Consider the following 56,951-nt stretch of genomic DNA (forward strand, 5'->3'; position numbering starts at 1 on the left):
ACCTGTCCACCGCAACCAAGTGGGGTCTGGACACGCTTGACGCGATGACGCGCCTGTTCACCACCGGTGCGTGGCTCCCGCCTGCCCTCACCCCCGACATCACCGCCGTGTAATCACGCCACCAAGGCTGAACAGCTACCCGGCGTGTCGCCGATCTCACCGCACCGTGTGCGCGTCGGTGGTCAGTCCCGGTCCGCAAGAGCGTTCTCGATGCGTTGCTCATCGCGCCGGGCGCGTGGATCGTCGAATGCCCGAAGCAGGGTGAGCGCCTCGCGCAGGCACGTCGCCGACTCGGCGGCGTCCTCGATGCCCGACAGTGCTGCCCCCAGGTGCTCCAGAGCCACTGCCAGATGCCATCTCTCGTCGAGGTCGCGAAATGTGGCGACCGCGAACCGATGAAACCCGATCGCCTCGTCGTGCCGGCCCAGCCGCTGATACGCCGCCCCGGTGGCGTCGAACACCACGGCTTCCCTGCTGCGGTCGCCCAACCGGCGCTGCAACACCGCGGCGCGTTGGTAGGCCACGAGCGCCTCCGCCGGGTCATCGAGCGACATCTTGACCTGACCCAGCTCGAGCAGCCAGAACGCCTCCCATGCGGGGTTCTTGCGCTCCCGTGCGATCGACAGCGCCGCGTCGATGAACTCGTTCGCCCTCGGGTAGTCGCCGACGGACCGGCACACGTGGCTGAGGCCGCGCAACGCGTCACCCGCACTGCCGTGCACGGAGAGGCGCCGGAAGCCGTCGAGTGCCTTACCGAGCAGGTCCCTGGCTTCGTCGAACCGTTCCAACTCGACGAGGACGTTCGCGATGTTGTTGCTCGACACGGCCGTCCAGTACTCGTCGGAGATCTCGATCGCGATCGCGTTCGTCCGCTGGAACAGACGAAGTGCCTCGCCGAGGCTCCGACTGCGCAAATGCATCAGACCGAGCGCGTTCGTGGATGTCGCTTCGCCAACCAGGTCCCCTAGTTCGCGACGTATCTCCAGTGCACCTGACTGTAGTTCCGCACCCCTGTCGCGATCCGCGTGCTGCGCGTACGCTTTCCCCAGACTTTCCAACATCTCGGCCTCACCGCTACGATCCCGCAACCGGCGAACCGACTCCAGCCCGATCGAGCTCGTGCTGATCCAGTCGTCGAAATAGTTGTACCGAGCGTAGATCTCGCGCAACGTAGCTGAGAGCAGCCATGCTATGTCGTCCATCTCGGCTTCTCTTGCTCTGTGCACGACCGAGAGCAGGTTGTCCCGTTCCGCTTCGAACCAGTCCAAAGCTTCTCGATGGTCGGACAATACCGATCTGGGCACGTCGCCGGTGGTCTCCGGAAGCTCACGGGCCCTGCTCTCCGGTGCCAGCACGCGAACGGCGCCGTCAGCCGTGTGAAGGTACCAGAGGAACAAGCGCCGCGTCGTCGCCGATATCGAGTCCGCATTCTCTTCCGTGTGCACCTGGTCGACCGCGTACAGCCGGAGCAGATCATGAAACTGATATCTCTCAGGCAGTGATTGTTCGAGCAGATGCACACCTGCCAGGTCGTCCAGTACGCGGCGAACTTTTCCCACCGGCTCGTTCGAAAGTGCCGCAACCGCCACCGGGCTGAAACTAGGGCCGGGAAACAGCCCCAGCAACCGAAAGGTGCGACTGGCATCCCTTGAGAGCGCACGATAGGACCAGGCGAACACGGTGTGCACCGCAGCAGACTCGTCGTCGTCGCCAGCCGTGAGAGCATCCCACAAATTGGATTCACGCAGCTCGGCCACCAACACGCGCAACGGCGTCCGTGGCCGGCTCACGGCGCGTTCCGCCGCTATCCGCAGCGCTATCGGCAGGCGGGCGCACAACCTCGCGAGGTCGGTCAGGTCCTCCTCCGGGTCGCCCGTCCGGTACTCGGCGGTGAAGTTCCGCAGCAACGCAACAGCGTCGTCGAGCGGCAGGACATCCAGGGTCACCCGATAGGCGCCATCGCGCGCCACCAACCCCGAGAGCCTGCTGCGACTCGTGACGAGAACGAGGCATCCGGCAATGCCGGGAAGAAGCGGACGCACCTGACCTACGGTCGCCGCGTTGTCCAGTACGACCAAGAACCTGCGGTTGGCCAGGAGCGAGCGGTACAGCGCGGCGCGTTCGTCGAGTTCCGCGGGGATGGAGTCCCCGGACAGGCCCATGGCACGCAGGAAGCGATCAAGGACCTCGGCCGGACCAACCGGAGTGCCGGGATCGTAGCCGCGCAGATTGGCGTACAACTGTCCGTCAGGAAAGCGATCGACCACTTGGTGCGCCCAGTGCACCGCAAGAGATGTCTTACCGACCCCTGCCGTACCGGCGACCACCAATGTCGAAATCTGGTCGACCTTTTGACCACCCGAACCGAGCGCAAACTCCAGGAGCCCAAGATCACTGGTGCGATTGACAAATCCTCGAACATCCGCGGGCAGCTGCCTGGGAACAGGACCCGAAGACCGCCCCCACCGATGAAAATGCACGCCGCCACTCACATCACGAGCCTGCACCACTTCATCGGCGAATCCCCGTAGCTCGTTGCGGGGCTCGTCACCTCGCTCTGACTGGTTGCTCACAACTAGCTCTATCCAGTCCGCCTTGAGCCGATGCCACTGTCAACAATGCGGGATGAGACCGGCAACCTCCCGCTCGAAGTAACTGTCCAACTCCTCTCCCAGGTCATACAGATGTCGAACGAACGCCGTCCAATGCCTTACCGCGTCCACCTCCGTCGACTTCACGGCTCCCTGCAAAGTCCCACTCTCATCGTATACGACTTGATAGACGACCTTGTCGCCGATCAAGAACAGTTCGGGCAACGGTCCGTCCCGTTCGAACGGCGCGACGTGAGAACCGTCGACGACCCTGATCTTCCCACCACACCGATGGCGAATATCGAGTGAGCTCAACTCCCAGAGCAGGTATGCGCTGACCGGCTTCTCCACGACTCGCACCCGTCGAACCTCGATCCCGTTCCGCGCCATCCGACGTTCGTAGTCGGCGATACTCTTGCGGCGGGACTCCAGGATCCTGAGGGACTCGTGCCACTGGCCGCGCCGGGACGCCGCCCAACTCTCGTCTTCCGGTTCGACGAACTCCTGCCGGCGTTCGAACTTCCAGCTCACCCCGCGATTGTCCGTCCAGAACTCACGCCGAAAGTCGTCGAAGTACTCATCCGGCAACATCATCCCGCCCGCGATCTGAACGCCGGGCTCACTCATCGGGAATGTCCACCTTCGCCGCACGCAACATCACCCCCGGTATCACGACCAATCGTTCGTCTACTCCAACATGGACACCCTGGGGCAGTCTCGACCCATAGGCATTTGTCAGATCTCGACCAATGACCGCCACGTCACCGTTCTCCAGTTCCCAGATATCGGGGCAAGAAGGATCGTCATTCGTATTATGGAGCTCAAGAGCGGACTTTCCCAGACGCCGCTTGAAGCCGACGCTCGCATCCGCCTCCCATATACGCGCCATCGGATGCCCCTCTCAGGTGCAGCGACACTTGTTCGGATGTTACCGGCGGAGTCATCCCCCGCACAATCCTATTCACCCGTTTGGCGGTTGACTTGGATGCCAAGTCATTGCCGGATAAAGCTCATCTTCGTGCACCAAATAAGTGCGCTACCTGGTATCAGCGTGCGGTCAGATCAATCCGCGATGAGGACTTCCAGGTTTCTCGGGCCGTGCACGCCCTCCACACGGTCCAACTCGATGTCGCTCGTCGCGCTGGGGCCGCTGATGAAGGTCAGCGGGCTCGTCGGGTTCAGGCGGGCCAACGCCTCAGGGACCGTGCCGACTATCTGGGACGCCTCGACCACGCACAGGTGGTAGTCCGGGAGCAGGGTCAGGGCCCGCCGGCCCTGGGCCGAACCCGCGTCCAAGACGATGGTGCCCGTCTCGGCTATCGCCACCGCGCACCCCGTCAGCACGCCGTCGGACTGGTCCAGCACCCGCCGGGCCAGTGGGTGGGCCGGGGCGTCCAGCGACCAGACGACCTCCCCCACCCGCCACCACCCGGGGAGGTCCGTCGGGGCGACCATCTTCCGGGCGCCGCGGGCACGCAGGGACGACTCGATCGCCGACGGCAACGAGTCCTCGCGCACGCGGCGGACCGCGGCGCGGTAGTCGGCGACCCGCTCGGCGAACAACGCCACCACGTCACCGACGTCGCGCGCGCGGAAGTAGTCGCGACGCACGGCGGGCGGCGAGGGGTGGTCGGACAGGGCCTTGCGGATGCGACGCAGGACGACGTCGCGGGAGTCAGCCACGAGTCCTCCGCCACCACGCCGAGAACGACTCCGCGGGCGGCGCCGGCACGTCGCGCGAGTCCGTCCACCTCGAACCCGGCCACGGCAGGCGTTTGATCCGGCCCCGGCGGGCGACCAGCCGGGCGAGAGACGCCAGCCGTTGGGCGACCCGGAACCGGCGGGTGCCGGACATCACCCAGGACGCCGCGGCCATCGCGACCGCCTCGGGCGCGTACGGGCCCTTCGCGTCGACCGCCTTGTTCCGCAGGTGCACCAGCACCTCGGGAATGTCGATGCGGACCGGGCACGCCTCGAAACACGCACCGCACAACGACGACGCGAACGGCAGCGAATGCAGCAGCGCGTCGGTGGCGGGATCGCCAGAGCCGGCGCCCAGCTGGGGCGTCAGGATCGCGCCGATGGGGCCCGGGTACACCGAGCCGTACGCCTGCCCGCCCGTCCGCTCGTAGACCGGGCACACGTTCAGGCACGCCGAGCACCGGATGCACCGCAGCGCCTGGCGGCCCACCCGGTCGGCGAGCGTCGCGGTGCGGCCGTTGTCCAGCAGCACCAGGTGAAACGCGCGCGGGCCGTCGCCGGGCGTCACGCCGGACCACACCGACGTGTACGGGTTCATCCGCTCGGCCGTGGACGAGCGGGGCAGCAGCTGGAGGAACACCTCCAGGTCCTGCCACGTGGGCACCAGCTTCTCGATGCCCATCACGGTGATCAGCGTCTCCGGCAGCGTCAGGCACATCCGCCCGTTGCCCTCGGACTCCACCACCACGACCGAACCCGTGTCCGCCACGGCGAAGTTGGCCCCGGAGATCGCCACCTTCGCCGACAGGAACTTGCGCCGCAGGTGCGTCCGCGCCGCCTCCGCCAGCTCGGCCGGGCGGTCCGTGACGGCCGACGCCCCAGGCATGGTCCGGCGGAAGATGTCCCGGATCTCCGAGCGGTTGCGGTGGATGGCCGGCACCAGGATGTGCGACGGCCGGTCGTCACCGAGCTGGACGATCAGCTCCGCCAGGTCGGTCTCGATCGCGGTGACGCCGCCGGCCTCGAGCGCCTCGTTGAGACCGATCTCCGCGGTGGCCATGGACTTGACCTTGACCACCTCGCGCGCACCCGCGTCGCGGACGAGACCGAGCACGATCTCGTTGGCCTCGTCGGCGTCCCGGGCCCAGTGGACCACCCCGCCCCGCGCGGTGACCGACGCCTCCAACTGTTCCAAGTAGACGTCCAAATGCGACAGCACATCGTCCTTGACGGCCTCGCCGGCCAGCCGCAGCCGCTCCCAGTCGGGCAGCTCGGCCACCGCCGCGGCCCGCTTGGTGCGAATGGTCGACGTGGCGTGCGCGAGGTTGCCGCGCAGCTGCGTGTCGGCGAGCGCGATTCTGGCTGCGTGCGGGAAGGTGGGACTGCCCAGCCAGGTCACCGGGTTGCGGCCCATGGCTCCTCCTCCGTGCTGGCCAGGATCTCCGCGAGATGCAGCGCCCGCACCCCGGTGTTCAGCCGGGACAGCCCGCCGCCGATGTGCATCAGGCACGAGTTGTCACCCGCGGTGACCACCTGCGCGCGGGTGTCGAGGACGTTGCGCATCTTGTCGGCGAGCATCGCGGTGGACGTCTCCGCGTTCTTCACCGCGAACGTGCCGCCGAACCCGCAGCACTCGGTCTGTCCGGGCAGCTCCTCCAGGTCGAGCCCGCGCACCGCACGCAGCAGCGACAGCGGCTTGTCCCCCACCCCGAGCATGCGCAGCGAGTGGCAGGTCGGGTGGTAGGTGACCCGGTGCGGGAAGTACGCGCCGACGTCGGTCACGCCGAGCACGTCGACGAGGAACTCGGACAGCTCGTAGGTCCGCGCGGCGACCGACCGGGTCGACCGGTGCAGCCCCGGGTACAGGTCGCGGACCATGCCGACGCACGAGCCGGACGGCGCGACCACCGCGTCGTAGCCGTCGAACGTCCGCGCGGTCCGCCGGGCCAGCGTGGTGGCCTGCCGCCGGTAGCCGGTGTTGTAGTGCATCTGGCCGCAGCAGGTCTGCGCCGCCGGGAACTCGACGGCGCAGTCCAGCCGCTCCAGGAGCCGGACCACCGCGCGCGCGGTGTCCGGGAAGAACGTGTCGGTGAGACACGTCGCCATCAACGCGACCCGCGTGGTCAACGCTCTCCTTCCAGAAGCCCCGGCTCAGGCCTTCGCGAGCACCTGCCGCTGCCGGCCCAGCCCGTCGATCTCGATCTCCATCACGTCGTCGACCGAAAGGTACGGGAACCGGCCCGAGAGCGCGACGCCCTGCGGGGTGCCGGTGTTGAGCAGGTCGCCCGGCTCGAGCACCATGAACTGGGACAGGTGGTGGATCAGCTCGGCCACGCCGAACACCATGTCCGCGGTGGTCGAGTCCTGCCGGGCCTCGTCGTTGACGAACGAGCGCAGCCCCAGCGCCTGCGGGTCCGCCACCTCCTCGGCCGGCACCAGCCACGGGCCGAGCGGGTTGAACGTCTCGCAGCACTTGCCCTTCGACCACTGTCCACCGGAGACCGACGGGTCGAGCTGGAAGTCCCGCTCGGACACGTCGTTCGACAGCACGTAGCCGGCCACGTGCGACAGCGCGTCGCCGACCGAGTCGAGGTAGCGGGCCCGCCGGCCGATGACCACGCCGAGCTCGACCTCCCAGTCGACCTTCACCGCGCCGCGCGGCACCAGCACGTCGTCGAAGGGGCCGACGACCGTGTTGGGGTGCTTGAAGAACACCACCGGCTGCGCGGGCGGCTGGGCGCCCGTCTCGGCGGCGTGCGCGGCGTAGTTCATCCCGACGCAGACCACCGCGGGCGGGCGGGCGATCGGCGCGCCCACCCGCTCCCCCGCGATGTCCTCGGCCGGCAGCTCACCCGCCGCCAGCGCCGCCCGCACCCGGGCGAGGCCGCCGCCCGCGAGGAACGCCCCGTCGACGTCGGCGGTCAGGCCGGCGAGCCCGAAGGCCCGGTCCTCGTCATCCAGCACCACCGGCCGTTCGGCGCCGAGGGCACCCACTCGCATGAGCCGCAAGGCAATCGCTCCCGTCCACAGATTCGTCCGACGACCACAATACGAGGGTCACGCCCGGTACAGGCGCGCGGCCGGGACCACCTCCTGGGCGATGTTCGGGCTCGACCAGATGAGCTTCATCGACGCCTCGCCGCCCTGCTCGGTCTGCTCCAGCCGGATGGCGTGCCGGTGGCCGGCCCGCAGCGCGATCGTGCCCTGGTCGACGGTCGGTCCGTGCGGGGTGGTGTTGTCGATGACCAGCCTGCCGTCGACCCACAGCCGGACGGTGTCGTCGGAGACCGTGGTGAACGTGTAGGTCTCGGTGAACGGCGCCTCGACCTGACCGGTCCACACCGACGAGAACGGCTCGGCCGGGATCGCCGGGTCGGGCGAGCCGGTGTACTTCCAGTTGTAGTTCACCCCCGGGTCCGTGCGGGTGACCGTCGGGTCGCCGGTGAACGTCGCGTTCGGCCAGAAGGACGCCGAGAGCCCGGTGCCGCGGGCCGCACCGGCCGGGCGGGCGGTTCGGACGGTCAGCTCGACCACGGTCGCGATGTCACTCGTCGGTCCGCCGGACGGGGTGATCGTCACGACGTCGCCGTCGCGGCGCGCGTCGACCCGCTGGTCGGACCCGAGCACCCGGGCGCCGGTGACCTGGAACGGGGCGAGCGCGTCGAGCCGTAGCGACCCGCCGGTGGCCGGCCAGTCGTAGACCGAGGCGTAGAGCCGGTCGCCGCGCCGGCTCACCGCGCCCCACGCCGGCTCGGCGACGATGCCCGGGGCGTGCGCGCCGTACACCGCGCGACCGTTCGTGCGCAGCCAGTCGCCCATGGTCCTCAGGCGCGACACCGACTCGGCCGGGATGCGGCCGGTCGCGTCCGGGCCGACGTTGAGCAGGTAGTTGCCGCTGCGCCCGGCGATGCCGGCGAGGTTGCGGGTGAGCTCGGTGGGCGACTTCCAGTTGGTGTCCCACCTCGCGAAGCCCCACGAGCCGTTGAGCGTCATGCAGCTCTCCCACAGCTGGCCGGCGACCGGCGCGTCGGGGATCTCCTGCTCGGGCGTGCCGGTGTCGCCGTCGACGACGCGGCGCTTGCCGACCCGGTTGTTGATCACGATGTCGGGGCTCAGCGAGCGGACGTAGGCCTCCAGGCGCTCGCCGTCGCGGTCGGTCCACGGGTTGTTCGGCCGGTCGGTCGACCACTCGCCGTCGAACCACAGGACGGCCGGGTCGTAGTTGTCGACCAGTTCCTTGAGCTGGGCGTACATCCGCTGCTCGTAGCGCGGGAAGGTGGCCGGGTCGGGGAAGTCGGGGTCGTGCCAGTCCCAGATGGAGTAGTAGAAGCCGAGCTTGATGCCGCGCTTCTCGGTGGCCGCCTTGAGCTCCGCGAGGATGTCGCGGGTGGGGTCGAACGACGAGTGGTCGCGCAGGTTCCAGTCGTTGACCTCGGTGGGCCACATGGCGTAGCCCTCGTGGTGCTTCGAGGTGATCACCACGTACTTCTGGCCGGCGTCCGCGGCGGCCTGCGCGATCGCGTCGGCGTCGAACCCGGCCGGGTCGAAGTCGGCGGCGATGCGCTCGTAGTCCTCCTTGGGGATCTGGCACTCGCGCTGGATCCACTCCGCGTTGCGGCACACCGTGCCGTCCGGCCGGGTGTACTCGCCCTCCAGGTTGGAGTAGGCGCCGAAGTGGATGAACATGCCGAAGCGGTCGTCGCGCCACCACTGGGTGCGGTCCGCGGTGAACGCGTCGTCGACGGCGTAGTTGGCGCCCGGTCCTTCCTGTGGTGCGGCGGTCGCGGGCGTTGCGGGCAGAGTCGCGGGCAGGGTCGTGACGGTCAGCAGGGTCAGTGCCGCGATGAGCCAGTGCCTGCGGGACATGGCGTTCCTCCTCGTCGAGGGTCGGCAGGGGGCACGTCCACGAACTCTAGGCACCTATACATCCGATGTAAACCGGCGAACTGGTGACTCTTGTCGAAGCGGTTCCCGCATTTCGGGTGATACATCGGATCACTCTGGACTGTTATCTCCCGTACGATCCCGCCCATGTCGGAGACTCTCAGCTGGACCACGTACGTCGACACCAAGGCACAGACCGAGCACGACCGGTTGATGCTGCTGCAAGAGGTCTTCGACCCGTTCAGCGCACGATTACTCGACCAGGCCGGAGTCGCACCCGGCTGGCGGTGCCTCGAGGTCGGCGCGGGCGCGGGCTCGGTGGCCCGGATGCTCGCCGACCGGGCCGGTGCCGCCAACGTCACGGCCACCGACATGAGCACCCACTTCCTCGCCCCGCTCGCCGAGTCGGGCATCCGGGTGCTGCACCACGACGTGGTCGCCGACGACCAGCCGGGCGAGTTCGACGTGATCCACTCGCGGTTCGTGCTGGAGCACATCACTCGGCGGGACGAGACGATCCGGCGGATGGCGTCGTGGCTGAGGCCGGGCGGCGTGTTGATCGTGGAGTGCGGCACACCGATCCCGGAGCTGTCGAGCGACCCGGCCGTGCGACAGGGGCTCACGGCGCTGGCCACGCTGATGGCCCGGTCGGTCGGCACCGACCCCGTGTGGGCGCGGACGCTGCCGGTGCCGCTCGAGGACGCCGGCCTCGTCGAGTGCACGGCCGAGGGGCACATCATCCCGGTCCGCGGCGGCGGGGCGCTGGCGCGGTGGCTGACCGCCACGCACCGGCTGATCGAAGAGCCCGCGCTCGCGAGCGGCGTGGTCAGCCAGGAGGAGCTGGCCGACGCCTACGCCAGGTACGCGGACCCCGCCTTCGTCGACTACACCTGGCTGACCATCGGCGCGTTCGGCCGCCGACCCGCGCTCTGACCTGCGATGACCACGCTCCGCTGACGAGTCGGAGATCACCCGAGGGTGGCATCTCCGCCGGATTCGTGTTCGGATGGGGGAACGGCGCGGGGGCGCCAGCGGAGGTGTGATGCGCAAGGAGACGTTGGAGAGTTTCGTTCTCGGCGACGTCCTCCGGGCCAGGGCGGACAGCCATCGGACCGAGCCGTTCCTCAAGTTTCGGGACGGTGAGCTGTCCTACGGGGACGTCCACGTCATGGCGAACCGGCTCGCACAAGGGCTCATCGCGTCGGGTGTCAGCAAGGGCGACCACGTCGCCGTCATGCTGCCCAACTGCCCCGAGTTCGTGCCGGTGATCTTCGCGCTCGCCCGGGTGGGCGCGGTGGCGGTGCCGGTAAACACCGCGCACCGCGGAGAGCTGCTGCGGCACGTGCTGTACAGCTCGGACGCCACCACGCTCATCATCGACGGGTCCTATGTGGACAGAATGCCGCCCGCGGAGCGGTTACCGGGGCTCGGCCGGACCATCGTCAGGAACCCCGACAGCAAGGCCGCCGTGCCGCTCGCGAGCCTGCTCGACCACGGCGACGACGAGCCGCGTGCGGGCGTGGTGTTCTCGGACCTGCAGGCGATCATGTACACGTCGGGCACGACCGGCCCGTCCAAGGGCGCCATGTGCTCCCACGCGCTGGCCCTGACCTGCGCGTACGACTCGCTGAACTTCCTCGACCGGTGGGGCAGGACGATCTACTGCCCGCTGCCGCTGTTCCACGCGGCGGGCCTGTGGGACGGGATGATGTCGGCGCTGCTGTCCGGCGGCGCGCTCGCCGTGGTCGACCGGTTCAGCGCGTCCCGGTTCTGGGACGACGTCCGGTACTTCGACGCGCAGGTCGCGATGAGCGTGTTCTCGATGATCCCGATCCTGCTGGGCCGCGAGCCGACCGACCGGGACCGCGACCATCCGCTGGAGATGTTCTACATGGGCAAGTCCGTGCTGGACGCGCCGCTGCGCGAGCGGTTCGGGGTGCGCTCGGTGGAGACCTACACCTCCACCGAGGCGGGCATCGCCACCGGCAGCCCGTACGGCGAGTGGCGGCTCGGCTCCTGCGGCACCGTCCACGACGAACGGTTCCACGCCGCCGTGGTCGACGAGCACGACCGCGAGGTCGAGCCCGGTGAGCCGGGTGAGCTGGTGTTGCGGCCCAAGCAGCCGTTCGTGATCACCAGCGGCTACTACGGCGCGCCGGAGGCGACCGCGGAGACGTTCCGCAACCTGTGGTTCCACACCGGGGACAAGGTGTGGCGCGACGAGGACGGCTACTTCTACTTCCTCGACCGCATGAAGGACTCGATCCGCCGGCGCGGCGAGAACATCTCCGCGTTCGACCTCGAGTGCGAGGTCAATATGCACCCGGCGATCCTGGAGAGCGCGGCGATCGGGGTGCCCTCCGACCTCGAGGACGAGGACGTGAAGCTCGCGGTCGTCCTGCGGCCGGGCACCTCGCTGGACCCCGAGGAGCTGGTGGAGTTCTGCACCGAGCGGCTGCCGAGGTTCATGGTGCCGCGCTACGTCGAGTTCGTCGACGCGCTGCCGCGCACCCCCACCGACAAGGTCGCCAAGTACCGGCTGCGCGCCGAGGGCGACCACGGCATCACATCGTCCACATGGGACCGTGAGGGCGACGCGAGTCCCGCCGGACAGGAGAGGACGGCATGAACTGGGAGGACACTCCCGAGGAGGCGGCGTTCCGTGAGGAGGTCCGCGCGTTCGTCGCCGACCAGTTCCCCGCCGCGTACCGGCCGGACACCGAGGCGGAGCACAGCCTCGAGCCGGAGGACGTGTGGGGCTACAACTGGCCCGCGGACCGGGCGAGCGAGGACCCGGCGCGCCGCGAGGGCGCCCGGCAGTGGGCGGCGGCGCTGGCCGAGCGCGGGTGGATCACCCCGCACTGGCCCTACGAGTACGGCGGCGCCGGCCTGTCCGCCTTGCAGGAGTTCATCCTGCAGGAGGAGATGATGCGGGCACGGGTGCCGACGGTGAACGGGATCGGCGCGTTCCTGCTCGGCCCGACGCTGCTGGCGCACGGCACCGACGAGCAGAAGGCCGAGCACCTGCCGCCGATCGCGCGCGGCGAGCGGACCTGGGCACAGGGCTTCTCCGAACCGGGCGCCGGCTCGGACCTGGCGTCGCTGCGCACGAAGGCGGTCCGGGACGGGGACGACTACGTGGTGAACGGGCAGAAGGCGTGGACCTCGCTCGGCCAGCACGCGGACTGGCTGTTCGTGCTGGTGCGCACCGATACCGAGGCACCCAAGCACAAGGGCATCACGTTCCTGCTGGTGGACGTGGCGACCCCGGGCGTGACGGTCCGCCCGATCACCGACATCCGCGGTGACGCGCCGTTCGCGGAGATCTTCTTCTCCGACGCGCGCGTCCCGGTCGCGAACCGGGTCGGCGAGGAGAACCGCGGCTGGTACATCGCGATGACCGCGCTGAGCTTCGAGCGGGCCGGCATCGGCGCCACCGTCAAGTTCGAGCAGGCACTGTCCACTTTGGTCTCCTATGTGAAGGAGGGCGGCGAGTTCCTGCGGCCGGACCGGGCCCGGCTGCGGCACGAGATCGCGCGGCGCTACGCGGAGGTCCGGGTGCTGTACAACCTGGCCCGCTACACGGTGTCCAAGCAGGTCAGTGGCGAGGTCCCGGGGTACGAGGCGTCGGTGAACCAGCTGTTCGGCGCGGAGCTGGCGAGCCGGCTCGCGCGCACCGGCGCGGAGGCGTTCGGACCGTACGCGCAGCTGTGGGGGCGCGACGGCGCGCCGCTCGGGGCCGCGTTCACCCACCTGCGACTCGACTCGGTGGCCGCCACTTTCCTCGGCGGCACAACGGAGATCCAGCGCAACGTGATCGCGACCCGCGGGCTCGGCCTGCCGAAGAGTTGACCCTGTCGGAAGATGGAGAACATGGCATACGAAACCCTTGACGTGCAGATCGACGAGCGGGTCGCGTGGATCACGCTCAACCGGCCGGACAAGCTGAACGCGCTGACCCCCGCCTCGATGACCGAGCTGCGTACGGTCTTCACCGAGATCGACGACGACGAGGACGTCCACGTCGCGGTGCTGCGGGGCGCCGGGGAGCGCGCGTTCTGCGCCGGCATGGACGTGGTCTGGTCGGAGGGCCTCACGCCGAAGGAGCGCATCGAGCAGGGCAGGCTCGGCGAGAAGACGTTCGCGATGATCGAGCGGTCGGCCATCCCGGTCATCGCGGCCGTGCACGGCTACGCGGTCGGCGGCGGGCTGGAGCTGGCACTCGCCGCGGACTTCATCGTGGCCGCGGACGACGCCAAGCTGGGGCTGGTCGAGATCACGCTGTCCGCGCGGCCGCCGTACCAACCGAAGTTCATGAACGGCGGGCCCGACCCGGACCAGCCGGCGTTCGGCGGCTCGGCGCCCGGGTGGGGCGGGGTGAAGCGGCTGCCGAAGCGGGTCGGCAAGGCACGCGCCAAGGAGATGCTGTTCACCGGGATCCGGCTGGACGCGGCGCGGGCGCTGGAGCTCGGGCTGGTCAACAGCGTGTTCCCGGCCGGGGAGTTCGACAAGCACGTGGGTGAGCTGGCCGAGCGGATCGCCGCGATGAACCGCTACAACCTGCGCCTGGTCAAGGAGCTCGTGGACAACGAGTACGACTGGATCGAGCCGCACCCCAGCTGATCTCGGAGGATCTCATGCGTATCTACCGGATCGACCATGTCGCCCAGCTCGTGCCCGACCTCGACGCGCAGGTCTCGAAGCTGTCGAAGGTGTTCGGGTTCCGCCCGGTCGCACGCTGGGACAACCCCGACGCGGGCACCCGCGGGGTCCGGCTCGAGATCCCCGGCAGCTGGGGGCACACGTGGCTGGTGCTCTCCCCCGCCGGCACGTCCTCGCCGCTGCGGACGTGGCTGGACGAGCACGGCGGGCGGGGCGGGTTGCACCACGTCGGCGCGGAGGTGCCGGACCTGGACGCCGCGCTGTCCGAGCTGTCCGACCGCGGCATCAAGCTGACCGACGGGGTGCCGGGCAAGTGGGCGGAGGCGTCGCTGTCGCCGCCGGAGCACGGGTCGGGCGTGCTGTTCCGGCTGCGCGGCCCCGGCACCCTGGCGATGTGCGGCGACGACTCGCCTGTTGCGGTCCCTCCGTCCATTGTGGAGGATCCAACGCTCGGGGTGGTGGCGCTGGACCACATCTGCCAGGCGTTCCTCGACCGCGACGAGCTGGCCCGCTGGTACGCCGACCTGGCCGGGTTCGTGCAGGTGTGGCGCACGGCCGACGACGAGCATCCCGACATGGCCGACCTGGTGCTGAACGTGCCGGGGTCGAGCATCTGCTGGGAGGTGATCATGCCGCGCGGGAAGGACTCGTTCATCGAGAAGTTCCTCTCTCGCAACGGGGCCGCGGCCCACCACGTGACCTTCCAGGTGGCCGACTGGGATGCCGCTTTGGAAGCCTGCCGTCATCACGACGTCCCGACGTTCGACGACGAGCAGGGCGTGACGGACGGGGCGGCGTGGAAGCACACGTTCATCCACCCCAAGCAGACCGGCGGCGTGCTGGTGCAGCTGTTCTGGGAGGAGCGGCCGGGCGTGTGGGTGCGGTCGGACAAGGTCGCGCCGGTGGCCCGCTGATGGACCTGACGCTGACGGAGGACCAGGAGCTGATCCAGCGCACGGCGCGGGAGTTCCTGGCCGCGCACGACGGCGCGTCGGCACGGTTCGTCGCCGCCGACCCGGCCGGGTACTCGGCCGGGGTGTGGAAGGAGATCGTCGAGCTGGGCTGGACCGGGCTCGCGTTCGACGAGTCGTTGGGCGCGGGGTTCCTGGAGGCGTGCCTGCTGGTCGAGGAGCTCGGCCGGTTCGCGGTGCCGTCGCCGCTGGCGTCGGCGGTGTCCTGCGGGATGGCCGTCGAGTCGCTGCGGGACGAGGTCGCCGCCGGCCGGGTGTACACCTTCGCGTCCGCTGTGGACGGTGTGGCTTCGCTGGTCCCGTACGCGGCGTCGGCGGACGGGTTCGTGGTGGCCGACGGGGACTCGGTGACGGTCGTGTCCGAGGCCGCGGACATCACCAGGCAGGACGTGATCGGGCTCGAACCGAAGTACCGGGTGCGGTTCTCCGCCCCGGGCACGCCCGTCGACGTCGACCCCGCGCTGGTCGCGTCGTTCGGGGCGGCGGCGGTGTGCGCGGAGATGGTGGGTGGCGCGCAGGCCGTGCTGGACGCGACGGTCTCCTATGCCTCGCAACGGGAGCAGTTCGGCAAGCCGATCGGCGCGTTCCAGGCGGTGCAGCACCACTGCGCGAACATGGCGATCGACGTGCTGGGGGCCAGGTTCATCGCGTACGAGGCGATCTGGCGGTTGGGCCGCGGCCTGCCGGCCGCGACGGAGGTGGCGGTGGCGAAGAGCTGGGTGTCCGAGGCGTACCAACGCGTGTGCGCGCTGGGCCACCAGGTCCACGGCGCGATCGGCTTCACCGCCGAGCACGACCTGCATTACTACACCCGCCACGCCATCGCGAGCGCCCTGTCCTACGGCGACCCCGACACCCACACCGAGGCCCTGGCCCACCACCTGGGCCTGTAACCCCTCGCGAGTCCAACGCTCGCGACCTCCGAGTCCAACGCTCCGGTACCGCGAGTTCGCCCCCCGCGGGGGACTCGCCGGTTCCGAGTGGGGGACTCGCGGGTTCGGGAGGGGTCCCGGGCACCCGACCTACCGTGGGCCGACGGTCGGCGACGGAGGGTTCAGCGGGTGAACGACGGGATTGCGGCGTTGGCGCCGGGGCACCACAGCCTGGCCTTCGGCAGTGACGACGCGGCGCCCGGCGGGCTGCTCGCGCTGTCGATGTCCGGGGGCATCCGGGTGCGGCCTGCCGAGGGCCGATCCGTCTACTTCGGACGCAACTTCGAGGACGTGCACGTCGGCATCGGCGTGGACGACCGCCGGGTGAGCCGCCGGCAGGGCACCCTCACCTGCCGGGGCGGGCGCTGGTGGGTCGGCAACACCGGCAGCCGGCCGATCCGGCTGCCGAACTCCCGGTGGCTGCACCGCGACGGCGAGGAGGTGCCGCTCGCGCCCGGCTACACGCCGCTGTTCGTGCCGGGCTCCGGTGCGCGGGAGCACCTGCTCGAGCTGTACGTCGTCGGCCAGGACGGCGGCCCGCCGCGGCCGAGCCCCACCGCCGCGACCGAGCGGGTGACGACCTGGCGGCTGAGCCCCGACGAGCGGCTCGCCGTCGTCGTGCTCGGCCAGCGGTACCTGCTGCACGAGGCGAGCCCGCAGCCGCTGACCTGGCAGCAGGCCACGAGCCAGCTCGCGAGCTGGCGCCCGGCCGGTGGCGCGAGGGCAAGCTGAAACACCTGGTCGAGGACCTGCGGCTGCGGCTGTCCCGCAACGGCGTCGGCGGGCTGCGCAAGGACGAGGTGCCCGAGCCGATCGGCAACGCGCTCAACGACAACCTGCTCCGCGAGCTGGTGCGGACCGCCACACTCGTGCCACCCGACCTCGCGGTGCTCGACCTGGCGGAGTAACCGCCAGGCATCGGACAACCCGCCCCCCGGCGAGTCCAACGCCCAGAACCCCGCGGGTCGCGAACGTCGGACTCGCGGGTCGTGAGCGTCGGACTCGCGACTTCGCCGAGCGGTGGGGATCGACGGGTCGTCGCTGCCCGGCTACGAGGGACCGGTGCCCGGCGGTGAGCCGTGATCGATAATCGGCGGCGTGGGAGCAAAGATCCGAGCGTTCCGGCCGGCCGACGAGCGCGTGCTGTACGACATCTGCCTGCGCACGGGCGCAAGCGGCGAGGACGCCACCGGCATGTACCGGGACCCGGACCTGCTGGGCGCCATCTATGTCGGTCCGTACCTGCGGCCGGCCCCGACGCTGGCGTTCGTCGGGGTCGATGAGGAGGGGGTGGCCGGCTATGTGCTCGGCGTGGCCGACACCCGCCCGTTCGAGACGTCGTGCGAGCGCTCGTGGTGGCCGATGCTGCGGTCCAGCTACCCGCGGTCGCTGTTCCCGCCGGAGTCCCCGGACGGCCGGCTGGTCGACCTGATCCACCAGCCACCCACGGCGGACGAGGACGTGGTGGAGCGGTACCCGGCGCACCTGCACATCGACCTGCTGCCGCGGCTGCAGGGCAACGGGCACGGCCGGCGCCTGCTGGAGACCCTGTTCGACGCGCTCCGGGCGGCCGGCGCCCCCGGCGTGCACCTGGGCGTCGGCCTGGCCAACGAACGCGCGATCGGCTTCTACGACCGGATGGGCTTCACCGTGGTCCGCCGCCACCCCGACTCCCTGGTGATGGCCCGCCCCCTGTAACCCCCGCGAGTCCAACCCCCCAGAACCCGCGAGTCCGACGTTCGGAACGTGCGCGAATGTTGGACTCGGAGGTCGCGAGTGTTGGACTCGCGGGTCCGGAGTGTTGGACTCGCGAGGTCAGGTGGGCGGCAGGTTCGTGGCGACCGCGGTCGCGAGGTCGGTCACCGTCGCGCACAGCGTGTCCATCGACTCGTCGCCGTCGACGATCACCGTGGCCAGCTCGTCGAGCTCGTCGCCGTTCTCGCCGACCACCGGCCGGTGCACGACGTGCACCAGGCACGAGTCCTCGCCGTAGCCCTCCGGCTCGCGGTAGGCGTCGTGACCGGCGAGCTCGAGCGGCTCGCCGTCGTCCGCGGAGAGCCGCGTGTTGCGGTTGAAGATCACCCGGGCGCGCATCGTCGCGGCGCGGCCGGTCCACTCGCACATCCAGTCGCCGTAGCCGACGTCCACCTCGGCCTCGCCGCCGCCGAGGCCGGGGACGCGGCTGAGCGCTCCCTCGTCGACCAGGTCGCAGGCCTTGGCGTTGGCGAGCGAGGCGGCGTCGAACGGCTCTGCCCGGCGCGCCAGCTCGTCCGGCGGCAGCAGCGCGTAGGCACGGTCGGCGGCGGCCTTGGCCATGTCGCACATGTCGGCGGTGGCCTCGTCGCCCCGCGGGCGGGCGTTGACGTCGATGCGGTTGAGGTCGGCGAGGGTGATCGTCACGTCGCAGCCGCCCTCGTCGTCGGCCTCGGGGGCGTCCATCTCGACGGTGCCGTCGGCCGGCGCGGGCTCGTCCGGATCCGCCTTGCCGATCAGCTCGAGGACGACACCCGTCTCCTTCTCCGAGTCGGGGTCGATGAGGACCTCGCAGCGGTTGTAGTTGCCGTAGGCCGGGTCGACGTCGCCGGGGCCGAACCGCCGGGTCGCCTCCGGGTCGACGAGCGCGCACGGCTCGGCGGTCTTCGGGTCGCCGAGGACGGTGCGCAGCGGCTCGTTGCCGGCCGAGGTGCGCCACGGCGACCACATGATGACGCCGAGCACGACCGCGACGACCACCGCGGCCGCTCCCGCGACCATCGGCCACCGGCGGCGCGAGGTGGTGCGGCTCGCGCGTTCCCACGCGGGCACCGGCCGGCCGGCGACCACGTGCTCGAGCATCGCGGCGGCCTCGGCGGCGGTGGGCCGGGCGTCGCGGTCGGGGTCGAGGAGGGCGTCGAGCACCGGTTCGAGCGCGCCCGCGCGGGTGGTGGGCGCGCGGCGGCCGGCCCGGATGCGGGCGAGGACGAGGTCCGGGTCGCCGAACCCGAACGGCGGCGCGCCCTCGACCGCGGCGAAGAGGCTGGCGCCGAGGGAGAACATGTCCGACGGCGCCTTCGCGCCACTGCCGTTGGCGACCTCGGGCGAGAGGTAGACGGCGGTGCCGCTGACCTTGCCGCTGCTGGTCATCGTCTGGGCGCGGTGGGCGGAGATGCCGTAGTCGGTGACCTTGGCGGTGCCCTCGTCGTCCACGAGGATGTTGTTGGGCGTGACGTCCCGGTGCACGACCTCGGCGTCGTGGATGGCGGCGAGTGCCTGGGCCACCTGCACGCCGATGCCCGCGACCTCGTCCGGCTCGAGCGGCCCGCGCTCGCGCAGGACGACGCGGAGGTTCTTGGCCGGGAAGTACTCCATGACGAGCCACGACTCGTCCCCGTCACCGACGACCTCGAACACCCGGATGGCGTTGGGATGCCGCACCCGCGCGGCGACACTCGCCTCGCGTTCGAGCTCCGCGCGCACGGCGGGCCCGTCGGAGGAGTGCGGCCGCTTGAGGGCGACCTGCCGGTGCTCGACCTCGTCGACGGCGAGCCACACCAGCCCCGATCCCCCGGAGCCGACGAGCTCCACCAACCGGTAGCGGTTGGCGATCAGCTGGCCACTGCGCACCCGGAGGATCTTAAGAGGCCGCGCAGATGGCTGGTGGATGCCCGCCGTGATCGAGGTGGATGCATCGCGGTGCCGCGCCGGCGTCGGCGTACTGGACCGTACTTCGATGCCGGCGCGGTGCCGCGAGGCGCCACCTCGGCGCGGCGGGCGCCGCCGTGCCCATCTGCGCGGCCTCCTAGCCTCCGGGTTGACCCGTTCGGGCCCCTCCGGTCGGGACCCTGCCTCTATCCTGTTCCGGAGCGTCACTGGAGATCCGATCCGCTGTGGGGGGCGTCGTGCGCGGGGTCAGCGTGTTCGTCGGGTTCATCGCGATCGTGCTGGCCGGGGCGCCGGCCACGGTGCTGATCGGGCAGCGGGTGCGGGAGCCGGCCGATGTGACGTGGACGCCGGTCCTCGTCGCGGTGCCGGTGGCGGTCGCCGGGTTCCTGGCGTGCCGGGCGTTGCGGGCGGCGGCGTCGCGCCGTTACGTCGAGGCGTCGATCCGCAACGGCCGGGCCGGCACGTCCCCCGCGTTCGCCTACACGCTGATCGCCTGGCTGCTGGTGGGCGTCGCGGGTGGGCTCGCGGGCGCCACGTTCGCCGTGTCCCGGACCATCGAAGGGCCCGACCCGGGTGCGTACCGCAGCGGCCTCACCGGCTATCCCCTGCCGGTGCTGTGCCTGTTCGCGGCGCTCGCGGTGGCCGGCGCGGCCGGCTACTACTCGTGGACCTTCCGCCGCCGCCACGAGATTCCCGTACTCGAGGCGAACGGCGTCGCGGTCCTGGTCCAGCCGGTGCGCAAGCTGCCGAAGGGGCAGGCCGCGCGGCTGCGGACCCGCATGTGGCTGCAGGCCACGGTGGTTGACGGCCTCTTCTTCGCCGGCGCTGTGCTGCCGCGCCTGCTGTCCGACGACGACCGGCCGACCGGGGAGGAGATCGGGGACGGGGTCACCATGGTCGTCGGCGGGCCGGGCATCGTCAGCTTCGCCCTGCTGGTCGTGATGCTGGTGCTCGCGCCGACCCGCCGCTCGGCGTTCGACGCGCTGCGCCAGCCGTCCTCGCTGGCCGCGATCGGGATCTTCGCGGTGGGTTGGCCCCTCCAGTCCGCGGGCCAGGAGCTCGCCGCGGGGATCTGCGCGTTCGTCGCCGTCCTGATCGCGTCGGCGACCTGCATGAACATCATGGACCGCGGTGCGCAGCCGTGGCTCGGGTTCGTGTTCCTGGCGGGCAACTACGTGTACGGCTACCTCACCGCGCCGGACGGCGACACCGTCCTGCCGGTCGGCGTCGCCGGCTGGGTCGTCGCCGTCCTCGCCGCCGCGTACGCCCTCAACGACGCGCGCGGCCACTGGCGCCGGTGGACCACGCTGGTGCACCCGGCGGACCCGGCGGTGCCACAGCCGTGAGCTCCACGAGCCACGCCTGCTCCGGGGCCAGGATCGGCGGCCGCAGGCCCACCTCGGCCAGGACCCGGCCGGTCAGTACCCGGTCCGTCCACACCGGACCGGACCCCAGCGTCATCGGCTCGCCTGCCGGGGCCACGAGGGTGACCGCGTAGCGGCGGTCCGGCGCGAGGCCCGGCAGGCGCATCGGCGCCGGCACCCCGCGCGCGGAGGTCGTCAGTTGCACGTAGGCGAAAACCCCCGCGGAGCGGTCCGGCGCCACTACGCCGTGCACGAACGCGGCCGGGTCGGGATGGTCCGCGCGGACCACGGTGCCGGTGTGCAGCAGTCCCCGCACCCGACGGTAGAAGGCGATCCCCGCGGCCAGGCCCGCCAGCTCCGGCGGCGAGGCCGACGCGATGTCCCACTCGATGCCGAAGTGGCCGAACAGCGCGGTCGCGAAGCGGAACGACAGGTGCTGCGTGCGCCCGCTGGAGTGCACGGTCGGCGGGCCGACGTGGGACCCGATCAGCTCCGGCGGCAGCAGCAACGCCGTCCACCGCTGGATCGTCTGCCGCTCCAGCGCGTCGTTCGAGTCGCTCGCCCACACGCGGTCCGTCCGCGCGAGGATCTCCAGGTCGACCCGGGCGCCGCCGGACGAGCAGCTCTCGATCTCCACGTCGGGGTGGCGGGCGCGCAAGGCGTCGAGCAGCCGGTACACCGCGAGCGTCTGGCCGTGCACCCCGGCGCGCCCGGCGTGTCCCGCGGCTACCAGGTCCCGGTTGTGGTCCCACTTCACGAACGAGATGTCGTTGTCCCGCAACAGCTCGTCGAGCCGGTCCAGGATGTGGGCGTAGGCCTCGGGGGCGTTCAGGTCCAGCACCTGCTGGTTGCGCGCCCGCGGCGGCAGCACCCCGGCGCCCGGCCCGAGCACCCAGTCCGGATGCGCCCGGTACAGGTCCGAGTCCTCGTTGACCATCTCCGGCTCGACCCAGATGCCGAACCGCATGCCCAGCCCGGTCACGTGCGAGATCAGCGGCGCCAACCCGGCCGGCCACACCGAGGAGTCGACGTACCAGTCACCGAGGCCCGCGGTGTCGTCGCGGCGGTGGGAGAACCAGCCGTCGTCCAGGACGAACCGCTCGACGCCGATCCGCGCCGCCACGTCGGCGAGCGAGCGCAGCCGGTCCAGGTCGTGGTCGAAGTACACGGCCTCCCAGGTGTTCAGCACCACCGGCCGCGGCGACGACGGGTGCGCCGGCCGGGACCGCAGCCACGCGTGGAACGCCGCGCTCAGCCCGTCGATCCCGTGCGCGCTGTAGACCGCGTAGAGCCACGGCGACGCGTACTCCTCCCCCGGCGCCAGGATCACCTCGCCCGGCAGCAGCAGCTCACCGCCGCCGAGCGTCGCGGTGCCCTCCGGCATCCGCTCTGCGTAGGTCACGTGGTTGCCGCTCCACGCGACGTGCAGCCCCCACACCTCGCCGCGGCGGAACCCGAACCCGGCGGTGCCCGCGAGAAGTGCCGTAGCCGCGTCGTGCCCGGTCCGGCCGCGCCTGCTCTCCCGGGACCACGTGCCGAGGTCGAAGGACCGCCGCCCCGGGTGCCGCTCCCGCGCCCAGTGCCCGGAGAGGTCGAGCAGCTCGGTGGCCTGCGCGGGCACCGGCAGCGCCGCCTCCAGACCGTCCACAGTGTACGGCTCGGTCCCGTCGTTGGTCACCCTGGACCGCAGCGCCAGCACGCCCGACGGGGCCAGCTCGACGACGATCTCCAGGTGCAGCAAGGCATCCGGGTCCTCGGCGAGGATCTCGACCGACGACCCGGCGACCCGCAGGTCGGACACGCGGAACGTCGGCACCCAGGCGGTGCCCGCACGGTGGCCGCGCAGCCCCGGCCGCCCCTGGTACCCGCGGGCGGCCTCCGGCAGCAGCGCCACCGGCACCGGCGCGTCCGGCGTGCTGTTCGCACGCGGCGCCACCGCCGCGTCGGCCAGCTCCGACAGGTCCTCCTCGGACAGGTCGCCGAGCGGCGCGCCCCAGTGCACGACCGCCGGCAGGACCCCGCCGCGGGCGTCGAGGACCAGGCTGACGTCGTCGGTGGTCAGGTGGAGGATCGTCATCCCTTGGTGGCTCCGAGGGTGAGGCCGGCCCGCAGGTGCCGCTGCAGCAGGAAGAAGATCACGAGCGTGGGGATCGCGACGATCACCGAGCCGGCGGACAGCAGGTTGTAGTCGGTGAAGAACTGGCCGCGCAGGTTCTGCAGCGAGCTCGTCACCGGCAGCTTGGCACCGGTCCGCATGAACGCGACGGCCCAGAAGAAGTCGTTGTACACCCAGGTGATCTGCAGCGTGGCGAGCGCGGCGAGCGCCGGCCGGCACAGCGGAAGCACGACCTGCCAGTACCGGCGCAGCACGCCCGCGCCGTCCACCAGCGCGGCCTCGGTCAGCTCATTCGGCAGCGTCTTCATGTAGTTGCTCAGCACGAACGTGCAGAACCCGGTCTGGAACGCGACGTTGACCGCGATCACCGCGAAGTAGGTGTCGTAGAGCGAGCCGGAGTCACTGACCGAGTACGGCAGCTCGAAGTTGAGGAACAGCCGGAACAGCGGCACCAGCAGCGCCTGCTGCGGCAGCAGGTTCGCCGCGGTGAACAGCGCCAGCAGGGTCAGGTTGAACTTGAAGGTGAACCGCGCCAGTACGAACGCCACCGAGGACGCGAGCAGCAGTGTCAGCAGCACCGACGGGATCACGATGACCGCGGTGTTGTAGAACGTCTGGCCGAAGTTGCCGCGGGTCCACGCCTCCGCGTAGTTCGCCAGGGTGAACCCGCCGAAGGAGAAGTAGCCGTTGAGCGAGGTGTAGTTGTAGTCGCGCAGCGAGTTGTAGACCGCCCAGAGGATCGGGAAGATCCAGCCGACCGCCATCACGACCAGGAAGACCTGCAGCACCACCCGGGCCGGGCGCACCGGCTTCTTGCGCCGCGGCGGCACCGGGCGGGGCGCCGCCTCGGTCGGTGTCGAGTGGACGGTCGCGGTCACGTCGCCGCCTCCGTGGGGAAGAGTACGTCGGCGGTCATCGGCGCTGCTCCCGCATCACCTGGATCAGGTAGATGATGATGAACACGGTCGAGATGACGATCATGATGGTGGCGAGCGCGGAGCCGAAGCCGACCCGGCTGGCCTCGCCGATCACGTTCTGCGTCACCAGGGTCGATATCAGCTCGAGCCCGTTGCGGCCCTTGTTGATCACCCACGCGATGTCGAACGCACGCAGCGACTCGATCACCGTGATCACGATGATCACGATGTTCACCGGGCGCATCACCGGCCACACGACCTGCAGGAACGTCCGCACCTCGCCGGCACCGTCGACCGCGGCCGCCTCGCGCAGCGCGGGGTCGACGGCCTTCAGCCCGGCCAGGTACAGCAGCATGATGTAGCCGGTGTGCCGCCAGCCGGCGGCCACCAGCACGGCCCACAGGTTGATGTCCGGGTCGCCGAACCAGTCGGTCTGCGTGCCCAGCACGGAGTTCAGCAGGCCCTGGTCGCGGGAGTAGATCAGCTGCCAGATGAAGCCGACCAGCGCGAGCGAGAGCACGACCGGCATGAAGAAGATGCTCTGGTAGATCCGGCTGCCGCGCAGCTCGCGGTCGAGCATCACCGCGAGCAGCATGCCGAGCAGCGTCGGGCCGAGGAAGAACACCACGAGCCAGGTCAGGTTGTGCTGGATGGCCGGGGCGAACGGCGGGTAGTTCGTGGTGGCGTTCCTGAAGTTCTCCAAGCCGATGAAGTTGATGTCGCCGATGTTGCCGATGCCGTTCCAGTCGGTGAACGACAGCAGCACGGTCGCGATCGCCGGGCCCCACACGAGCGTCGCCACGACCAGCGTCGGGATCCCCACCATGAGCGCGACGGTCAACCGGTCCACACCGGACAGCGTGCGGACCTGGCGCGAGCGGCGGGGACGACGCGACCGCGCCGTCCCCGTCTCGCGGACCGCCACATCAGCCACCGAAGATCGAAGCCTTCTGATCCTCGATGCTCTTGGTCAGCCCGTCGATGTCGTTGGGGTTGCGGATGAACTCCTGCAGCGACGGGATCATCACGGTCGAGGCGAAGTCCGGCCGGGTGTCGCGGTCGAGGAACTGCGAGATCGACTTGGCGCTGCTCACGAGCTCCTGGGACTTCTTCTGCAGCTCGTTGTACCCGCTGGTGTCCGCGTCGTTGTGGGCACCGATGTTGTTCGGGTCGGCCTTGAGGTAGAGGTCGCCCGCCTTCGCGGACCCGAGGTAGCGGAGCAGGTCCTTCGCCCCGTCCTCGTTGCGCGGCCGCGCGGCCATCATGAACCCGTCGATCGGTGCCTCGACCGAGTCGGTGCCGATCGCGGGGTCGATCTCGGGGAACGGGAAGAAGTCGAGGTCGTCGCGGTCCGGGCCCTCGGGGAACTGCTGGCCCACGAAGAGGCCCAGCGTGTACATCCCGCTCTCCTTCTTCAGCAGCGACTGCGCGGCCTCCTGCCAGGTCCGGCCCAGCGAGTCCGGCTGGTGCAGCGGCAGGATCCCCCGCCACGTGTCGAACACCGACTTGACCTCCGCGGAGTTCCACGCCTTCTCGCCGGCCATCAGCTGGGCGTGGAAGTCGTAGCCGTTGATCCGCAGGTTCAGGTAGTCGAAGGTGCCCATGGCCGGCCAGCCGTCGGAGTCCCCGAACGCGATCGGGTTGAGGCCGTCGGTCTTCATCCTGCCGGCCAGCGCGGTGAGCTCGTCCAATGTGGCCGGTGGCTCGTAGCCCTTCTCCTGCCACACGCTCTTCCGGTAGAAGACCGCCCACGGGTAGTAGTACAGCGGCACGAAGTACTGCTTGCCGTCCTTGCCGGTGGCCTGCTGCTTCATCGCGTCGGAGAAGCCGCCGCCGATGTCGGACCAGACGTCGGTGATGTCGCCGGCCAGGCCCTGCTCGGCGAAGAACTGCATCCGGTTGCCGGCGAACCAGCCGAACACGTCGTCCGGGCCGCCCTGCAGGTAGTTGTTGATGTTCTCCTGGAAGGAGTTGTGGTCGACCGTGTTGATCGACACCTCGCCGGAGTACCCGGCCATCATGTCCGCGATGCCCTTCTTGGGCACCTCGTCGGACCAGTTCGACCCGAAGGACACCGAACCGCCGGACCCGCCACCGGAACCGCCGCCGGACCCGGAGTCGTCGCCGCACGCGGCGAGGGTGGGAGCCAGGCCGGCCAACGCGCCGGCGCCGAGCATCCCCTTCAACAAGGTCCGACGCCTGACCGCCATGGCGGGCACACCGCCGGCACCGAACGAACGAGGGCTCATCATTGTCGCGCCTCCTCAAGGACCGGCACAAACTCAACAGTTGTAAACGCGACCTCTCAGAAACGAAACCTTGTCCCACAACGGGCGCGCCCGTCAAGGGGTCGGACCTCATCCCGTATCCAGATCGTGACACGTGCTCGTCACTCGGGCGTTACCTTGCGCATCTGCTCGTGACCGTCGGTAGAGGTCGGACCTATGGCTGCGCATTCGCGAGGGTGTGCGGACTTGCCGGTTTCTGTTGGACGGGCGTGCCCGTTCGGGTGCTCATGACCGGTTCAGTACGCTGCGGTCAAGTCTTGGTCGTGGATGATCACCGCTCATCCCACGACCTCGCCGGTGCGAGGAACGACGCCTCACCGCGGCGTCGTTCCTCGCATTTCGGCGTTCCGGGCCGTTCAGGCGCAGGTCAGCTTCGCGTCGACCCACTCGGAGTGGTCGTAGTTGTTGTTGTCCGGCCCGACCCCGGCGGCCAGGACCAGCTCGGTCACCCCGGTGACGTCGACGTCGAGCGGCACCGCCGGATCCACGCCGGTCACCAGGCCGGTCTCGGCCAGCACCGCACCGTCGCCAAGCACGGTGAACTCCACCGAACCCCGGTCGCCGACCTCGTCGTCGATGCCGGCACCCGCGGTGAACCGGGTGCAGTGCCCGCCGAGGTAGTAGGTCATCTCGGACGCGGCGTGCGGCGCGATCCCCTTGGCGTAGGTCACGCCGGCGATCGTCAGCGGGTTGCCGTCCACGCTCTCGTCGACGCCGAGCTCGCCCCAGCCGACCTGGGCGCTGACCGGGCCGAGGTCGGACAGCCACGGCGTGCCGGTCGGCGTGGTCGCGATGGTCACCGCTCCGTACCCGGCCAGCCGCCCGCCGCGGTGGCGGACGTCGGCGGTCAGGTCGTGGGTGCCGTTCGGTGCGCCGGCGGGCGCGGTGACGGTGAAGTCGACACCGGCGCCGCGGCCGGGTGGGAGCACGCGCACCGACGTGCTGCCGTCGGGCCGGACCTGCCAGCCGGCCGGCGCGGTCAGTGCGACCCGGACGTCGCGCACCGCCCGCCGGCCGTCGTTGGTGACCCGCACGGTGGTGGTGAAGGACTCGCCCGGCTCGACGTAGCCGGCGGTGCGCACGTCGGTGGTCACCGCGGGCCCACCGCGCCGACCGGGCGCGACCACGAACATCTTCGCGCCGTGCGCGGGCACCGACGCCCGCACGTTCCCGGTGGTGACGGTGGTCGTGTCCGCCCACAGGTCACGCATCTCGTAGGAGGCCGCGCCGGGCAGCCCGAGGTCGGCCGCGGTCGTCGCCACCTGGGCGCCGGTCGCGCCCCGGTTGAACAGCACCACCGCGGCGCCGCCCGCCGAGGTCGGCTTGGCCCATACCTCGAGGTCCCCGGCTCCGTTGCCGCTGTCGGCGATCTTGTGGCCCTGCGTGCCCGCCCAGTCCTGGTTCACCGCGATGACGTCCGGGTCGGTGAGCAGCGCGCGGGTCGTGTCGTCCATCGAGCGCAGGTCGTTGCCCGCGATCAGCGGCGAGTTCAGCAGGCTCCACAGGCTCATGTGCGCGCGGTACTCCTCGGTGCTCATGCCGCCGTTGCCGACCTCGAGCATGTCCGGGTCGTTCCACGCGTTCGGCCCGGAGTACGCCTCGAGCCCGACCTGCTGGTCCAAGATGGACACCACGCTGCCCCAGTTGTCGGAGATGTCGCCGGTGGTGCGCCAGTAGTGGCCGCCCACCTCCGCGGCCCACTCCCACGGCTGGTTCGAGCCCCACTCGCAGATCGAGTAGACGATGTCGCGGCCGGTCGCGGCCAGCGCGTCGGCCATCGCGGTGTACCGCTCGATCGCCGGCCGGCCCTGGTTGTTGCAGTTGTCGTACTTGAGCAGGTCCACGCCCCACTCGGCGAAGCTCGCCGCGTCGGTCGTCTCGTGGTCCAGGCTCGCCGGCAGGCCCTGGCAGGTCGCGGTGCCGGCCGAGGAGTAGACGCCGAGCTTGAGCCCCAGTGCGTGCACGTAGTCCGCGACCGCCTTGATGCCGCTGGGAAAGCGCTCCGGATCGGCCTGCAGCCGGCCCTCGGCGTCGCGCTCCGGGGCCATCCAGCAGTCGTCGATGTTGACGTAGGTGTAGCCGGCGTCCGCCATGCCCGAGGAGACCATCGCGTCGGCGGTCTCGCGGATGAGCTCCTCGTCGATGTCGCAGCCGAACTTGTTCCAGCTGTTCCAGCCCATCGGTGGGGTCGGCGCGAGCGGCGGCTTGTCCTGCGGGGACGGTGGCGCGGGCGCGCCGCTCGCGGGGGTGGTGCCGATCAGGAGCGATACGGCGCCGAGAACGGCGAGCAGGGCGCATCGCGCTGTTCGGTTCATGTTGGACACACTCCTTCGTGCGATCCGCATTCGGTTGACGTGGGCGCTTACATGGCCACCTCGACGTGGATCCCGGCGGCCCGGAACTGCTCGACGACCCGTGGGTCGGCGCTGCCGGAGGTGATGAGGACGTCGACCTCGTCGATCCCGCACAGCGGGGACAGCGAGACGCGGCCGAGCTTGCCGCCGTCGGCGACGACGACCCGCCTGCGCGCGGCCCGGCACATGTGCCGCTTCACCGCGGCCTCCGGCAGGTTGATGTTGGTGACCCCCGCGGCGAGGTCGACGCCGTTGCAGCCGAGCACCACGGTGTCGGCGCGGATACGGTCGAGCACGGTGTCGCTGAGCGGGTCGACCAGCGAGTGCTGCAGCGGGCGCAGGGTTCCGCCGGTGACCACGACGGTGAACCGCGGGATCGCCGACTCGAGCTCCATCGCGATGCGCAGGCCGTTGGTGAACACGGTGACCTCGGTGAGCTCCGGCCGGGCGACCAGCGCGCGGGCCACCGCCGCGGTCGTGGTGCCGACGTCGAGCAGGACGGTCTCCCCCGAGGTGATCAGTTGCGCGGCCGCGATGCCGATCTGCTGCTTGGCCTCGGCGTTGGCGCCGAGCATCTCCTCGAACGGGCGCTCGCCGAGCGGGAGCTCGATGGGTACCGCACCGCCGCGGACCCGTCGGACCTTTGCCTGTCGCTCCAGCGCGGCGAGGTCGCTGCGGACGGTCACCTCGGACACCGCGAACTGGGCGGCGAGGTCCTCGACCCGCACGTGGCCGCGCTCGTGCGTGATGGCGGCCATCCGGCTGCGCCGCAGCGTCAGCGGCAACCGTGCGTCAGCGTCGACCACCATAGCGTCAACTTTCGATCGGAGGCCGCTGCCTGTCAACATCGAAAGAACAGCAAGTTTTCGAAAGATCAGACATCTAACGTCTTCGGATGTTCGATTGAGTTGGTTTATGGTTGAATGGCGATCGATTCGGGTGCGCTCCACGGGTGTTGGGAGAGGCGATGCTGGCAGCGGAGAGGCAGGCCCGGATCGTGGAGGAGATCCACAAACGGGGCGCCGTGCGGGTCATCGAGTTCGCCCAGATGCTCGGGGTCTCCGACATGACGATCCGGCGCGACCTGGATGCGTTGGCGCAGCAGGGTTTGCTGGACAAGGTGCACGGCGGGGCGACGCGCCGATCGGCGAGCACCGAGGAGCCGGGCTTCGAGGCGAAGTCCTCGCGCCAGCAGCCGGAGAAGGAGGCCATCGCCAAGGCCGCGGCCGCGCTGGTCTCCCCCGGCACCGCGGTCGGCCTGTCCGCCGGCACCACCACCTGGGCGCTCGCACATGTGCTGCGCGCGGTCGACGGCCTGACCATCGTCACCAACTCCATGCGCATCGCGGACGTCCTGCACGCCCGGCCGTCGACCGACCAGAACGTCGTCGTGGTGGGCGGGGTGCGCACCCCGTCGGACGCGCTGGTCGGGCCCATCGCCGTGTCGGCGCTCGCGCAGTTGCACCTGGACGTCGTGTTCCTCGGCGTGCACGGCATGGCCGAGACCGCCGGCTACACCACGCCGAACCTGCTGGAGGCCGACACCGATCGGGCCTTGGTGGCCGCGGGCCGGCGGCTGGTCGTGCTGGCCGACAGCACCAAGTGGGGCACGGTCGGCCTGTCCACGATCGCGCGCCTTGGCGACGCGGACGTGGTGATCACCGACGACGGGCTGCCCGAGGAGGCCGTCGCGGCGCTGTCCGAGCACGTCGAGGACGTGCGCCTGGTCTCGGTAGAGGCCAACCGGTGAGCGAGCTTGCGAGCGAACCATGGATACAGGGCGACCGCGAGCGGCGCGACCGAGCCTGCGAGGGGGCGTCGTGAGCGAGCTTGCGAGCGAACCATGGATACAGGGCGACCGCGAGCGGCTCGACCGAGCCTGCGAGGGGGCGTCGTGAGCGAGCTTGCGAGCGAACAAATGTCACAGCGGCACCCGCAGCGGCGTCACCGAGCCTGCGAGGGGACGTCGTGAGGAAGAGCACCGCCGCGCTGGCCGACGGTCGGGAGATCATCTACTTCGACCACGACGGCGCGCCCGCCCGGACCTCGCACGACCGGCGGGAGCTGGACCCGGTGTCGACGACGTCGCAGCTGCGCCACGACCCGGTGCTCGGCGAGTGGGTCATGCTGGGCTCGCACCGCCAGAACCGGACGTACTTCCCGGCGACCGACGACTGCCCGCTGTGTCCGTCGCGGGGCGGGCGGCAGACCGAGATCCCGTCGCCGGACTACGACGTCGTGGTGTTCGAGAACCGCTTCCCGAGCCTGTCGATGCACGCCTCCCCCGGCGTCGTGCCCACCCTGCCGCCACTGGTCGGCTCCGCGCCCGGGGTCGGGCGCTGCGAGGTCGTCTGCTTCACCAGCGACCACGAGTCGGCCTTCGGAAGGCTCAAGCCCGAACACGCCAGGCTGGTCGTGGACGCGTGGGCGGACCGGACGGTGGAGCTGTCGGCGTTGCCCGGCGTGGCCCAGGTGTTCCCCTTCGAGAACCGGGGCGCCGCGATCGGCGTGACCCTGGAGCACCCGCACGGCCAGATCTACGCCTACCCGTTCGTGACGCCGCGGACCCGCCAGATGCTGGGCAATGCGGTCGCCCACGCGGAGCGGACGGGCCGCAACCTGTTCGCGGACGTGCTGGCCGGCGAGCGCGAGTCGGGCGCGCGGGTGGTGGCATCGTCGTCGTTCTGGACGGCGTTCGTCCCGGCGGCGGCGCGCTGGCCGGTCGAGGTGCACCTGTACCCGCACCGGCAGGTCCCCGACATCCCGTCCCTCACCGGGGACGAGCGGGACGACTTCGTCCAGCTGTACCTGAACGTGCTGGGCCGGCTGGACGCCCTGTACGACCAGCCGCTGCCCTACGTCGCGGCGTGGCACCAGGCGCCCCGGGGGCCCGGCGGCGAGCAGGCCTACCTGCACCTGCAGGTGACGTCGGTCCAGCGGGCGCCGGACAAGCTGAAGTACCTGGCCGGATCGGAAGCGGCGATGGGCGCGTTCGTCACCGACGTGCTGCCCGAGGACGTCGCGGAGCGGCTACGCGACGTCACGCGGTAACGCGGCGCGGTTATCAAGCAAGGACGGTCGTCCCGATCTCCGGCACCCATCGCCAGCAGCCGACATAACACTTTCATAAAGTTCTAGACCAACTGTATACAAAACTCCTGATGGCTGGCGTCATAAGCGATTTCTCTCAAAAGATAAGCGTGAGTGCTTTGACCCGCCCCGTCGCGGATCGGCACAGTCGACCCATGACACCCGGCGCAATGACGGGCGGGTCGCCTCTGGAGCAGCGGGTGCGTTCGGCGGTAGCCACGCATCGCGGCGACCGGGGTGCACTGCTGCCGATCCTCCACGACATCCAGGCCGAGTTCGGCTACGTCGACGCGGCCGCGGTGCCGATCCTGGCCGATGAGCTCAACCTCTCCCGCGCCGAGGTGTTCGGCGTGATCAGCTTCTACCACGACTTCCGCGAGAGCCCGGCCGCCGGAACCGTCGTCCGGATCTGCCGCGCCGAGGCGTGCCAGGCCAACGGCGCCGAGGCTCTCATGGCGCACGCGAGGCAAACCCACGACACCGTGACGGTCGAGCAGGTCTTCTGCTTCGGCAACTGCGCGCTCGGCCCGGCCGTCGAGGTCAACGGCAGGCTCGCCGGCCGCGTCGACGCGGCCAGGCTGGACGCCCTGGTCGCCGGCGCGGCGGTGCAGGCGTGACCACCACGGTGTACGTGCCCCGCGACTCGGCCGCGCTCTCGGTCGGTGCCGACGAGGTCGCCGAGCGCCTCCGAGCGGTCGCCGGCGACCGGATCAGGTTGGTGCGCAACGGGTCGCGCGGCATGCTCTGGCTCGAGCCGCTCGTCGAGGTCGAGACCGGGCGCGGCCGCCTCGCCTACGGCCCCGTGCGGCCCGAGGACGTCGACGGCCTGGTCGCCGCGGGCCTGCTCGACGGCGCCGAGACCGACCACAGCCTCGGGCTCACCGAGGACCTGCCGTGGCTGCGCGACCAGCAGCGGATCACCTTCGCGCGAGTGGGCGTCACCGACCCGCTGTCGGCCGCCGACTACGAGCGGCACGGCGGCATCGCGGGCCTGCGCAACGCACTCGGGAAGGCGTCTGCCCACGTCGTCGAGGAGGTCGTCGAGTCCGGCCTGCGCGGCCGCGGCGGCGCGGGCTTCCCCGCCGGCATCAAGTGGAAGACCGTGCTCGGCGCCCAAGACGACCTCAAGTTCGTCTGCTGCAACGCGGACGAGGGCGACAGCGGCACGTTCGCCGACCGCATGCTGATGGAGGGCGACCCGTTCACCCTCATCGAGGGCATGACGATCGCCGCGCACGCGGTGGGCGCCACCGAGGGCTACGTCTACCTCCGCTCCGAGTACCCGGACGCCATCGCGATCCTGCGCTCGGCCATCGAGATCGCCTACGCGCACAACTGGCTCGGCGACTCGGTCCTGGGCTCGGAGCTGAAGTTCGACCTCTTCGTCCGGGTGGGCGCGGGCGCCTACATCTGCGGCGAGGAGACGTCCATGCTGGACAGTCTCGAGGGCAAGCGCGGCATGGTCCGCGCCAAGCCGCCGATCCCCGCGCTCGAGGGTCTGTTCGGCCGGCCGACCGTGGTGAACAACGTGCTCACCCTCGGCGCGGTGCCGATGGTCCTCGCCGGCGGCGGGGCCGCCTATGCCGACCACGGCGTCGGCCGCTCGCGCGGCACCCAGGTGTTCCAGCTCGGCGGCAACGTCGCCCGCGGCGGCATCGTCGAGGCGCCGTTCGGCATCACGCTGGGCGAGCTCGTCAACGGCTACGGCGGCGGCACCCGCACCGGGCGGCCGATCCGCGCCGTGCAGGTCGGCGGCCCGCTCGGCGCCTACGTGCCCGTCGACCAGTTCTCCTTGCGGATGGACTACGAGGAGTTCGCCGCGGCCGGCGCGATGGTCGGCCACGGCGGCGTCGTGGTCTTCGACGACACGGTGGACATGGCGTCGATGGCGCGCTTCGCCATGGAGTTCTGCGCCGTGGAGTCCTGCGGCAAGTGCACGCCGTGCCGGGTCGGCGCGGTCCGCGGCAAGGAGACCCTCGACAAGATCATCGCGGGGGTCGACACCGAGGAGAACCTCGCGCTCCTCGAGGACCTGTGCGAGCTGATGACCGACGGCTCGCTGTGCGCGATGGGCGGGCTCACCCCGATGCCCGTCCGCAGCGCCGTGAAGCACTTCGGCGAGGACTTCCACCGAAGTCCGGTAGCAGGCCCGGTAGCACTGCCCATGCCAACCGTAGGACCCAACGGGAGTAAGTAAGTCATGAGTCTCCTCAAAGAGCCCGATCTGGGTACCCCGGCCCGCAAGGGTGCGGCCACCGTCGACGTCGAGATCGACGGCCTGTCCGTCAAGGTCCCCGAAGGCACCTCGGTGCTGCGCGCGGCCGCACTGGCGGGGGTGGACATCCCGAAGCTGTGCGCCACCGACTCGCTCGAGGCGTTCGGCTCGTGCCGGCTGTGTCTGGTCGAGGTGGACGGTGTGCAGGGCACGCCCGCGTCGTGCACCACGCCGGTGCGGCCGGGGATGAACGTGCGGACCCAGTCGCCGAAGCTGGAGAAGCTGCGTCGCGGGGTCATGGAGCTCTACATCTCCGACCACCCGCTGGACTGCCTCACCTGCTCGGCCAACGGCGACTGCGAGCTGCAGGACATGTCCGGCGTGGTCGGCCTGCGTGAGGTCCGCTACGGCGTCGGCGGTGACGACGGCGCTGGCGAGAACCACCTGGACGCGCCGACCGACTCCTCCAACCCGTACTTCGACTTCGACGCCAGCAAGTGCATCGTCTGCTCCCGCTGCGTGCGGGCCTGCGACGAGGTGCAGGGCACCTTCGCGCTGACGATCGCCGGCCGCGGCTTCGACTCGACGGTCTCCCCCGGTGCGAACGACCTGTTCATGGACTCCGAGTGCGTGTCCTGCGGCGCCTGCGTGCAGGCCTGCCCGACCGCGACGCTCGAGGAGAAGACGGTCGTCGACCTCGGCATGCCGAACCGGTCGGTGATCACCACCTGCGCGTACTGCGGCGTCGGCTGCTCGTTCAAGGCCGAGCTGCGCGGCGACGAGCTGGTCCGGATGGTGCCGTACAAGGACGGCGGCGCCAACGAGGGCCACTCGTGTGTGAAGGGCCGGTTCGCGTTCGGCTACGCCACCCACCCGGACCGCCAGATGAAGCCGATGGTCCGCGACAAGATCACCGACCCGTGGCGGGAGGTCTCCTGGGAGGAGGCCATCGGCACGGTCGCCACCAAGCTGCGTGACATCCAGGCGCGGCACGGGTCCGGCTCCATCGGCGGCATCACCTCGTCGCGGTGCACCGACGAAGAGGTCTACGTGGTGCAGAAGATGGTGCGCGCCGCGTTCGGCAACAACAACGTCGACACCTGCGCGCGGGTCTGCCACTCCCCCACCGGGTACGGCCTCAAGCAGACCTTCGGCACCTCCGCCGGCACCCAGGACTTCAAGTCGGTGGACGAGGCCGACGTGATCATGGTGATCGGCGCCAACCCGACCGACGCGCACCCGGTGTTCGCGTCCCGGATGAAGCGGCGGCTGCGCGCGGGCGCCAAGCTGATCGTGCTCGACCCGCGGCGGATCGACCTGGTGCGCTCGCCGCACATCGAGGCACAGCACCACCTGACGCTGGCGCCGGGCACCAACGTCGCGATCGTCAACGCGTTCGCGCACGTGGTCGTCACCGAGGGGCTCGTCGACGAGGAGTTCGTGGCGCAGCGCTGCGAGGACTTCGAGGAGTGGTCGTCGTTGTCGCGCTGCCGGAGAACTCCCCCGAGGCACTGGAGGAGATCACCGGCGTGCCCGCCGCCGACATCCGCTCCGCGGCTCGGATGTACGCCGCCGGCCCGAACTCGGCGATCTACTACGGCCTCGGCGTCACCGAGCACAGCCAGGGCTCCACGATGGTGATGGGCATGGCGAACCTCGCCATGGCCACCGGCAACATCGGCCGTGCCGGCGTGGGCGTGAACCCGTTGCGCGGGCAGAACAACGTGCAGGGCAGCTGCGACATGGGCTCGTTCCCGCACGAGCTGCCCGGCTACCGGCACGTGGCCGACGACGACGTCCGCGACATCTACGAGAAGCTGTGGGGCACGCCGATCCTGGCCGAGCCGGGCCTGCGCATCCCGAACATGTTCGACTCCGCCATCGACGGCACCTTCCGGGCGCTGTACGTGCAGGGCGAGGACATCGCGCAGTCCGACCCGAACACCCAGCACGTCACCAGGGCCCTCGAGTCGCTCGAGCTGCTCGTCGTGCAGGACCTGTTCATCAACGAGACGGCCACGTTCGCGCACGTGTTCCTGCCGGGCACCTCGTTCCTGGAGAAGGACGGCACGTTCATCAACGCCGAGCGGCGGATCAACCGGGTGCGCCCGGTGATGAAGCCCAAGACCGGCAAGCACGAGTGGGAGATCGTCTGCGAGATCGCGCAGGCGATGGGCTACCCGATGCACTACGACGACACCAGCCAGATCATGGACGAGATCGCGCTGACCACGCCGACGTTCAGCGGGGTGTCCTTCGAGCTGCTGGACCGGGTCGGCAGCGTGCAGTGGCCGTGCAACGAGAGCGCGCCGACCGGCACGCCGATCATGCACATGGACACGTTCGTGCGCGGCAAGGGCCGGTTCATGCCGACCATGTACGTGCCGACGAAGGAGCGCAGCACCCGCAAGTTCCCGCTGATCCTCACGACCGGCCGGATCCTGACGCAGTACAACGTGGGCGCGCAGACCCGCCGCACGGCCAACGTGGCCTGGCACCCGGAGGACATCCTGGAGATCCACCCGCACGACGCGGAGGTCCGCGGGATCAACGACGGCGACACGGTGTCATTGGCGTCGCGGGTCGGCCAGACGTCGCTGCGGGCGAAGCTGTCGGACCGGATGCCCGTGGGCGTGGTGTACACGACGTTCCACCACCCGGTGACGGGCGCGAACGTGGTGACCACCGAGCACTCCGACTGGGCGACGAACTGCCCGGAGTACAAGGTGACCGCGGTCCAGGTCGGCCTCGCGCCCGGCGTCACGCACGCCGACGCCCGCGCCGAGCAGGCGCCGGTCCCGGTGGCGGGTAACTGACGTGGGCCACCCGGGACAGCCACCGGACGTCCGGCTCGCGAACGAGATCGCGATCCAGTTCGCGCACGTGCCGACCGAGAAGGCGGTCGCCGAGATCGCCAAGCACATGCACAGCTTCTGGGAGCCGCGCATGGTTCGGGCGCTGCTGGCGCACATCGACGCGGGTGGCGGGGACCTGGATCCGCTCGCGGTCGCGGCGGCGGAGCAGCTCCGCCAACCGGCCTGAGCGCACCGAGCGGCCCAGAACCCGCGAGTCCAACACTCCGGACCAGCGAGTCCAACATTCCGGACCCGCGCGCCGCGGCGGACCCGGTCGCGAGCGTTGGACTCGCGGGTTCTGGGCGTTGGACTCGCGGGTTTAGCGCGATTCTTGTGTTCCCTCATGCGCAACCGCACGCGCTTCGTGCAACTCGGTGAGGTACCGTCAGGGCTCGTCCGCCCCTGGAACACGGCTGCGGCGACCCCGCGCCGACCCCATGAAGGAGCCTCCCATGGCTTTCCCCTCCGACCTGGAGATTGCCCGCGGCGCGAAGCTTAAGCCCATCGAGGACATCGCCGCCGACATGGGCCTGCCCGCCGCACTCCTCGAGCCGTACGGCCGCGACGTCATGAAGATCGGGCTGGGTGCGATCGACGAGCTCGCCGACGCGCCGAAGGCCAAGTACGTGCTGGTCAGCGCCATCACGCCGACGCCGCTTGGGGAGGGCAAGACGACGACCACGGTCGGGCTCGGGCAGGGCTTCAAGCACCTCGGCAAGCAGGCCACGGTCGCCATCCGGCAACCGTCGATGGGCCCGACGCTGGGTATCAAGGGCGGCGCGGCCGGCGGCGGCTACAGCCAGGTCGTGCCGATGGACCTGCTGAACCTGCACCTCACCGGCGACATGCACGCGGTGACCGCGGCGCACAACCTGCTCGCCGCGATGGTCGACAACCACCTGCACAAGGGCAACGCGCTCGGCCTCGACCTCCAGGAGATCACCTGGCGGCGGGCGCTCGACATGAACGACCGGTCGCTGCGCAACATCGTCGTCGGCCTCGGGGCCAAGGCGGACGGCGTGACCCGGCAGACCGGGTTCGACATCACCGCGGCCTCAGAGGTGATGGCCGCGCTCGCGCTCACCACCGGGCTCTCCGACCTGCGCGCCCGGATGGGTCGGATCGTGGTCGGCTACACGCCCGCGGGTCAGCCGGTGACGGCCGAGGAGCTCGACGCCGCGGGGGCCATGACCGTGCTGCTGCGCGAGGCGATCAAGCCGAACCTGATGCAGACGATCGAGAACACGCCGGTTCTGGTCCACTGTGGACCTTTCGGCAACATCGCGACCGGGAACTCGTCGGTGGTGGCGGACCTGATCGGGATCCGGTGCGGGGACTACCTGGTCACCGAGGCCGGCTTCGGCGCGGACATGGGTGCGGAGCGGTTCTTCAACATCAAGTGCCGGGTGTCCGGCCAGCGCCCGGACGCCGCCGTGCTGGTCGCCACCGTCCGGGCGCTGAAGGCCCACTCGGGAAAGTTCCGCATCGTGGCCGGCAAGCCGCTGCCCGACGACCTGCTCGCGGAGAACCCCGACGACGTCCACGCCGGGGCGGCGAACCTGCGCAAGCAGATCGAGAACATCCGGATGCACGGCGTCTCGCCGGTCGTGGCGATCAACGCGTTCCCGACCGACCACCCGGCCGAGCACGCCGCGATCCGCGAGGTGGCCGAGTCGATGGGCGCGCGGGTGGCGGTGAGCACCCACTTCGCCGACGGCGGCGCGGGTGCGACCGAGCTCGCCGAGGCGGTGGCCGAGGCCGCCGAGGAGCCGTCCGACTTCAGGTTCCTGTACCCGTCCTCGGCCCCGCTGCGCGAGAAGATCGAGACGATCGCGACCCGCGTGTACGGCGCCGACGGGGTCTCCTACACCCCGGCGGCGCGGCGGCAGCTGGACAACTACGAGCGCAACGGCTTCGGCGACCTGCCTATCTGCATGGCGAAGACGCACCTGTCGATCTCGTCGGACCCCAAGCTGCTGGGCGCGCCGACCGGCTGGACGCTGCCGGTGCGCGAGGTCCGCGCGTCGGTCGGGGCCGGCTTCGTGTATCCCATCTGCGGTGAGATGCGCACGATGCCGGGCCTCGGCTCGTCCCCGGCCGCCACCCGCATCGACCTCGACCAGGACGGCGAGATCGTCGGGCTTTCATGAACGGTTTTCTCCACCTGTCGGTCGGCGGCCTGCTCGAGCGGGTCGCCGCCCGCACGCCGGCGCCCGGGGGTGGCGCGGTGGCGGCGGTGACGGCCGCCTCGGCCGCGGCACTCGTCGCCATGGCGGCCCGGTTCAGCGACCGATCGGCCACGCGGGCCGAGGAGCTGCGGGCCAGCCTCGAGCCCCTGGCCGACGCGGACGCCGCGGCCTACACCGCCGTCCTCGCCGCCTACCGGCTGCCGGCCGGCGACCCCACCCGCCGCACGCGGATCGCCGACGCGCTGGCCACGGCGACCGACGTCCCGCGCCGGGTCGCCGCTGCCGCCACCGAGGTGGCCGCGCTGGCGAAAGGCCTTGTGCGGGACGGCAACCCGAACCTCACCGGCGACGCCCGGGTCGCCGAGATCCTGGCCACCGCCGCCGCAGAGGCGGCCATGGCACTCGTGGAGATCAACGAGGCGGCTGCCCGCCGCTGACCAGATAGGCCAGCTCGGTCTCCCAGTTGGCCGGGTCCGGCTCGACGGCCGGGTCGGTCAGGTAGGACTCGAACATCCCCTGCCAGACCTCACCGTCCTCATCGGCCTCGACGGCCAGCGGCACACCCGCGCCCGCGGCCCAGTCCACCAGCGCGAGATGCGCGGCGGCGATGCCGTCCGGGTGGCCGTGGTGCATCGCCACCACGTAGCGCCCGGCGGGCTTGGCGCCGGGCAGCACCCGGCCGTCGCCCTGGACCGGGGACGCGACCGGCACGCCGACCTCCACGGAGAACTTCTCGTCCATACCGCCGATCACGAGATGGCGGTAGAACACCGCGCCGGCCGGCGCGACGCCACGGCCGGCGAGCCAGCCGTAGACCTCCGGCACCAGCGCGTTCACCTCACCCCACTCCCGCAGCGTGGCGCGGACGGCGATGGCGACATAGGGCTGCTCGGTGCGCTCCTGCACCGTCGGATCACTCATACCCGCTGATACGGGACAGGCTCGCGAAACTCATCGGTCCGCGGGAAGAAAGTCCGGCAGGCCGTAGAACGGGAACGCCCCGGCCAGGTCCAGATGCGAGGTCAGCGACGTCAGCCCGACCCGGCTCACCTCCAGCGCGACCAGGGCGAACGGCGCGCCCGCCGGCCACCGGGTGGTACTGGCCGAACGCCGGTGACCCGTTCACCGAGGTCGGCACGAGCCGCGCGCCGCGGCAGGTGCCGTCCGAGTACGCCAGCGCGGCGCCGATGTCGGCCCGGCCGCGCAGCCACCAGGCGAACGGCGGCATCGACATCGTCGCGGCCTCGTGCAGCAGGGCGGTCAGCGCGGCGACGTCGTAGCGCTCGAACGCGTCGACGTACCGGGCGAGCAGGTCGCGGTGCGTGTCGGCCAGCGGCTCGAGCGGGGCGGGTTCGGTGAGGGTGGCGCGGGCCCGCTGCGACGCGCTGTGCACCGACGCGACGGTCGTGTCCAGCAGCCGGGCGACCTCGTCAGCGTGCCAGGCCAGCACGTCGCGCAGGATGAGCACGGCCCGCTGCTTCGGCGGCAGCCGCTGCAACGCGGCGACGAACGCCAGCCGGATGCTCTCTCGCCGCGCCGCGACCTCGGCCGGGTCGCCCAGCAGGTGGTCGGGCACCGGCTGCACCCACGCCGACGCCGGCAGCGGTGCCCCGAGCTCCGGACCCGGCGACGCGGCCGGCCCGAGGTCCATCGCGCGAGCCCGCCCGCTGGGCGCTGCGCAGCATGTCGAGGCAGATGTTCGTGGCGATCGCGTGGAGCCAGGTCCGCACCGGCGCGCGGGCCGGGTCGTGGTCGGCCCGCCAGGCCCGGACGAACGTCTCCTGCACGGCGTCCTCGGCCTCGAAGGCGGAGCCGAGCATGCGGTAGCAGTACCCGGTCAGCGCGCGCCGGAACGTCTCCAGCTCGTCGAGCACCACCGCCTGGCCCATGCGCCGAGCATCGCACACGGTAGGGTGGCCCGGTCGGATCCACTTCGGGTCAACTGAGGAGGTGAGCCCCATTTTCGCCAGGTCAGGCCGGGTGCTCTCACCGAGCGGCCGCACCCCGTAGGTGCCCGCGAGAGCGCCCCACGGCATTCCCGAAAGGCGCTCCATGCTCTCCGCAATCATCACCAGGCTCCGTGCCGCCGGCTGTGTCTTCGCCGAGGACGAGGCCAAGCTGTTGATCACCGCCGCCCGCACGCCAGCCGACCTCGACGCCCTGGTCGAGCAGCGGACCGGCGGCCTCCCGCTCGAGCACGTGCTGGGCTGGGCCGAGTTCTGCGGCCGGCGCGTCGCCGTCGACCCGGGAGTCTTCGTGCCGCGCCGGCGCACCGGGTTTCTGGCCCGGTGCGCCGGCGAGCTCGCTCGGCCCGGCGACACCGTCGTCGACCTCTGCTGCGGCTCCGGCGCCGTCGGGGCGACGCTGACCGGGGTCGACCTGTACGCCGTCGACATCGACCCGGCGGCCGTGCGCTGTGCCCGCCGCAACCTCCCCTCCGGCCACGTGTACGAGGGCGACCTCTACGACCCGCTGCCCGCCGGGCTGCACGCGGACGTCCTCGTCGCCAACGCCCCGTACGTGCCGACCGACGCGATCGAGCTGATGCCACCCGAGGCCCGCATCCACGAGCCCCGGGTGGCGCTGGACGGTGGCGCCGACGGTCTCGACGTGCTGCGCCGGGTGATCGCCGGCGCGCCGGCCCGGCTCGCGCCCGCCGGCCACCTGCTGGTCGAGACGAGCGAGGTCCAGGCGCCCGTCCTGGTCGAGGCGGTCGTCCTGGCCGGCCTGACCCCCCGGCTGGCCGGCGACGAGGAGCTGGGCGCCACCGTCGTCATCGCGACGAACGGGCCCGATCCAGGTAGGCCACCAGCTCGATGAGCTCCTCGGCGGGCCACGGCATCCGCGCGGCGATCGCCGCGCTGTTGTCCGTCCACACGGAACGGGCGGCCCGCTTGGTGTCGTCGCCGTCGTGGAAGGGTGCGCCGACCGCGTCCCAGCGCTCGGCGAGCTGGTGGGCCCGCGGGTCGTCGGCCGGGATTCCGCCGCGCACGAGCTCCAGGCCCTGGGTGACCACGTCCTGGAACTCCCGCTTCGCGGCCTCGACGGCGTCGGCACCGAGCTCGGTGCGGCGCGCGGCGAGCCGGTCGCGCTGGTCCTGGGTGAAGTAGGTCTCGAACATCGACATCAGCTCCAAGGTCGTCATGAACTCCGTCGGATCGGGCATGCCGGCGCCGTCGAGTCGCTCGAGGAGGCCGCGGACCTGGTCGCGGAGCCGATGGCGGCGCTCGGCGTGCCCGTCGAGCGCCGCCAGCTGCGCGACGAGCACGTCCCGCATGCCACCCCCGTCGGCGAGCACCGCGGCCACATCCTCGAGCGGGAGCCCGAGCCCGCGCAACGCGCGGATCCGGTAGAGCCGCCGCACGTCCGCCTCGGTGTACCGCCGATGCCCGGCTGCTGTCCGCCGGCCGGCGGACAGCAGCCCGATCTCGTCGTAGTGCCGCAGCGCCCGCACGGTGAGCCCGCTGTCCCGCGCCAGCTCCCCGATGCTCCAGAGCCGCTCGTTCCCGATCACGGAACCGACGGTAGAACCTCCCGCCACGTCCGGTTCAAGCCCTGGACCGCCGTCACGAACCAACCACCGAACGCGATGTAACGAACGTGACCGAGGGTGCGTCAGGAACCCCGTCTCGCGGCACCCGGGCCGCCGCGCTGGTGGGCCTCTGCCTCCTGGCCGGCCTGGTCACGACGGTCCTCCTCGTCGGGCGGGACCGCGAACCCGCGAGCTTGCCGGGCCCGCCGCCACCGGAGAGCTCGGCGCCCGCGTTCCCGCCCGTGGAGTCGAGCCCACCCCAGGTCGCGCCCACGCCAGAACCCACGCCGGAGGAGACGGACCGGCAGGAGACCGTCGACCAGCAACGCGAGCTGCTGCGGAGGGGTCACGTCGCCTATCGCGCGCCGAGTCCCATGCGGGTCGACGACTTGCAGCGGGTGACCGTCCGGGTGGCGGACACCCTGACGCCCTCCGAGTGGACCGCGAGCCTGCCCGGAACCGGGGTGGTGGAGCTGAACACCGCGATCGTCGGGTCCGACCTGGTGGCCGAGCTCAGTGGTCCGGACTTCGAGATCAGCCGGGTGGGTGGTGACGACGGCCGGCGGGTGCTGGCCACCGGAGAGTTCGTCGAGTGGGCCTGGGACGTGCGCCCGCAGCGCAGTGGGCTGCTCCGGCTCGACCTCGTGCTGTACGTGCGCCTGCGCGACGGCGGCCCGCCGCTCGACGTGCGCACCTTCGATCAGTCCGTCGAGGTCGAGGTGAACGCGTGGTACGGAATCGGCCGGTGGCTGCGGGACTACTGGCCGCTGACCGGGCTGACGGCACCGGTGCTCGCGACCGGGGGCTGGGTGCTGGTTCGCAAGGTCCGAGCCAGGCTCCGGTCGAACCCCGAGTCGGGGGCGCCGGACCGGGTGCCGGCCCGCTCAGGCCCAGAAGTTCGCGATCTCCCGGAGCAGGGGCTGACACCGACCGGAGGCGAGGCCCAGGTGGTACAAGCTCACCCCGGTCGCGCCGGCCGCGGTTAGCCGCCGCGCGTGGTCGAGCAGCTCGGCCGGCTCGGCGGGGGGCAGGACGGTCACGTAGGCGTCGACCGGGCGGCCGGTGCGGGCCGCGCGCACGATCAGGTCCGCCGTCTCCGGGGCGGTCGGCCACGCCGGGACCACCAGGGCGGCAACGGACCCGGCCGCCGTCGGGGTCAGGCCGGGGGAGGCGCCCGTCGCCCACGGGTCGGGGTGGGCGTGGAGGGTCACCGGGACGTCGAGCTCCGCCAGGACCTCCGCGCGCAGCAGGTCCGTGGCGGCGTGTCGGGTCTCGAGCAGGGTCGCGGCGAACGGGACCTCGCCCGCGGACCCGGCCGCCTCCGCGCGGACCGCGTCGCGCAGTGTCGACACCACCCAGGTGGCATCGAGACCGCGGGACGTCCAGCCGGTCCGGCACGCCGGGCAGCAGCACACCGACAGCCAGCGCGTCGCCGCCGGGGTCCACGCGCCGTCGGTCTTCTCGTGGTGGGACAGGTGCGCGAGCCCCAGCTGGCCGCACGCCTCCAGCGACACCTCGTCCGCGCCCTCGGCCGCCTCACGTGCGAGCGACGCCGCGTACTCCCGTACCTCCGGCCACGACGGGCACAGCGCGTAGGGGTACCGCTCACCGAAGCAGTTCACGACCGCCACGTCGGGACACTCGACACCGAGCCGGGTGTTGTGGGTGAGCACGACCCACGCCGACACCCGCAGGCCGGCGGAGCGCAGCGCGGCGGCAGCCGTGTCGAAGGAGGCCGCCGGCATCCAGTCCGGAGCGACAGGACGCAACCGGCGCGACGACCACACCTCCGGGCGCACCGGCCGGTACAACGCCGCGTACCGCGCCTCGACGAGCTGGTGCCCGGGATGCAGCGGCGTGGCGGCGCGCGTCGAGTGATACGCCGACGCCAGGGCCACAGTGGACACACCAAGCCCAGCCGCCCGCGAAGCGAACGAAGGATCGCCCACCACGTCCCAGGGACAGGCGTGGCCCGTCACTCCCATACGGCATCCAGGTCGGGCGAGCAGAAGTCGCCGCCCAGGTACACCTTCTCCAGGCCCTCGGCGGGAGCGACCGAAGCGGCGAACACCTCGGCGTCGTCCTGAGGCGCGTAGCCGAGGGCACGCGCCTCGGTGAGGGAGAACCGGCCGCGGGTGTTCGCCGAGATGCCCCACACCACCCGGAAACCCGGCGACGGCACCGAGATCGCCGCCTCCGTCAGCCGGGCGCAGTCGTCCGGGGACAGCCAGGTCGCCAGGGCGCGCTCGTTCCACGGCTCCTCGGCGCACGACCCGATCCGCAGGCAGATCACGTCCAGCCCGTACCGGTCGTGGTACAGGCTCCCGAGCGCCTCCCCGGCCGCCTTGCTCACCCCGTAGTACGTGTCCGGCCGCGGGTACAGGTGCTCCCCCGCCTCCTCGCCCACCGGGCGGAAGCCGACCGCGTGGTTGCTGCTCGCGAACACCACCCGCGGCACGCCCGCCCGGCGGCACGCCTCCAGCACGGTGTACGTGCCGTTGATGTTGTGCTCGAGGATGTCCGCCCACGAGGCCTCCCGGCTGTGCCCGCCGAGGTGCAGCACGGCGTCCACATCGGAACAGGCGGCGACCATGACGTCCATGTCGGACACCGAGCCGCTGACCACCTCCTCGCCGACCCCCGACGTGAGCGGCGCGATGTCCAGCCGCCGCAACGTCCGGCCGGTCCGCGCCAGCCGCGGCCGCAACATCGTGCCGATGGCGCCGGCCGCGCCGGTGAGCAGGATCCGCTCGGTCATGCTGGCTCCTTCAACCTCGTGACGAGCTGCGTCGGGTTCACGAAACGCAGCGCGATCACCAGTAGTACCAGCATCGACCCGGTGTAGATGACGGCCATCGCGTCCACCGCCTGCTGGGCCCGGATCCCGGCGGAGAACATCGCCTCGTACAGCGACACCACCAGCGTCTGGCTGCCCGGCCCCGCGGTGAGGAAGGTCAGCTCGAACATGCCGACGGTGCGCACCAGCACCAGGATGGACGCGGCCAGGATCCCGGGGACGAGCAGCGGCGCGAGCACCCGGCCGAACACCGAGGCCGTCCGCGCCCCGCACATCCGCGCCGCCGCCTCGATCTTCGGGTCGATCTGCTCGATGAACGGGGTCATCGTCAGCACCACGAACGGCACCGACGGCACCAGGTTCGCGATGATCACCCCGGCCATGCTCCCGGCCAGGTCGAACTTGTAGAGCACGGTCGCGAGCGGGATGCCGTAGGTCATGGGCGGCATCAGGATCGGCAGCAGGAACAGCAGCGTCACGAGCTTCTTGCCGGGGAAGTCCCGGCGCGCCAGCGCGTACGCGGTCGGCACGCCGATCACCACCGACAGCACCACCACGGCGAGCGCCACCTGGACGGTCACCACCAGCACGTCGAGCAGGTTCAGCTCGCGCCACGCGGTGGCGTACCAGCTCGCGGTCAACCCGTCCGGCCACCAGGTGCCGAACCATTGGGTGGAGAACGAGTTCACCACGACCGACGCCACCAGCGCGACCAGGTTGACCAGGAAGAACGCCACCGCGCCCCACACGAGCCACGCGCCGGGGCTGCCCACGACCTTCATCCCTTGCCTCCCGTCGCGCCGCGGTAGAGCCTCGACCGCCACAGCAGCACCAGCCCGATCACCGCGAGCATCACGACCGCCATGATCATCGCGATGGCCGAGCCGAGCGGGTAGTCGGTGTCCCGGAACGCGGACTCGTAGGCGGCGATCGAGATCACCCGCGTCTCCCCCTGCGGCAGGCCGACCAGGTAGGCCGACGGGAACACCGAGAACGCCAGCACGAACGTCAGGCAGAACGTGATCGCGAGGCCCGGCGCGAGCAGCGGCAGCGTGATGTGGCGGAACCGCCGCCACCGGTCCGCGCCGAGCGTGGCCGCGGCCTGCTCCAGCGTCGGGTCGATCCCGGACAGGTAGGACAGGGTCAGCAGGAACGCGAACGGGAAGCCGGTGATGATCAGCGAGAACAGCACGCCCCAGTAGTTGTGCACCAGCCGCACCGGCTCGTCGGCGCCGAGCAGCGCGAGGACCTTGTTGAGCCAGCCGACCGGGCCGAGGTACTGGATGAGCCCCTCGGCGGTGAGCACCGTGCCGAGCGTGATCGGGACGACGAGGATCGTGGTGAGCAGCCGCTTGCCGCGGAACCGGCCGCGCATCCGGTAGGCGATCGGGACCGACGCCAGCACGTTGGTCAGGGCGGCCGGGATCGCGAGCCGCAGCGTGATCCAGATCGTGTCGCGCAGGTACGGGTCGCCGAAGAACTTCGTGTAGTTCGCGAACGGCCCGCCGCCCTCCTCCGGCTGGAACGACAGCTGCAGCCCGTAGAGCACCGGGTAGGCGAACAGCGCGACCACGAACACCACACCGGGGACGAGCAACAGCAGCGTCCGGTCGATCCCCCGCTCGGCGAGCCGGTGCCGGAGTCCCGGTTTGTCCGGCGCCGCCGGCTTGTCCGGCGCCGCCACGGTCATGGCGCGAACACCAGGACCCGCTCGGGCGGCACGTGCAAGGTCACCTCGTCACCCGGGGCCAGGCGGCTCCCGGTGCGCACGTGCAGCGCCTCGCCTCCGGGCAGTTTCGCCTCCACGGCCTGCTCGCGGCCGTGGTACTCGACGATCTCCACCACGGCCCGCACGGTGTTCTCGCCGTCCTCGGTCACCACGGTGACGTCGCCCGGCCGGAACGCCGCCACCGCCGCGCCGCCCGCCGCGAGCGCGTCCCGGTTCACCCCGCGCAGCGTCACCCCGGCCGCGGTGAGCGTCACGGCGTCCACACCGGACACCGTGGCCGGGAGCATGTTGCGGTAGCCCATGAAGCCGGCCACGTACCGGTTGGCCGGGTGCGCGTACACCTCTTCCGGTGAGCCGACCTGCTGCACGAGCCCGTCCCGCAGCACCACGAGCCGGTCGGCGAGCGCGAGCGCCTCCTCCTGGTCGTGCGTGACGTAGACGGTGGTGAGCCCGAGCGACTGGTGCAGCCGGCGGATCTCCGTGCGCATCTCCAGCCGCAGCGCCGCGTCCAGGTTGGACAGCGGCTCGTCCATCAGCACCAGCCGCGGCTCGAGCACGATCGCCCTGGCGATCGCGACCCGCTGCTGCTGGCCGCCGGAGAGCTGCGCGGGGAACTTGTGCGCGTGGTCGGTGAGCTGCACGAGCCGCAATGCCTCCTCGACCCGCCGCTCCCGCTCGGCCTTGCCGACCTTGCGCATGGACAGTCCGAACGCGACGTTGCGGCGCACCGACATGTGCGGGAACAGCGCGTAGTTCTGGAACACCATGCCGAACCCGCGCCGCTCGGGCGGCACGGTGTCGATCCGCCTGCCGTCCATCAGGATCTGCCCGCCGGAGAGCGGCAGCAGCCCGGCGAGACAGTTCAGCGCGGTCGACTTGCCACAGCCCGACGGCCCGAGCAACGCGAGGAACTCGCCACCCTTGATCGTCAGGTCGAGGTCCCGCAGCGCCACGTGCTCACCGAAGGCGCGACTGACCCGGTCGACATGCAGCTCGGCAAATGAGGTGCTCACGCTGTGCCCATTGGTTCGCTTCGTTCCTCCCGCTCACGGTGCCCATGGTTCGCTTCGTTCCTCCGCTACTCGCTGCCCCCGCCGTCCAATGACCCGCTCCGTGCGATGCTCGGCGCTGACGCGCCTGCGCTTCCTGTGTTCGATGGTTCGCTTCGTTCCTCCGCTACTCGCTGTCTTCCTCCGTGCGATGCTCGGCGCTGGCGCGCCTGCGCTTCTCCTACGTCCAGACAGCGAACGCTCCGTCACTCCCGCTCACTTCGTCTTCCCGCTACCGATCTCGCGGTCCCAGCGTTGGAACGCGGCCACCTGCTGCTCGGCCGGGAGCGACGTCTCCTGCGGGTTGTCCGCGATGAGGTCCTCGTACTCGGGCCTGCCGAACTTCTCGATCGCGTCCTGGGACTCCTGCGGCGCCATGTCGAGCGTGACGTCCTTCACCGCCGGGCCCGGGTAGAAGTAGCCCTTGTCGTAGGCCTTGGCCTGCTGCTCGGGTTGGAGCATCCACTGGATCAGCGCGAGGTCGGCCGACAGGACGTCCTCGGAGACGCCGCGCGGGACCACCGCGTAGTGCGCGTCGGTGACCCAGTGGAAGTCGTCCAGTGTGGTCACCTCCATCCGCTCGGGCACGGTGCCGAGCACCCGCGGGTTGATGTCCCAGCCGGTGGTGGTCGCGATGATCTCCGAGGTGCCGTTGGCCAGGTTCTTCATCGTGTCCGTGGTGCCCTTGGGGTAGTAGTCCACGTACTTGCCCAGCTCGGCGAGGTAGTCCCAGGTCTTGTCCCAGCCGGCCTCCGGGTCCTTGGGGTCCGAGTCACCCAGGATGTAGGGCAGGCCCATGAGGAACGTGCGGCCCGGGCCGGAGTTGGCCGGCTGCGCGTACTGGAACTTGCCGGGATGCGCCTTCGCCCAGTCGAGCAGCTCGTCCGCGGTGGTCGGCGGGTCCGGCACCTTCTGCGGGTCGTACTCGAGCAGCGGGCCGGACGGGTAGAAGGTGACCGTGACGCCCTGCCCCTGCGCGAGCTCCTGCATGTCCGCGGCGGCCGGCAGGTAGTTCTCCTCGAGGTCCGGGAACCTGGACTCGAAGTCGGGCAACAGGTTCAGCACGAGCTCCTGCTCGATCACCGACGCGAGGCCGTCGGTGCCGGTGAGCACGAGGTGGGTCTGCGAGCTGCCGCCGCGCTGCTCGGCCTGCAGCTTGCCCGGCATCTCCGGCGCGGTCGCCTTCGTGTAGTTGACCTTGCTGACGATGTCCGGGTTCTGCTGGACGAACTCGTCGATCATGCCCTGGGTGAGCTGCAGGTTCCCGGCGATGTCGAGGATGTTCAGCTCGACCGGCTCGGCCGGTTTGTCGGGGACGGCGCTCGCCGGCGCGCTGGCCGGGGTGTTCTCCTCCGGCGCACCGCACGCCATGCTCGCGACGAGAACCATCGCGACCAGGGCCGGCAACAGTGTCCTGCGCATCCCGCTCTCCTTCCGAAGTGGACAGTCGCGGCGCTCGGGGGGAGGCACGGAGAACGCGTCTCCCCCACGATCGAACGTCGCCGTCCCATCGCCACGCTCCAACGTTCGGAGGTCTTCGGAGCGTAACCATGTCCAAGGCTTTACTGCAAGGCAAAGCCTTTCCTGAAACTTTCGGGGCTCATCGGATCGCCGGCCGACTGAACATTCAGTACGACGGGCGCGGCAGGTGACCCGGCCTGAGCTCGGTGAACGACGGCGGCTGCGGCAGGTCCTGGAACGTGGCGAAGTCGAAGACCTTCTGGAACGGCTCGGCGAACCGGCCCGCCGCCGCGTTCAGCCGCTCCGGACGCAGCGACGGCCACCGGCCCGTCTCGACCCGCTCGAACAAGGCCCGCATCAGCACGATCTCCTCGGCCGCGCTGAACGCGCAGTGCGTCGCCCGGCCCGCCCAGAGCTGGCGCAGCTTCGACCACGTCACCCCGGCGCGAGACCTGGCCCGCGTACCAGCGCTCGTGGGCGGGGTCGGCGCCGTCGGCGACGTTGTGCAGGGTGATCACCGGCGCGGGCGTGGTGCCGCGCGGCACGGCGTGGCGGTACATCCACGCGAGCGCGGCCGGGTCGGGCGCGATGCGCGGCGCGGCGGCCAGCGTGTCGAGGTCGGCGTCGAGGTCCAGGCCTGCGTCCTCTCTCCGGAGTCGGTCGGAACAAGGTCGGAGCCACCGCGAAGATCCGGACACCGCACGCGGAACATCTTCCGGCTAGGTTTTTTCGCGCGGGCTGTCCTCGCGGCCCGGACGGCTCCGACGTCTCCGCGAGATGTGCCACCGGGGCACCGACGTTCGAGGAGTGACGATGAAGTACCTGATGCTCGCCTACACCAACGCGCAGGCCTGGCAGGACACCCAGGCCAACTGGGACCCGAACGCCCCGCTGCCGGCCGACGTGCAGGCCGCGTGCGACTTCTACGAGCAGCTGGGCAAGGAGCTGACCGAGTCCGGCGAGTTCGTGTCCACCGAGGGCCTTGCCGACCCGTCGCACACCAAGACGATCCGCAAGCGGCCCGGCGGCCCCGAGGTCACCGACGGCCCGTACGCGGAGGTCAAGGAGGTGCTGGCGAGCTACGCGATCATCGACTGCGAGAGCTACGACCGGGCCGCCGAGATCGGTGCCCGGATCGCGGACGCGGTCGGCGACACCATCGAGATCCGGCCGATCATGGACGCCTTCGGGGCGCCCGACCTGTGATCGTTCCCGCCACCGAGGATCTGCTGCGCACTCTCGCGCCGCAGGTCCTCGGTGCGCTGGTGCGCCGGTTCGGCGACTTCGACGCGGCCGAGGACGCCGTGCAGGAGGCGTTGCTCGACGCCTCGCTCCAGTGGCCGAAGGAAGGGCTGCCGGACAACCCGCGCGGCTGGCTGATCCGGGTCGCGCACCGGCGGATGACCGACCACCTGCGCAGCGAGATCGCCCGGCGGCGCCGGGAGGACACCGTGGGCACGCGGATACCGCGCGACCAGTACCTCGCGCCGGCCGCGGACACGCCGCGCGCGCCGGAGTCCGACGACACGCTGACCCTTCTGTTCCTGTGCTGCCACCCGACGCTGACCCCGGGCGCGCAGATCCCGCTGACGCTGCGTGCGGTCGGTGGCCTGACCACCGCGGAGATCGCGCGGGCCTTCCTCGTGCCCGAGGCGACGATGACCAAGCGGATCACCCGGGCGAAGCAGCGGATCAAGGCCTCCGGCGTCGGCTTCCGGACTCCCCCGGCGGCCGAGACGGCGGCGCGGCTCGGCGTGGTGCTGCAGGTGCTGTACCTGATCTTCAACGAGGGCTACGCCAGCACCGAGGGCCCGCGCCTGCAGCGCGTCGACCTGACCGCCGAGGCGATCCGGCTCACCCGGGCCGTGCGACGGCTCCTGCCCGACGACCACGAGGTGGCCGGCCTGCTGGCGCTGATGCTGCTCACCGACGCGCGCCGGCCGGCCAGGACGGCCGAGGACGGCGCGCTGGTCCCGATGGCCGCGCAGGACCGCTCCCGATGGGACCGGGCGCTGATCGAGGAGGGCGTGGCGCTGGTCAGCGACGCGCTGGCGCGGACCGAGCGGTTCGGCCCCTACCAGCTGCAGGCCGCGATCGCCGCCGTGCACGACGAGTCGCCGAGCCACGAGGAGACCGACTGGCGCCAGATCCTGGCGCTGTACCAGCTGCTGCGCGGGGTGGCGGACAATCCGATGGTGGTGCTGAACCAGGCGGTCGCGGAGGCCAAGGTGCACGGGCCGGCCGCCGGGCTCGCCCTGCTGGACCAGGCCGCGGCCGACCCCCGGCTGGCCGGCAACCACCGCCTCGACGCCGTGCGGGCGCACCTGCTGGAGGAGTCGGGCTCACCGGCGGCTGCCCGCGAGTGCTACGTCGCGGCCGCCCAGCGGACGCTGAGCGTTCCGGAACGGCGGTACCTGCTCGAGCGGGCGAAGTCTGTCGGTGGCCGTGCGTAACGTGCCCGGCATGGATTTCAAGCTGGAGCTCGTGCCCGTTCCCGTCTCCGATGTGGACCGAGCGATCACGTTCTACCGCGACAAGGTCGGCTTCACCCTCGACCACGACCACACGGTCAGCGCGGAGCTGCGCTTCGTGCAGCTCACGCCGCCGGGGTCGGCCTGCTCGATCGCCACGGGCGTCGGCATCGTCGACTCGGCGCCGGGCTCCTTACGCGGCCTCCAGCTCGTGGTCTCCGACATCCACGCGGCGCGCGGCGAGCTGGCCGGGCGCGGCGTCGAGGTCAGCGAGGTCACCGCCGGACCGGGTGGGGCGTTCGTGTACTTCGCCGACCCGGACGGCAACACGTGGACCGTGCAGGATCCACGCGCGTCCTGACTCCCTGACGTTTACCGACTTTCTTCCCTGTTCGTGGAGGTGATGCCTCAGCCGGCCGGCTCCGTGGTGCCTGACTTCTTCGCCTGCTTCTCCGCCGCCTTCTTCGCCGCCTTGGCGGCCGTCTTCGCCTCGGCCTTGGCGGCCTTGTTCTCCGCCTTCGTGTCGTCGGTGGTCGGGTTCCCGGTCGAGGAGTTGGTGGCCTGGGTGTCGCCGGCATCGGCGGCGGTGCCTGTCGCCGGAGCGGGCGCGGTGGTTGCGGTGCCGGGTACCGCGTCCGGCGACCCGCCGTTTCGCGACTCCTCGACCGAGGGGCCGGCAGTCGCCGAGCCCACTCGGAGGTCCGGCAGTGGCGCTTCGCCGTCCGGGACATGCTCTGCGACCGTCTGGGCGTCGTCGAACGGCACGGCCGGCGACGCCGCCGTCGACGCCACGGCCACGGCGGCCACGGCCAGTGCCGCGGCGACGTTGAGCGCGACCGTCTTCAGACCCAACGCGCTGGTCAGCGCGCTGACACCGGCCCCGGTCGCGGCGGCCGCCGACGACGCCACCGCACCCGACACCGCGCTCGCGGCACCGGACACGGCGGCCACGGCGGCCGGGGCCTGGAGGTAGGCCGCGGCCAGCGGCGCACCGAGCACCACCGGGGCGAGCACGCCACGAAGCTCGGCGTTCACCTTGCTGAGCGCGTCGGCGCGGGCGCGGCAGTCGGAACAGGTGTTCAGGTGCCGGTTGATCTTGCTGGTCAGCGGCGCGGGGACGTTGTGGCGCACCCAGCCGGCCAGCTTGTTCACCGTGGGCACGCACTCGCGGCGCGCCGGCGCGGACAGGTACAGCTTCAGATACGCCTGGCGCAGACCCTCCCGCGCCCGGTACGCCAGCGCGGCCACGCTGTTGGGCCGCATTCCGAGCATCGGCGCCACCGTGGCCGGGGACTCCTTCTCGACCTCGGTGTGCCACAGCACCACCCGCCACCGCTCGGGCAGGCTCGCGAACGCGTCCGCCGCCATGTTGGCGTGCCAGCGGTCGATCACCGGGTCCGCGTCGGACACCGGGACTACGTCGGGCACGTCGGCGTACAGCGCCACCGGGCCGCGCCGCGTCGTGGTGTGGATCGCCGTGTTCCGCAACGTCACGAGCAGGTACGGGCGGAACTCCTCGTCGGGCCCGCGCCCCTCGCGCAACATCCGCAGCACCCGCGTGAACGCCTCGGCGACCAGGTCCTCCCGTTCGGCCGGCGTTCCCGCCAGGCACGACGCCGCACGTTTCGCAGAAACCAGATGCCGTTCGTACAACACGCCGAACGCGGACGGGTCTCCCTCGCGAACCGCCGCGATCAGCGCTGCGTCCGGCATCTTCTCCAGAGCTTCGGTCACCGGCGTCCTCTCGAGCCAGCGCTCACTCGGCGCACTCACATTCTGGCCCCCGAAGCCACTTCTCGTTCTGTTGAATCGTGAACGAGCGAGTCGCGAGCGCGATACGCGCCGGATCACCGCCAGTCCACGACCTCCTGGAGCAGTCCCGGATGCCGGCGCTTGACCTGCGCGACGTAGTCCTCCATGTGCGCGCGCATCAGCCGCTCGGCGAGATCGGCGTCGCCCGCGGTGATCGCCGCGGCGATCCCCTTGTGCGCCAAGAGCACCTCGCGCCGCCGCGACTTCGGGAACAGCGCATCGCTGAACCGGTCGCGCAGCACGTCGGCCAGCGACTGGCCGAACAGGCTCATGATCCGGTTTCCGGACATCGTCGCGACGAGCTGGTGGAACCCTGTCGCGTTCTGCAGGTAGTCCTCAGGGGACCTGGTCGAGCCGTCGAACCGGTCCAGCTCGGCGAGCAGCCGCGGGTCGCGCAGCTCCGCGGCCCGCCGGGCCATCACCGGCTCCATGATCAGCCGAGCCTCGATCAGCTCGCGGAAGGTCACTCCGTCCATCTGGAAGTAGAGGGACGCCATCCGGCCGAAGTTCCGCGTGTGCACCCGGTCGACCGTCGGCCCGCCACGCGGCCCCGGCTTGATGGAGATCAGCCCGTGCACCTCGAGGATCCGCAACGCCTCGCGGAGCGAGCCGCGCCCCACGCGGTACTCCTCGATCATCTTGGCCTCGGGCGGGAGCTGCGTGCCGGGCGGCAACCGCTCAGCACCGATCCGGCGCACGATGTCACGAGCGATCGCCTCGGACACCTTGTCACCGCGTCTGACCGGTCGCTGCGGCGTCGCCGCGCTCCCCGCGCCTGTAGCTGCCACCAGGTCATGTTAGCGATGGGTGACCGGCGGCTCACCCACGGCTTCCAGAATTCAACGGCATCCGAATGTGTACGTCCACAGTGGACACAAACGCCGGGACCGCTTGGCAAGCAATGAAAACGCATACTGGTGCGTTCGCCACAGGCGCGATAGGCCGGACGGCCGCGGCCGACCGGCGGGCCGAACGAAGGGCGAACGCCGGGCCGGGCCACGGTTCGCGGTCGACCGACTACCGTGCCGGGATGGCCCATCCGTGCGCCACCCCGCTCCGAACCCCATCGTGACCAGGGAACGGATCGCCGTCGTCGGGGCCGGGGTGGCCGGGCTGACCGCGGCATACCTGCTGCAACGCCGGCACGACGTGCTGCTGTTCGAGGCCGAGCCGCGCCTCGGTGGGCACGCGCACACCCACGACATGCCGGCCGGCGACCGGACGGTGTCGGTGGACAGCGGGTTCATCGTGCACAACGAGCGCACCTACCCGAACCTGCTGCGGCTGTTCGCCGAGCTCGATGTGCGCACCCAAGAGTCCGACATGTCGATGAGCGTGCGGTGCCTGGGCTGCGGGCTGGAGTACGCGGGCGGGCGCCGGCTCGCCGGCCTGTTCCCGCGCCCGGGCAACCTGGCCCGGCCGCGGTACCTGCGGATGCTCGGCGAGGTCGGCCGGTTCCACCGGCACGCCCGCCGCGAGCTGGCCGGCCCGGGCGGGGACGGTGACCGCACGCTCGGCGAGTTCGTCGCCGCCGGCGGGTACTCGCGCTACTTCGTCGAGCACTTCCTGCTCCCGGTCGTCTCGGCGGTCTGGTCCGCGCCGGAGCGGGTCGGCCGCGACTACCCGGCGCGCTACCTGTTCGCGTTCATGGCCCACCACGGCATGCTCGCGGTCACCGGGTCGCCGACCTGGCGGACGGTGGCCGGCGGCTCGCGCAGCTACGTCGAACGCGCGGTCAAGCACCTCACCGCGGTGCACGCCGGCACTCCGGTGCGCGCGGTCCGCCGGCTCGCCACAGGCGTGGCCGTGCGGGACGACGCCGACACCGACCACGTGGTCGACCGGGTCGTCCTCGCGACGCACGCGGACCAGTCGCTGGCGCTGCTCGCCGACCCGACCGACGCCGAACGCGACGTGCTCGGCGCGTTCACCTACTCCCGCAACGAGACCTGGCTGCACTCCGACACCACGCCGCTGCCGGCGAGCCGCGGCGCGGCCGCGTCGTGGAACTACCTGAAGGCCGGGTGTGCCGCGAGTGGTGTCCCGGCCGAGCGGGCACTCGTCAGCTACGACATGAACCGCCTCATGCGCCTCGAGACCCGGGAGCCGTTCGTGGTCACGCTGAACCCGACCGGCCGGGTCGACCCGGGGTCCGTGCTGGCCAGGATGGTCTACGAGCACCCGGTGTACACGCCTGCCTCGGTCGCCGCGCAGCGCCGGCTGCCCACGATCGCGAGCGCGCGAACCGCGTTCGCCGGCGCCTACCACGGCTGGGGCTTCCACGAGGACGGCTGCGCGTCGGGCGTCCGCGCCGCGGAGCGGTTCGGGGCAGGCTGGCCATGACCACCGGCTACCGCCCGACGATCTACACGGCCCGCCTCGTGCACGTCCGGCGGGAGCGGCTGGACCGGCGGTTCACCAGCCGGATGCGGCCGTGGCTGGTCGACCTCGACGCGCTCCCCCACCGGCCGCCGCTCGCCACGTTCGAGGCACGCGACCACCTCGGCCGGCCCGACCGCACGGTCCGGCAGAACCTGGACGGCTGGCTCGCCCGGCACGGCGTGGTGGCGGGCGGCCGGGTGCTGATGCTCGCGATGCCGCGCACGTTCGGCTACGTGTTCAACCCGCTGACCGTCTTCTGGTGCTTCGACCCGGCCGGCGCGCCGGTGTGCGTGGTCGCCGAGGTGCACAACACCTACGGCGAGCGGCACTGCTACCTGCTGCGGCCGGACGCCGGCTGGCGTGCCGGGGCGGCCAAGGAACTGTACGTGTCGCCGTTCCTCGAGGTCGCCGGCGACTACCGGATGCACCTGCCGCCGCCCGGCGAGCGGCTGTCGCTGTCGGTCGTCCTGCACCGGGACGGTCGCCCGGTGTTCACGGCCGTGCTCACCGGCCGCAGACGTGGCGCCGCCACCGCTGGTCGCGCGCTGCGGCACGCGCTCGCCTGGCCACCGCTGCGGGTGCGCGCGCTGATCCAGCTGCACGGTGTGGCGCTGTGGCTGCGCCGGCTGCCTGTCGTGCCGCGCCGTCCCCATGTGCCGCAGGAGGGCGTCCAGTGACAGGCACCGCCACCACAGGCCGGCTCGACCTGTCCGCGCCGCCGCACTCCCCCGTCCGGGCCTGGATCGCCGAGCGACTCTTCCGGCTCGCCGTCACCCGGCTGCCGGTGCGCGTGGTTCTGCCCGGCGGCGAGGTGCTCGGCCGGGGCGGCCCGGACGCGCCGATGATGGCCGTCGAGCGCCCGGCGTTCTTCGACCGGGTCGGCGCCCGGGGCATGATCGGCTTCGGCGAGGCCTACACGGCAGGCGACTGGACGAGCGCCGACCCGG

At 71.2% G+C, this 56,951-nt stretch carries 53 protein-coding genes and 1 pseudogene (1 of these 54 running past the window's edge); 26 read left to right on the forward strand and 28 right to left on the reverse strand.

Features of this window, described 5'->3' with window-relative positions; all coding sequences use genetic code 11:
• Positions 1–182: 182 nt before the first annotated feature.
• The 8 genes from GEV28_RS13500 to GEV28_RS13535 all read right to left on the reverse strand — a co-directional run bounded on the left by GEV28_RS13500 (position 183) and on the right by GEV28_RS13535 (position 9,158).
• A complete protein-coding gene (locus tag GEV28_RS13500) occupies positions 183–2,573 on the reverse strand; it encodes a tetratricopeptide repeat protein (RefSeq protein WP_291412236.1) in 2,391 nt (796 codons plus the stop codon).
• A 39-nt stretch (positions 2,574–2,612) separates the two neighbouring features.
• Positions 2,613–3,218 carry a DUF6879 family protein gene (locus GEV28_RS13505; RefSeq protein WP_291412238.1) on the reverse strand — a complete coding sequence of 202 codons (606 nt, stop codon included), beginning with the start codon at positions 3,216–3,218 and terminating at the stop codon, positions 2,613–2,615.
• On the reverse strand, positions 3,211–3,480 hold the full coding sequence (locus tag GEV28_RS13510) for a hypothetical protein (protein WP_291412240.1): 270 nt from the start codon (positions 3,478–3,480) through the stop codon (positions 3,211–3,213). The genes GEV28_RS13505 and GEV28_RS13510 overlap by 8 nt, the downstream gene beginning before the upstream one ends.
• A gap of 173 nt (positions 3,481–3,653) precedes the next feature.
• On the reverse strand, positions 3,654–4,274 hold the full coding sequence (locus tag GEV28_RS13515; protein WP_291412242.1) for a lactate utilization protein C: 621 nt from the start codon (positions 4,272–4,274) through the stop codon (positions 3,654–3,656).
• A complete protein-coding gene (locus tag GEV28_RS13520) occupies positions 4,267–5,706 on the reverse strand; it encodes a LutB/LldF family L-lactate oxidation iron-sulfur protein (RefSeq protein ID WP_291412244.1) in 1,440 nt (479 codons plus the stop codon). Before GEV28_RS13520 ends, GEV28_RS13515 begins: the two co-directional genes overlap by 8 nt.
• A complete protein-coding gene (locus tag GEV28_RS13525) occupies positions 5,688–6,398 on the reverse strand; it encodes a (Fe-S)-binding protein (RefSeq protein ID WP_291412337.1) in 711 nt (236 codons plus the stop codon). Before GEV28_RS13525 ends, GEV28_RS13520 begins: the two co-directional genes overlap by 19 nt.
• Before the next feature lie 45 nt (positions 6,399–6,443).
• Positions 6,444–7,301 (reverse strand): fumarylacetoacetate hydrolase family protein, encoded by an 858-nt coding sequence (locus GEV28_RS13530; RefSeq protein ID WP_291412247.1) that lies wholly within the window; start codon positions 7,299–7,301, stop codon positions 6,444–6,446.
• Positions 7,302–7,349: 48 nt separating this feature from the next.
• Positions 7,350–9,158, reverse strand: a complete 1,809-nt coding sequence (locus GEV28_RS13535) for an alpha-L-fucosidase (RefSeq protein WP_291412249.1) — start codon at positions 9,156–9,158, stop codon at positions 7,350–7,352.
• 165 nt (positions 9,159–9,323) lie between these two features.
• Between GEV28_RS13535 and GEV28_RS13540 the strand changes: the two genes are divergently transcribed.
• The 8 genes from GEV28_RS13540 (at position 9,324) to GEV28_RS13575 (ending at position 17,439) form a co-directional block, all read left to right on the forward strand.
• On the forward strand, positions 9,324–10,109 hold the full coding sequence (locus GEV28_RS13540; protein WP_291412251.1) for a bifunctional 2-polyprenyl-6-hydroxyphenol methylase/3-demethylubiquinol 3-O-methyltransferase UbiG: 786 nt from the start codon (positions 9,324–9,326) through the stop codon (positions 10,107–10,109).
• 109 nt (positions 10,110–10,218) lie between these two features.
• A complete protein-coding gene (locus tag GEV28_RS13545) occupies positions 10,219–11,805 on the forward strand; it encodes an AMP-binding protein (protein ID WP_291412253.1) in 1,587 nt (528 codons plus the stop codon).
• Complete coding sequence (locus GEV28_RS13550; RefSeq protein ID WP_291412255.1) at positions 11,802–13,028, forward strand: acyl-CoA dehydrogenase family protein; 1,227 nt, start codon at positions 11,802–11,804, stop codon at positions 13,026–13,028. The genes GEV28_RS13545 and GEV28_RS13550 overlap by 4 nt, the downstream gene beginning before the upstream one ends.
• A gap of 21 nt (positions 13,029–13,049) precedes the next feature.
• Positions 13,050–13,799, forward strand: a complete 750-nt coding sequence (locus tag GEV28_RS13555; protein WP_291412257.1) for an enoyl-CoA hydratase/isomerase family protein — start codon at positions 13,050–13,052, stop codon at positions 13,797–13,799.
• Positions 13,800–13,813: 14 nt separating this feature from the next.
• Positions 13,814–14,752, forward strand: a complete 939-nt coding sequence (locus GEV28_RS13560; RefSeq protein WP_291412259.1) for a VOC family protein — start codon at positions 13,814–13,816, stop codon at positions 14,750–14,752.
• Entirely contained in the window at positions 14,752–15,702 is a 951-nt protein-coding gene (locus GEV28_RS13565; protein ID WP_291412261.1) for an acyl-CoA dehydrogenase, read from the forward strand. The genes GEV28_RS13560 and GEV28_RS13565 overlap by 1 nt, the downstream gene beginning before the upstream one ends.
• Positions 15,703–15,870: 168 nt before the next feature.
• Positions 15,871–16,473 carry an FHA domain-containing protein gene (locus GEV28_RS13570; protein ID WP_291412263.1) on the forward strand — a complete coding sequence of 201 codons (603 nt, stop codon included), beginning with the start codon at positions 15,871–15,873 and terminating at the stop codon, positions 16,471–16,473.
• A gap of 366 nt (positions 16,474–16,839) precedes the next feature.
• Positions 16,840–17,439 carry an N-acetyltransferase gene (locus GEV28_RS13575; protein ID WP_291412265.1) on the forward strand — a complete coding sequence of 200 codons (600 nt, stop codon included), beginning with the start codon at positions 16,840–16,842 and terminating at the stop codon, positions 17,437–17,439.
• A gap of 117 nt (positions 17,440–17,556) precedes the next feature.
• Here GEV28_RS13575 and GEV28_RS13580 read toward each other — a convergent pair whose 3' ends face one another.
• Positions 17,557–19,344: a serine/threonine-protein kinase gene (locus GEV28_RS13580; protein WP_291412267.1), complete on the reverse strand. Its 1,788-nt coding sequence runs from the start codon at positions 19,342–19,344 to the stop codon at positions 17,557–17,559.
• 275 nt (positions 19,345–19,619) lie between these two features.
• Between GEV28_RS13580 and GEV28_RS13585 the strand changes: the two genes are divergently transcribed.
• Positions 19,620–20,729, forward strand: a complete 1,110-nt coding sequence (locus GEV28_RS13585) for a hypothetical protein (protein WP_291412269.1) — start codon at positions 19,620–19,622, stop codon at positions 20,727–20,729.
• Here the strand turns inward: GEV28_RS13585 and GEV28_RS13590 are convergent.
• From GEV28_RS13590 to GEV28_RS13615, 6 genes are all read right to left on the reverse strand, one after another.
• On the reverse strand, positions 20,653–22,824 hold the full coding sequence (locus GEV28_RS13590) for an alpha-galactosidase (RefSeq protein WP_291412271.1): 2,172 nt from the start codon (positions 22,822–22,824) through the stop codon (positions 20,653–20,655). The genes GEV28_RS13585 and GEV28_RS13590 overlap by 77 nt on opposite strands.
• A complete protein-coding gene (locus GEV28_RS13595) occupies positions 22,821–23,741 on the reverse strand; it encodes a carbohydrate ABC transporter permease (RefSeq protein ID WP_291412273.1) in 921 nt (306 codons plus the stop codon). Before GEV28_RS13595 ends, GEV28_RS13590 begins: the two co-directional genes overlap by 4 nt.
• 34 nt (positions 23,742–23,775) lie before the next feature.
• Positions 23,776–24,714 (reverse strand): carbohydrate ABC transporter permease, encoded by a 939-nt coding sequence (locus GEV28_RS13600; protein WP_291412275.1) that lies wholly within the window; start codon positions 24,712–24,714, stop codon positions 23,776–23,778.
• Positions 24,707–25,990, reverse strand: coding sequence for an ABC transporter substrate-binding protein (locus tag GEV28_RS13605; RefSeq protein ID WP_291412277.1), 1,284 nt, complete (start codon positions 25,988–25,990; stop codon positions 24,707–24,709). Before GEV28_RS13605 ends, GEV28_RS13600 begins: the two co-directional genes overlap by 8 nt.
• A 434-nt stretch (positions 25,991–26,424) precedes the next feature.
• Positions 26,425–28,383, reverse strand: a complete 1,959-nt coding sequence (locus GEV28_RS13610; RefSeq protein ID WP_291412279.1) for an NPCBM/NEW2 domain-containing protein — start codon at positions 28,381–28,383, stop codon at positions 26,425–26,427.
• A gap of 47 nt (positions 28,384–28,430) precedes the next feature.
• Positions 28,431–29,231 (reverse strand): DeoR/GlpR family DNA-binding transcription regulator, encoded by an 801-nt coding sequence (locus GEV28_RS13615; RefSeq protein ID WP_291412281.1) that lies wholly within the window; start codon positions 29,229–29,231, stop codon positions 28,431–28,433.
• Between the two features lie 158 nt (positions 29,232–29,389).
• On the opposite strand from GEV28_RS13615, the gene GEV28_RS13620 reads away from it, so the two are divergent.
• The 9 genes from GEV28_RS13620 (at position 29,390) to GEV28_RS13660 (ending at position 39,208) form a co-directional block, all read left to right on the forward strand.
• Positions 29,390–30,172: a DeoR/GlpR family DNA-binding transcription regulator gene (locus GEV28_RS13620; protein ID WP_291412283.1), complete on the forward strand. Its 783-nt coding sequence runs from the start codon at positions 29,390–29,392 to the stop codon at positions 30,170–30,172.
• 218 nt (positions 30,173–30,390) lie between these two features.
• On the forward strand, positions 30,391–31,473 hold the full coding sequence (gene galT / locus GEV28_RS13625) for a galactose-1-phosphate uridylyltransferase (RefSeq protein ID WP_291412285.1): 1,083 nt from the start codon (positions 30,391–30,393) through the stop codon (positions 31,471–31,473).
• Between the two features lie 194 nt (positions 31,474–31,667).
• Entirely contained in the window at positions 31,668–32,129 is a 462-nt protein-coding gene (locus GEV28_RS13630; protein WP_291412287.1) for an NAD(P)H-dependent oxidoreductase subunit E, read from the forward strand.
• Positions 32,126–33,709, forward strand: a complete 1,584-nt coding sequence (locus tag GEV28_RS13635) for an NADH-quinone oxidoreductase subunit NuoF (RefSeq protein WP_291412289.1) — start codon at positions 32,126–32,128, stop codon at positions 33,707–33,709. The genes GEV28_RS13630 and GEV28_RS13635 overlap by 4 nt, the downstream gene beginning before the upstream one ends.
• Before the next feature lie 3 nt (positions 33,710–33,712).
• Complete coding sequence (locus tag GEV28_RS13640; protein WP_291412291.1) at positions 33,713–35,368, forward strand: molybdopterin-dependent oxidoreductase; 1,656 nt, start codon at positions 33,713–33,715, stop codon at positions 35,366–35,368.
• Positions 35,368–36,543 carry a molybdopterin oxidoreductase family protein gene (locus GEV28_RS13645; RefSeq protein WP_367115099.1) on the forward strand — a complete coding sequence of 392 codons (1,176 nt, stop codon included), beginning with the start codon at positions 35,368–35,370 and terminating at the stop codon, positions 36,541–36,543. Before GEV28_RS13640 ends, GEV28_RS13645 begins: the two co-directional genes overlap by 1 nt.
• 1 nt (position 36,544) lies before the next feature.
• The gene (locus GEV28_RS13650) at positions 36,545–36,769 is read left to right on the forward strand and encodes a formate dehydrogenase subunit delta (RefSeq protein WP_291412292.1); all 225 of its coding nucleotides are present in this window, start codon (positions 36,545–36,547) and stop codon (positions 36,767–36,769) included.
• 265 nt (positions 36,770–37,034) lie between these two features.
• Positions 37,035–38,732, forward strand: a complete 1,698-nt coding sequence (locus tag GEV28_RS13655; RefSeq protein WP_291412295.1) for a formate--tetrahydrofolate ligase — start codon at positions 37,035–37,037, stop codon at positions 38,730–38,732.
• Positions 38,729–39,208 (forward strand): cyclodeaminase/cyclohydrolase family protein, encoded by a 480-nt coding sequence (locus GEV28_RS13660; RefSeq protein ID WP_291412297.1) that lies wholly within the window; start codon positions 38,729–38,731, stop codon positions 39,206–39,208. Before GEV28_RS13655 ends, GEV28_RS13660 begins: the two co-directional genes overlap by 4 nt.
• On the opposite strand, the gene GEV28_RS13665 is transcribed toward GEV28_RS13660, so the two are convergent.
• The 3 genes and pseudogenes from GEV28_RS13665 to GEV28_RS42285 all read right to left on the reverse strand — a co-directional run.
• Positions 39,183–39,692, reverse strand: coding sequence for a GyrI-like domain-containing protein (locus GEV28_RS13665; RefSeq protein ID WP_291412299.1), 510 nt, complete (start codon positions 39,690–39,692; stop codon positions 39,183–39,185). The genes GEV28_RS13660 and GEV28_RS13665 overlap by 26 nt on opposite strands.
• Positions 39,685–40,422 carry a sigma factor-like helix-turn-helix DNA-binding protein gene (locus GEV28_RS13670; RefSeq protein ID WP_291412301.1) on the reverse strand — a complete coding sequence of 246 codons (738 nt, stop codon included), beginning with the start codon at positions 40,420–40,422 and terminating at the stop codon, positions 39,685–39,687. The genes GEV28_RS13665 and GEV28_RS13670 overlap by 8 nt, the downstream gene beginning before the upstream one ends.
• Positions 40,423–40,495: 73 nt before the next feature.
• Positions 40,496–40,840: pseudogene (locus tag GEV28_RS42285) on the reverse strand (sigma factor); the annotation flags it as partial.
• On the opposite strand from GEV28_RS42285, the gene GEV28_RS13680 reads away from it, so the two are divergent.
• Positions 40,824–41,591, forward strand: coding sequence for a putative protein N(5)-glutamine methyltransferase (locus GEV28_RS13680; protein WP_291412303.1), 768 nt, complete (start codon positions 40,824–40,826; stop codon positions 41,589–41,591). The pseudogene GEV28_RS42285 and the gene GEV28_RS13680 overlap by 17 nt on opposite strands.
• Here the strand turns inward: GEV28_RS13680 and GEV28_RS13685 are convergent.
• Positions 41,545–42,285, reverse strand: a complete 741-nt coding sequence (locus GEV28_RS13685) for a MerR family transcriptional regulator (RefSeq protein ID WP_291412305.1) — start codon at positions 42,283–42,285, stop codon at positions 41,545–41,547. The genes GEV28_RS13680 and GEV28_RS13685 overlap by 47 nt on opposite strands.
• 86 nt (positions 42,286–42,371) lie before the next feature.
• Between GEV28_RS13685 and GEV28_RS13690 the strand changes: the two genes are divergently transcribed.
• Positions 42,372–43,289 carry a hypothetical protein gene (locus tag GEV28_RS13690; RefSeq protein WP_291412307.1) on the forward strand — a complete coding sequence of 306 codons (918 nt, stop codon included), beginning with the start codon at positions 42,372–42,374 and terminating at the stop codon, positions 43,287–43,289.
• Here the strand turns inward: GEV28_RS13690 and GEV28_RS13695 are convergent.
• The 7 genes from GEV28_RS13695 to GEV28_RS13725 form a co-directional block, all read right to left on the reverse strand.
• Complete coding sequence (locus GEV28_RS13695) at positions 43,188–44,210, reverse strand: hypothetical protein (RefSeq protein ID WP_291412309.1); 1,023 nt, start codon at positions 44,208–44,210, stop codon at positions 43,188–43,190. The genes GEV28_RS13690 and GEV28_RS13695 overlap by 102 nt on opposite strands.
• A gap of 68 nt (positions 44,211–44,278) precedes the next feature.
• The gene (locus tag GEV28_RS13700) at positions 44,279–45,061 is read right to left on the reverse strand and encodes an NAD(P)-dependent oxidoreductase (protein WP_291412311.1); all 783 of its coding nucleotides are present in this window, start codon (positions 45,059–45,061) and stop codon (positions 44,279–44,281) included.
• Positions 45,058–45,882, reverse strand: coding sequence for an ABC transporter permease (locus GEV28_RS13705; RefSeq protein WP_291412313.1), 825 nt, complete (start codon positions 45,880–45,882; stop codon positions 45,058–45,060). Before GEV28_RS13705 ends, GEV28_RS13700 begins: the two co-directional genes overlap by 4 nt.
• Positions 45,879–46,790 (reverse strand): ABC transporter permease, encoded by a 912-nt coding sequence (locus tag GEV28_RS13710; RefSeq protein WP_291412315.1) that lies wholly within the window; start codon positions 46,788–46,790, stop codon positions 45,879–45,881. The genes GEV28_RS13705 and GEV28_RS13710 overlap by 4 nt, the downstream gene beginning before the upstream one ends.
• Positions 46,787–47,842 carry an ABC transporter ATP-binding protein gene (locus GEV28_RS13715; RefSeq protein ID WP_291412317.1) on the reverse strand — a complete coding sequence of 352 codons (1,056 nt, stop codon included), beginning with the start codon at positions 47,840–47,842 and terminating at the stop codon, positions 46,787–46,789. Before GEV28_RS13715 ends, GEV28_RS13710 begins: the two co-directional genes overlap by 4 nt.
• A 252-nt stretch (positions 47,843–48,094) precedes the next feature.
• Entirely contained in the window at positions 48,095–49,300 is a 1,206-nt protein-coding gene (locus GEV28_RS13720) for an extracellular solute-binding protein (protein ID WP_291412319.1), read from the reverse strand.
• A 205-nt stretch (positions 49,301–49,505) separates the two neighbouring features.
• The gene (locus GEV28_RS13725) at positions 49,506–49,778 is read right to left on the reverse strand and encodes a hypothetical protein (RefSeq protein WP_291412321.1); all 273 of its coding nucleotides are present in this window, start codon (positions 49,776–49,778) and stop codon (positions 49,506–49,508) included.
• Positions 49,779–50,152: 374 nt separating this feature from the next.
• On the opposite strand from GEV28_RS13725, the gene GEV28_RS13730 reads away from it, so the two are divergent.
• From GEV28_RS13730 to GEV28_RS13740, 3 genes are read left to right on the forward strand one after another with little or no spacing between them, the layout of a single operon-like run.
• Complete coding sequence (locus tag GEV28_RS13730) at positions 50,153–50,545, forward strand: YciI family protein (protein ID WP_291412323.1); 393 nt, start codon at positions 50,153–50,155, stop codon at positions 50,543–50,545.
• A complete protein-coding gene (locus GEV28_RS13735; protein WP_291412341.1) occupies positions 50,545–51,792 on the forward strand; it encodes a DUF6596 domain-containing protein in 1,248 nt (415 codons plus the stop codon). Before GEV28_RS13730 ends, GEV28_RS13735 begins: the two co-directional genes overlap by 1 nt.
• Before the next feature lie 10 nt (positions 51,793–51,802).
• Positions 51,803–52,171 carry a VOC family protein gene (locus tag GEV28_RS13740; RefSeq protein WP_291412325.1) on the forward strand — a complete coding sequence of 123 codons (369 nt, stop codon included), beginning with the start codon at positions 51,803–51,805 and terminating at the stop codon, positions 52,169–52,171.
• A 47-nt stretch (positions 52,172–52,218) separates the two neighbouring features.
• Here GEV28_RS13740 and GEV28_RS13745 read toward each other — a convergent pair whose 3' ends face one another.
• Positions 52,219–53,544 (reverse strand): sigma-70 family RNA polymerase sigma factor, encoded by a 1,326-nt coding sequence (locus GEV28_RS13745; RefSeq protein WP_291412326.1) that lies wholly within the window; start codon positions 53,542–53,544, stop codon positions 52,219–52,221.
• Between the two features lie 113 nt (positions 53,545–53,657).
• Positions 53,658–54,410, reverse strand: coding sequence for a FadR/GntR family transcriptional regulator (locus tag GEV28_RS13750; protein ID WP_291412328.1), 753 nt, complete (start codon positions 54,408–54,410; stop codon positions 53,658–53,660).
• Positions 54,411–54,690: 280 nt separating this feature from the next.
• On the opposite strand from GEV28_RS13750, the gene GEV28_RS13755 reads away from it, so the two are divergent.
• The 3 genes in view from GEV28_RS13755 to GEV28_RS13765 are tightly spaced (each overlapping or abutting the next) and all read left to right on the forward strand, a layout consistent with a single transcriptional unit that may run on beyond the window.
• Positions 54,691–55,965: an NAD(P)/FAD-dependent oxidoreductase gene (locus GEV28_RS13755; RefSeq protein ID WP_291412330.1), complete on the forward strand. Its 1,275-nt coding sequence runs from the start codon at positions 54,691–54,693 to the stop codon at positions 55,963–55,965.
• On the forward strand, positions 55,962–56,681 hold the full coding sequence (locus tag GEV28_RS13760) for a DUF1365 domain-containing protein (RefSeq protein ID WP_291412331.1): 720 nt from the start codon (positions 55,962–55,964) through the stop codon (positions 56,679–56,681). The genes GEV28_RS13755 and GEV28_RS13760 overlap by 4 nt, the downstream gene beginning before the upstream one ends.
• Positions 56,678–56,951, forward strand: partial view of a cyclopropane-fatty-acyl-phospholipid synthase family protein gene (locus tag GEV28_RS13765; protein ID WP_291412333.1) — the 5' end (the start) only. 938 nt of this gene lie beyond the right edge of the window; only the first 274 of its 1,212 coding nucleotides appear in the window; its start codon is at positions 56,678–56,680; its stop codon lies beyond the right edge, outside the window. The genes GEV28_RS13760 and GEV28_RS13765 overlap by 4 nt, the downstream gene beginning before the upstream one ends.

It is taken from the genome of Actinophytocola sp., assembly GCF_009379765.1.
Classification (GTDB): Bacteria; Actinomycetota; Actinomycetes; order Mycobacteriales; family Pseudonocardiaceae; genus Actinophytocola.

Bases quoted from the DNA above. Each gene is read 5' to 3' on its own strand.
- GEV28_RS13505 (WP_291412238.1), bottom strand. From the start codon at position 3,218: ATGAGTGAGCCCGGCGTTCAGATCGCGGGCGGGATGATGTTGCCGGAT.
- GEV28_RS13510 (WP_291412240.1), bottom strand. From the start codon at position 3,480: ATGGCGCGTATATGGGAGGCGGATGCGAGCGTCGGCTTCAAGCGGCGT.
- GEV28_RS13520 (WP_291412244.1), bottom strand. From the start codon at position 5,706: ATGGGCCGCAACCCGGTGACCTGGCTGGGCAGTCCCACCTTCCCGCAC.
- GEV28_RS13525 (WP_291412337.1), bottom strand. From the start codon at position 6,398: ATGGCGACGTGTCTCACCGACACGTTCTTCCCGGACACCGCGCGCGCG.
- GEV28_RS13535 (WP_291412249.1), bottom strand. From the start codon at position 9,158: ATGTCCCGCAGGCACTGGCTCATCGCGGCACTGACCCTGCTGACCGTC.
- GEV28_RS13540 (WP_291412251.1), top strand. From the start codon at position 9,324: ATGTCGGAGACTCTCAGCTGGACCACGTACGTCGACACCAAGGCACAG.
- GEV28_RS13545 (WP_291412253.1), top strand. From the start codon at position 10,219: ATGCGCAAGGAGACGTTGGAGAGTTTCGTTCTCGGCGACGTCCTCCGG.
- GEV28_RS13550 (WP_291412255.1), top strand. From the start codon at position 11,802: ATGAACTGGGAGGACACTCCCGAGGAGGCGGCGTTCCGTGAGGAGGTC.
- GEV28_RS13555 (WP_291412257.1), top strand. From the start codon at position 13,050: ATGGCATACGAAACCCTTGACGTGCAGATCGACGAGCGGGTCGCGTGG.
- GEV28_RS13560 (WP_291412259.1), top strand. From the start codon at position 13,814: ATGCGTATCTACCGGATCGACCATGTCGCCCAGCTCGTGCCCGACCTC.
- GEV28_RS13565 (WP_291412261.1), top strand. From the start codon at position 14,752: ATGGACCTGACGCTGACGGAGGACCAGGAGCTGATCCAGCGCACGGCG.
- GEV28_RS13590 (WP_291412271.1), bottom strand. From the start codon at position 22,824: ATGACGATCCTCCACCTGACCACCGACGACGTCAGCCTGGTCCTCGAC.
- GEV28_RS13605 (WP_291412277.1), bottom strand. From the start codon at position 25,990: ATGGCGGTCAGGCGTCGGACCTTGTTGAAGGGGATGCTCGGCGCCGGC.
- GEV28_RS13610 (WP_291412279.1), bottom strand. From the start codon at position 28,383: ATGAACCGAACAGCGCGATGCGCCCTGCTCGCCGTTCTCGGCGCCGTA.
- GEV28_RS13615 (WP_291412281.1), bottom strand. From the start codon at position 29,231: ATGGTGGTCGACGCTGACGCACGGTTGCCGCTGACGCTGCGGCGCAGC.
- GEV28_RS13620 (WP_291412283.1), top strand. From the start codon at position 29,390: ATGCTGGCAGCGGAGAGGCAGGCCCGGATCGTGGAGGAGATCCACAAA.
- GEV28_RS13630 (WP_291412287.1), top strand. From the start codon at position 31,668: ATGACACCCGGCGCAATGACGGGCGGGTCGCCTCTGGAGCAGCGGGTG.
- GEV28_RS13640 (WP_291412291.1), top strand. From the start codon at position 33,713: ATGAGTCTCCTCAAAGAGCCCGATCTGGGTACCCCGGCCCGCAAGGGT.
- GEV28_RS13645 (WP_367115099.1), top strand. From the start codon at position 35,368: ATGGGCATGGCGAACCTCGCCATGGCCACCGGCAACATCGGCCGTGCC.
- GEV28_RS13655 (WP_291412295.1), top strand. From the start codon at position 37,035: ATGGCTTTCCCCTCCGACCTGGAGATTGCCCGCGGCGCGAAGCTTAAG.
- GEV28_RS13660 (WP_291412297.1), top strand. From the start codon at position 38,729: ATGAACGGTTTTCTCCACCTGTCGGTCGGCGGCCTGCTCGAGCGGGTC.
- GEV28_RS13665 (WP_291412299.1), bottom strand. From the start codon at position 39,692: ATGAGTGATCCGACGGTGCAGGAGCGCACCGAGCAGCCCTATGTCGCC.
- GEV28_RS13670 (WP_291412301.1), bottom strand. From the start codon at position 40,422: ATGGACCTCGGGCCGGCCGCGTCGCCGGGTCCGGAGCTCGGGGCACCG.
- GEV28_RS13680 (WP_291412303.1), top strand. From the start codon at position 40,824: ATGCTCTCCGCAATCATCACCAGGCTCCGTGCCGCCGGCTGTGTCTTC.
- GEV28_RS13700 (WP_291412311.1), bottom strand. From the start codon at position 45,061: ATGACCGAGCGGATCCTGCTCACCGGCGCGGCCGGCGCCATCGGCACG.
- GEV28_RS13705 (WP_291412313.1), bottom strand. From the start codon at position 45,882: ATGAAGGTCGTGGGCAGCCCCGGCGCGTGGCTCGTGTGGGGCGCGGTG.
- GEV28_RS13710 (WP_291412315.1), bottom strand. From the start codon at position 46,790: ATGACCGTGGCGGCGCCGGACAAGCCGGCGGCGCCGGACAAACCGGGA.
- GEV28_RS13720 (WP_291412319.1), bottom strand. From the start codon at position 49,300: ATGCGCAGGACACTGTTGCCGGCCCTGGTCGCGATGGTTCTCGTCGCG.
- GEV28_RS13730 (WP_291412323.1), top strand. From the start codon at position 50,153: ATGAAGTACCTGATGCTCGCCTACACCAACGCGCAGGCCTGGCAGGAC.
- GEV28_RS13740 (WP_291412325.1), top strand. From the start codon at position 51,803: ATGGATTTCAAGCTGGAGCTCGTGCCCGTTCCCGTCTCCGATGTGGAC.
- GEV28_RS13760 (WP_291412331.1), top strand. From the start codon at position 55,962: ATGACCACCGGCTACCGCCCGACGATCTACACGGCCCGCCTCGTGCAC.